The following is a 57,671-nucleotide window of genomic DNA, read 5'->3' on the forward strand; positions in this document are numbered from 1 at the left end:
AGGTCGACATCGCGCCGACCCTGCTCGGCCTGCTCAACTTCAGCTACCGCTCGCGCTTCTTCGGCTACGACCTGTTCCAGCTGGAACCCGGCCGCGAGCGCGCGTTCCCGGCCACCTACGAGAAGCTCGGCTACCTGCACCACGACGTGCTCACCGTGCTGGAGCCGCAGCGCAAGCTGGAGCAGATGAAGCCGGACTACGCCACTGGCGACGCCGTGCCGCTGCAGCCGCAGGATGAGGAGCAGATCGCCCAGGCAGTGGCCTACTACCAGGTCGCCAGCGAGCTGTTCAAGCGCGGCCAGCTGGTGCGCCGGCCGGAGGATTCGACGCCGGTGGAACCGCTGCCGGCGGGGTCCGCCACGGCACCTGCACCGGCCAGCTCAGTCTCCGTGCCGGCGCGCTGACCACGCTTCCACGCTCGCCAGCACGCTGGCGAGCGACGTGCGCAGCAACAGCAGCGCGATGACGATGCCGACGCCGTCGGCGAGCACGTCCAGCGCATCGGCGTCGCGCGGTGGGTCCAGCCACTGCGCGAACTCGATGAAGATACCGAACGCCAGGCAGCCCAGTGCGGCCCAGCTACGCGAGCGACGTTCGCTGTAGACGTTGCCCCACCAGCCCATCAGGCAGGTGAAGGTGGCGGCGTGCAGCAGCTTGTCGCCGTACGGGAACGCCAGCGTGATGCCCGGATCCGGCGTCAGCGCCATCCACAGCACCCACAGCATGATCGCGCCGCCCAGCACGGACCAGGCGCGATGCCAGCGCAGTCGTGTGGGCGTCTGGACGTTCATCGCGTCGATCAGAGCCGGCCGCCCTGGTCGGCGGCGAGCAGCTCGGCCGGCAGCGGCAGCGCATCAAGGCCGCGCGCCAGCAACATGGCCTGGAAGCGCTCGCCCATCTGCTCGGGCAGCATCAACCGCTTCGCCTGCTGGGCCAGCCGGTAGCGACCGTGCTCGTCGGCGATGTTCGCCTGCTCGCGCTCGAACACGTCCTGCAGGCCGGCGCCGATCAGGAACTGCGCCTGCGGCAGGTAGCCCGCCACGCCGAAGCCGGCGCTGTTGCCGGCCTCGGCCAGCGCGGTGAAGTCGACCGAGGCGGTGAGGTCGTTCAGCCCAGGCAAGTACAGCGGATCGTCGTGCGCGTGGTGGCGGTAGTGCGCCATCAGCGTGCCGTCGTCGCGTTCGGGCAGGTAGTACTCGCGACGCACGTAGCCGTAGTCGACGAACAGCATCAGCCCGGCAACCAGCGCGCCGGCCACCGCCTGGATCCAGTACGGCAGCTGCGGCAGGATCTCCGAGCGGTAGCCGTCGGCGAACTCCACGCCGAGATCGCGCTCGACGTGGCGCACCGCACCGGCCACCAGCGCATCGGCGGGGCGGTCGACGCGGATCAGCCGGCCTTCGCCGTCGAGCGCCACATACTCCTCGTAGACCTCGCCCTGACGCATCGCAAAGCGCGTGGCCGGCAGCGCGTCGATCACCTCGTTGGCGAACAGCACGCCGCGCCAGTCCTGCTCCGGAGGACGGTCCAGCCAGGCCACGCGTGCATTGAGTTCGGTCGGCAGCTTCGCGGCAAGGCGCTCGCGCTGGCGTTCGCGCAGATCGGCGCTGGGCTCCAGAATCAGATAGCGCCGCGGCAGCGTGCCGCTGGCGGCCAGCGCCTGCAGCGCCGCCTCGGCGAACGCGCCGCTGCCGCCACCCAGTTCGAGGAAATCCGCCTGGTCGCCCAGCATCGCCAGCACCGGCTGCACCGCGTTGACCACGCAGCCGGCAAACAGGCCGCCCAGTTCCGGCGCAGTGACGAAATCGCCGGCCGCGCCGAACTTGGTGCGCCCGGCGCTGTAGTAGCCCAGCCCCGGCGCGTACAGACAACGCTCCATGTACTGCGAGAACGGCATCGGCCCGTGCGAGGCGATCTGCTCGCGCAGCAGCTGCAGCAGGCGGTCGGAATGGGCGCGTTCGTCGGCGCTGGGTTCGGGGAGACGGGAAGGCATGACGGTTGCCGGTGATGAAAAACGCGGCAAGCATAGCGGATGCATTTGCCGCCAGGCCTGAAGGAAACGGGCGCGGCGTGCCGCAGGCGACGCGTCCGCCGCGACACGCCGGCAGTCAGCCCGGCATCCACCACGCCGCGATCAGTGCGGCGAAGTAAAGGCCCGCGCCGAAGACGGCATGGGTCGACACGCTGCGCAGGCGCGCCCGATGCGGCGCCGGCGTGTTCGAGGCGGCGAACCCGGCGCCCATGCACGGCTGCATCAGCAGGAACGGAAAGGCCACCGTGGCGAGCCCGAACAGCAGCGCCGGCAGCGGGCTCGGTTGTCGCGCCCATGCGGATCCCGCAAGGGCGACCAGCATCGCCGCGTAAACGATGCCGGTCGCGTAATGGGTGATCCAGCCGATGGCCAGTTCGCCGCGCACCGGTGCGGCGCGGGCCATGCTCCGATGCACGAAGCGGCCACCCGGCATGTGGCCGATCCAGCGGCCGACCATGCGCCAGTCCGGCAAGGGGACACCGAACGCGTACTTCAGCAGGCTCGCCCACAGATCGGTCGCAAGCGTGGCACCACCACCGATCCACACGATCCGTACAGCCAGCTCCCACGCTTCAGACATGCATCGCTACTCCGCTTTTCATGGCAACGCCGACGACAGGCCGGCAAACCGGGAGCCGGGTCATGCCCGCCTCAGAAATCCTTCTGCAGGCTCAGGTACACGCCGCGGCGCGGGCCGAACTGGGGCGCACCGACGCCGATGCCGCTGCCATCGCGCAGTTCATAGGTGCGATCCAGCGCGTTGATCAGCGCCAGCTGGGCGTGCAGCCCGCCGAAGCGCTCGAAGGCGAAATCATGCGCCACGCTGAGGTTCAGCTGGAAGTACGCCGGCAGCGAGGCGCCGTTGGGCACCGCGCCGTCCTTGCGCAGGCCGCCGCCGAACAGGTAGTTCGCGCCGACCCGGGTGGCGTCGTCCAGCGCGACGCTGAAGCCGCCGGAAGAGGTCAGCTTCTGGTCGTGGTCGAGGAAGATCCAGTGTGCGTTCACCCAGTCCAGATCCTCCGGGGCGAAGTTGTACTGGCTGGTGATGATGCGCTTGCCGATGGCCTTGCCGAGCGACGCGTTGAACCATGCGGACAGTGGCCCCTGCTCGTAGTTGGCGGTGAACTCCAGGCCCTTCACCCGGCCCGCGGCGTAGTTGAAGGTGGAGTAGACCAGCGCCGAGCCGAACTGGCCATCGTCCTGCAGGCGCTGCACCTTGCGGTAATAGGCGTCCACGCCGACGGTCCAGGCCGTGCCGAGGTTCTGCGAGACGCCGACATCGAAATAGTCCGCGCGCTCGGCCAGCGGCGTGTTGTTGCCGGTATCCGCCACGGCGTTGGTGGTGCCGTCGAACTTGGCGATGTTGCTGCTGGCGATCATCTCGGTGGCCGGCGGGGTGAAATAGCGCGAGTAGCCGGCGTGCACGGTGGTGCTGCCGGTGGCCTGCCACACCAGGCCCAGGCGCGGGCTCAGCTGGCTCTCGCTGCGTACCAGCCGGTAGCGGTCGCCGCGCAGGCCGACGTTCAGCGTCCACGTGTTGCCGATGCTCCACTCGTCCTGCACGTAGGCCGACCAGGTCTTCGCGACGAGGCGGCTGCCGTCGAGGATGTTGATCGGCGTGGTGCTGGCCTGGTTGCCGTCGGCGTCGGCCGGGAACACCCAGGCGTCGTTGCCGCTGACAGCACGCTCGAAGCTGCCCCAGATGCCGTAACGCAGGGTGTGGCGGTTGCCAAGCGGAGTGGAGAAATCCGCCTGCAGGGTGCTGGCGCGGCTGTTGCGGTCGACGGCAGAGGCGACGCCGTTGAACATCAGCTCGCCGATCCGGTCCGGCGTGTAGGCGAGACTGCTGTAGCGCTGACCTGCCGACAGCTGGTAGTCGGTCGCGCCCAGCTTGCCCTGCAGCGCCAGCACGCCGAAGCGGGTGTCCTCGCGCTGGCGGCCGTCGAGGTCGGCGGAGTTGAAGTCGACCGTATCCAGATAGCCGAATTGCGGCATTTGCCCGGGCCGGTTGGGAATCTGGAAGCGGTTGTTGGCCACGCCGAACAGCAAGCTCAGGCGGGTGTCGTCGTCGATCAGGTAGCTGATGTCGCCGAAGCCCTTCACCTGGTGGGTGCGGTCGTGGATCGGTTTCTTGCTCGGCGCGGGATTCTCGATGCCTGCATCGTTTTCCATGTAGCTGCCGGTGAAGAACCAGCTCCAGCGATCGTGGCTGCCCCACACCGACGCGCTCGGATTGAGCGTGGCGTTGCTGCCGCCGGTGATGCCGACGCTGCCGCCGTTGCCGAGGTCGTGGCCGCTCTTCGTGGTGATGTCGACCACCGCCGCCGTGCGCAGGCCGTACTGCGCCGGCAGCGCGCCGTCGAGCAGCTTCACGTTGTCGATCATGCGCGCATCGAGGCTCTGGCCGAAGCCGCCGATCGACTCGGGGATGATCACGCCGTTGATGCGGTACTGCAGGTTCGCATGGTCGCCGCGCACGTGCAGGCCGCCGTACGAATCCTGCACCACGCCCGGCGCCTGCAGCAGCACCTGGTTCATCGGCGTGGACGCGCCCAGCGGCAATTGCGCGATCGCCTTGTGGTCGATCACGTACTGGCTGCTGCCGGTATCCGGCGACAACGCATTGCGCGCCTGGTCCAGCGCAGCCGAGACCGAGACCGCACCCAGGTCCTGTACCTTGGGCTGCTTGTTGCGGCTGCCGCTGGCGCTCGGATCGCCCCCGTTCGCGGCGTCGGCGGGGGCGTCGGCAGGCATCGACGGCGTCGTGCCGGTGGCGTGGACGGCGACCGTGCCCAGGGCGGCGGCCAGACTCAAGGCGAGCAGGGAAAGTTTCATCGGCAGTTCCAGGCAGGGGCAGCAGGAGGTTCTTGTATTGTAATGTTATAACATTACTGGAGAATTTTCCGCCACGCCTGCGCCGGAAGTCATGCCCACCGGCGGGAGCGCCGTTGATCAACGCTTCATGCGGCGGCCCTAGACTGCAAGCACGCATGCCGCATCCAGCACCCGCTGCATCCCACGGAGCCACGCATGAGCCAGTCCAGCCGACAGGTACCCGCCGTCATCGCACCAGCCGAGCACGGCCGGATCACCGAGGCGATCCTGGATTTCGTCAGCCAGGTGCCCGACAGCGAGGTCGGCAACAGCCAGGCCCCCGCCGACGAGGCGCGCCGGCTGGCCAACCGCGCCGCCCGACACGCCGCACTCGCGGCCGGCTCGCTGGCGCTGCCGCCGGGGCCACTGGGCTGGCTGACCCTGCTGCCGGAAATGGTCGCGATCTGGAAGATCCAGGCGCAGATGGTCAGCGACATCGCCGCCGCCTACGGCCGCCATGCCAGCCTCGGGCGCGAGCAGATGATGTGGTGCCTGTTCCGCCACACCGCGGCGCAGGCGTTCCGCGACCTGGTGGTGCGCATGGGCGACCGGCTGGTGTTCCAGCGGATGTCCTGGGGCGTGGCCGAGCGCGTCGCCAGACAGATCGGCATCAAGCTCACCCAGCGCACGCTCGGCAAGGGTGCCTCGCGCTGGCTGCCGGTGATCGGCGCGCTTGGCGTGGGTGCCTACGCGTATTACGACACCGGACAGGTCGCCGGCACCGCGATCGAGATGTTCGAGAGCGGCATCACCGTCGAGGGCATGGACGAAGGCGCGAAACCAAAGCCAGGACGCCGCGTGGTCGATGCGCTGGTCGACACGGCGGTGGGCAGCGCCGCGCGCAGGATCGCCGGCACGGCACGCAAGGTCGCCGGCCGGAAACCGTTCAAGCCGGAAGGCGGATAGCACGCGCTGCGGATGACGCCATCGCGGCTTTGCGGCAAGCTGCATGCCGGAGGACCACCGGAGCCGCTGCATGCCACCACGCCATGATCGTCCCGTCGCGCTGATCACCGGCGCCGGCCGACGCGTCGGCGCGGTGACCGCGCGCACGCTGCACGCGGCCGGCTATGACCTCGCCCTGCACTATCGCCACTCCGCCGACGACGCCCGCGCGCTGGCCGACGAACTGGAACGCCGACGCGGCGGCAGCACCTTGCTGCTGCAGGCCGAGCTGGCCGAGCTGCCGGCCCTGCCGGCGATGATCGAACGCCTGCTGGCGCACTACGGTCGGCTCGACGCACTGGTCAACAACGCCTCGGCGTTCTTCCCCACCCCGCTGGGCACGGCAACACCGCAGCAATGGAACGCGCTGTTCGCCTCCAACGCACAGGCGCCGTTCTTCCTCAGCCAGGCGGCGATCCCGGCGCTGCGCGCGGCGCGCGGCGGCATCGTCAACATGATCGACATCTACGCCGAGCGGCCGCTGGCGGAACACGCCGTGTACTGCATGGCGAAGGCCGCACTGGCCGCGATGACCCGTTCGCTGGCGCTGGAACTGGGGCCGGAGATCCGCGTCAACGGCGTGGCGCCCGGCGCCGTGCTGTGGCCCAGCGACGGCAAGCCGTACGCCGACCAGCAGGCGATGCTGGAGCGCACGCCGCTGCAGCGCGCCGGCGCGCCGGAGGACGTGGCCGGCGCGGTGCTGTGGCTGCTGCGCGATGCGCCGTTCGTCACCGGACAGATCATCCGGGTGGATGGCGGGCGCACGTTGTCGGTGTGAGTTTTGCGGCTATTTCTTCTTCGGCACGAAAGCCTGCTGCAGCAACGCCTGGTCGAAACTGATGCTGGCTTCGCCCGCTTCCGCGTAGCGGTACAGCGCGGCCGAATAGATGCCCTGCAGCGACGCCTGGATCAGGCCGAGCAGGGTCAGCCCCAGCACCACCATGGCCACCGCCAGCACGACCGCCACGGCCGACTGCAACGCGACCGCGCCGCCGATCAGGGCCGCACCGAGCAGCACCGCCAGCACCATCAGCAGGCCGAACACCACGCCGATGCCGCCGTTGCCGATCAGGTTCTCGCCCCAGCTGCGCTTGAGCAGTTCCACGCTGCGCTTCACGGCATCGACCGGGCCCGTGCCCTCGCTGGCCAGCACCGGCACCACCAGGAAAGTGGCCACGGTCCAGGCCAGGCCGATGAAGCCCACCACCAGCCGGCCGATCAGGCCGAGCCGCTCCTGGACCATTCGCAACAGCAGGCCGACGGTGGCGGCGATCAGCGCGTAGCCGAGGATCTGCGGCAGCCGCGCGCGGGCCAGCGCGAAGCCGGCACCCACGCTGGTCGGCTCGCCGCGCAGGTGCATCAGCGCCACGCCGGTCAGCGCGGTCTGGAAAAAGATGATCACGAAGTACTGCACCAGGTAGAAACCGAACATCAGCAGGTAGGCGCCCGCGGACATGCCCTGCCCGAACGGCTCGCCGGCGTGCTCGTTGCCGATCACCATCAGGCCGACCGGGATCAGGAAACTCGCCGCCACCAACAGCGTGCACAGTCCCGACAGCAGCGGGAACACCAGCAACGACTTGTCCGAACGCAACACCACCGCGCTCGCCTTCAGCAACGCCCAACTGCGTGCAAATTTCCCGGCCATGCGTATTCCCCTTGATCCGTTGATCGTGAATCGGGGCTGCAGAACAACCCCACTTCCACCTGATGCGTAGGGCGGGCACTGCCCGCCGGCTTCTTGCCCGGTCATGATGAAGGGCGGCGGGCATTGCCCGCCCTACAGAATGAACCCGAATTGGCGTGGCACGCTCTTTCTAGCATCCGCCCGACGTGCGCGACAGTGCGCCTCGTCAGTCCGCCAGCGACTCGACCTGCAGCGGCTCGCTTGCGGCCGGGAACGCCGCCCACAGCTCAGCCATGCTCAAGCCGCTGACCGGGTGCCGGAACGTCGGCGCAATGTCGGCGATCGGCCGCAGCACAAACGCGTGCTGCAGCTCATTGCGCGGGACCTGCAGGTGGCCCGGACCGTCGAGCACCAGCGCGTCGTAGAACACGATGTCGACGTCCAGCGTGCGGTCCGAGTAGCGCGGCACGTCGCGGCGGCGGCCGTGGCGATCCTCCAGCGCGTGCAGCCAGTCGTTCAAGGCCTCGGGCGGCAGATCGGTATCCAGTCCCACGGCGAGATTGACGAAATCCGCACCGTCGAAACCCACCGGCGCGCTGCGATAGGCCGGTGACACGACGATATCGCCGAAGCGCCCGCGCAACTCGCTGATCGCCGCAGACAGGTGACGCCGTGGTTCGAGATTGGAGCCCAGGCTCAGGTAGACACGTGCCATGGTTTATCCCCCGACCGTACCAGCGAGCCGGCGGCCGGCAGGCGGCTCGGGCGCGGCCAGCAGCGCGCGCACGTCCTGTCCCGACGGCTGCTGGTACAGCGCCAGCCCGAACTCCGGCAGCAGCGCGAACAGATGGTCGAAGATATCGGCCTGGATGCCCTCGTATTCGGCCCAGTTCACCGTGGCGGTGAAGCAGTACAACTCCAGCGGAATACCCTGCGGCCCGCTGGCCAGCTGGCGCACCATGCAGCTCAGTCCGTGGTGGATCTGCGGATGGTCGTCCAGATAAGCCTGTACATAGGCGCGGAACGTGCCCAGGTTGGTCAGCCGACGGCGATTCGCGGGCACTTCGGCCGCATGGCCCTGGGCCTGGTTCCATTGCGCCACCTCCTGCTCCTTCGACGGCAGGTACTCTGCCAGCAGGCGCAGCGAGGACAGGCGCCGCAACGCCGGTTCGCCCAGGAAATGTACGCTGGCCGCGTCGATATGCAGCGCGCGCTTGATCCGCCGCCCGCCGGTTTCCTGCATGCCGCGCCAGTTCTTGTACGAGTCGGAGATCAGCCGCCAGCTGGGAATGCTGGTGATGGTCTTGTCCCAGTTGCGCACCTTGACCGTGTGCAAGGCGATGTCGATCACGTCGCCGTCGGCGTTCAACTGCGGCATCTCGATCCAGTCGCCGACCCGCAGCATGTCGTTCGACGACAGCTGCACGCCGGCCACGAAGCCGAGGATGGTGTCCTTGAAGACCAGCATCAGCACCGCCGACATCGCACCGACGCCCGACAGCAGCAGGCCGACCTGGCGGCCGGTGATCGACGCGACGACGACCAGCGCGGCCACGATGAACAGCCCGATCTTGATCAGCTGCAGCATGCCCTTGATCGAGCGCTGCTGGCCGCGCGGTGTCTCGCGGTAGAGATCCTCGAGCGCAGACAACGCCGCACTGACCGCCATCGCCACGAACAGCACCAGCAGCGCCGTCATCAGCCGGGTGACCGCCGCCTCGACACCGGCCGGCACGTTCGGCACCAGCACGATGCCGAACTGGATCACCAACGCCGGCACCATCCGCGCCAGCCACAGGAAAGTGTGCCGCCTGAACAAGGCATCGTCCCACCGCCACGCAGTTCGCCGGGTGATTCCGCGCACCACGCGCAGCAGCAGCCGGCGCACCAGCTGGCCGGCCAACCAGGCCAGCGCCAGCAGCGCCAGCACACCCATCGCGGTGTGCATCCAGGGATGCTCGAGAAGGTTTTGCAGGGTTTGCATCAATTCGTTCCTGTCGGCTCGGCGCCCGCACCGTGATCAGCGGGCAGGACGGGGCGGCATGAACCGCGGCAGGCGCCTGGCCTGCATGCAAGGATGGGGACATTCCGCCAGCGACACAACCGCCGGCGAAAAAGCTAGAGCGGCCGCGTACCGCGCTCGATGCACACGCCCACCGCCTTCGCGCCGCGCACCGCGCCCGGCTTGGACAGCTTCAGGCGCAGCCAGCTCACCCCGAACTCCTCGCGGATGATCGCCGCGCAGCGTTCGGCCAGCGTCTCGACCAGGCCGAAGTCGGAGGCCTCCACGTAGCCGATCAGGCGCTTGGATACGTCCTTGTAGTTCAGCGTCAGCGCGATGTCGTCGCTGACCGCCGGCACGGTGTTGTCGAACGCCATCTCGATGTCGAACGACAGCGTCTGTCGCACGCGGCGCTCCCAATCGTAGATGCCGATGACGGCGTCGATGCGCAGGTCTTCGATGAAAACGGTATCCATGATGGCGGTCACTGGGGCGACAGGTCGTACAGGGTCCGCGAGCCCGCGGCCGGATGCAAGCCCGTGGCGCGCCGGTCGCCATGCGATCATGGGCGCATGACTGCCTTCAGCACGCTCCCGCTCAAGCCCGCCCTGCTCGCCAGTGTCCAGACGCTCGGCTACGCCGAGATGACCCCGGTGCAGGCGCAAAGCCTGCCGCCGATGCTGCAGGGGCGCGACGTGATCGCGCAGGCGCAGACCGGCAGCGGCAAGACCGCCGCGTTCGGGCTGGGCCTGCTGCAGGCGCTGGACGCAGACACGACCCGCCTGCAGGCGCTGGTGCTGTGCCCCACCCGCGAGCTGGCCGACCAGGTCAGCAAGGCGATCCGCAAGCTCGCCGCGAACATCCCGAACGTGAAGCTGCTGACCCTGTGCGGCGGCATGCCGCTGGGCCCGCAGCTGGCCTCGCTCACGCACGATCCGCACATCGTGGTGGGCACGCCCGGCCGCGTGCAGGAACATCTGAAACGCGGCAGCCTGCATGGCGGCGGGATCAAGGTGCTAGTGCTGGACGAGGCCGACCGCATGCTCGACATGGGCTTTGCCGAAGCCATCGACGACATCATCGGGCGCATCGCCAAGCATCATCAGACCCTGCTGTTCTCGGCCACCTACCCGGACGAGATCCGCACGGTGAGCCAGCGCGTGCAGAAGGATCCGGTGGTGGTCACGGTGGACGCGCCGGCCGAGCAGAAGCCAGCGATCGAGCAGCAGTTCATCGAGGTGGAGCCCGCGCACAAGCTCGATGCGCTGGCGCAGTTGCTGGCCGGCGAGCGCGGCCAGCACGCGCTGGTGTTCTGCAACATGCGCCGCGACGTGGACGCGGTGGCGCAGGAACTCGACCGCCGCGGCTACTCCGCACTGGCCCTGCACGGCGACATGGAGCAGCGCGACCGCGACGAGGTGCTGCTGCGCTTCGCCAACAAGAGCTGCAACGTGCTGGTGGCCACCGACGTGGCCGCACGCGGCCTCGACATCGTCGCGCTGCCGCTGGTGCTGAGCTACGACGTGGCGCACGACCCGGACACCCACACCCACCGCATCGGCCGCACCGGCCGCGCCGGCGAAGCGGGCCTGGCGATCACCCTGTGCACGCCGCGCGAGCGGCCGAAGGCGGCGAACATCGAGGAACTCGGCGGCGCGCCGCTGGCGTGGCGCACGCTGAAGATCGCGCCAGCGCGCGGCAAGACCCTGCGCCTGGCGCCGATGAAGACCCTGGTGATCGACGCCGGCCGGCAGGACAAGCTGCGCCCCGGCGACATCCTCGGCGCGCTCACCGGCGAGGCCGGGCTGGAGGCGAAGGACATCGGCAAGATCGACGTGTTCGCCACCCGCGCCTACGTGGCGATCGGCCGCGCACTGGCAAACAAGGCGCTGGAGCGCCTGCGCGCAGGCAAGATCAAGGGACGCAACTTCCGCGTGCGTCCGCTAGGCTAGGCGGCCCTTGCCTCCGGAAACCGACCCGATGCCGCGCTGGTCCCTCCGCCTCCTCACCTGCGCCCTGCTCGCCGGCAGCGCGACCGCGCACGCCGCAGACATCCCGGTCTACGGCTACCGGGTCGTGCATGCCTACCCGCACGACACCGGCGCCTACACCGAGGGCCTGTTCTACAAGGACGGCTACCTCTACGAGAGCACCGGCCAGCTCGGCCAGTCGAGCGTGCGCAAGGTGGCGCTGGAGACGGGCGAAGTGGTGCAGCGCCATCGCCTGCCGAAGCAGTACTTCGGCGAAGGCATCATCGACTGGAAGGACCGCCTGGTGCAGCTCACCTGGCAGAGCGGCACCGGCTTCGTCTACGACCTGGCCAGCTTCACGCCGCAACGCCAGTTCAACTACGCGGGCGAGGGCTGGGCGCTGACCCGCGACGACAGCCATCTGTACATGAGCGACGGCACGCCGGTGCTGCGCGTGCTGGACCCGGAAACACTGGAGGTGGTGCGCCGCATCCACGTCACCGCCGACGGCGCGCCGGTCGAGAACCTCAACGAGCTGGAATGGGTCGACGGCGAGATCTACGCGAATGTGTGGCTGACCGACCGCATCGCGCGGATCGACCCGGCCAGCGGCCACGTGGTGGGCTGGATCGACCTCGCCGGCCTGTTCGACATCAGCACGCTGCCGAACCCCGGCGACGACGTGCTCAACGGCATCGCCTGGGACGCCAAGGGCAAGCGCCTGTTCGTCACCGGCAAGTGCTGGCCGCAGCTGTTCGAGATCCGGCTGCTGAAGAAGCGCCCCGCGCACTGAGCGCCGGCGGCGTCACAGCGCGTCGAGGTACGCGGACAGCGCCTGCACGTCGGCCTCGTCCAGCGTGGCGGCCACGCCGTGCATCACCTTCGCGTTGCTGGTACCGCTGCGCGCACCGCTCTTGAAGTCGGCCAGCTCCTTGGCCACGTACAGCGCGGGCTGCCCGCGCAGGCGCGGCCAGCTCGCCCATGGCGGCGACGGCGCGCTGCTCGGGTGCGGCCGGGGGCCCCGTGCGTCCGGACCGTGGCAGCCCTGGCATGGCGGGATGCCCCTGGCCGGGTCGCCGGCGTGGTACAGCTGCGCGCCGCGCGAGGCGGCATCGGCATGCCCGGCCGGTTTCGGCGCCAGCGCGGCGTAGTAGCTGGCCAGGTCGCGCATGTCGGCGTCGCTGAGCGCGGCGGCCTGGCCGCTCATCACCGCGTCGTGGCGCGCGCCGTCATGGAACGACTTCAGCTGCACGTACAGGTAGGTGGCCGATTGCCCGGCCAGGTTGGGGAAGTTCGGCGCGACCGCCACCCCCTGCGCGCCGTGGCAGGCCGCGCACACCGCGGCCTTGCCCGCGCCGGCTCGGGCGTCGCCACCGACCGGCTGCACGCGGCGCAGATCCACCACCCGGGCCGCCGACGCACCGGCGACAGGCGTATCCATCGCTCGCACCGGGGCGCCCGCGACGACGGACGCGCCGAGCAGGAACAGGCCCAGGAGGCTGGTGCGGTACGTCATCACGGCGCTCCTCACAATTTGAGATTGAGCATCACGCCGACCAGGCTGACGCTGTAGTGCAGCTGGCCACCCTTGTCGGTGTACAGCCGGTGGTCGTAGCTCAGCGTGTTGTCAAAGCCGGCGTAGTGCCAGTCGCTGAAGGCGCCGGTCTGGTAACGGCCGAACAGGCGCACGCCGAGGTTGCGGTTGACGGCGAAGTTGAGGCCGAGGTCGAGCGTGTTGGCGCGGTATTTATTGTCGGGGAAGCCCGCTGCCGCCGCGGCCACCGAGGCGGGGTCGCGGGTGGCCAGCGCGCCGATGGTGGCGTAGCTGTAGCCGACGTGGCCGAACGAGCCGTTGTAGTCGTAGCGCAGGTCGGCGCGCACGCGGCCGAAGTCGTGGCGGAGGCTGAAACCGCCGTTGCGGTTGCTCTCGCGGTCGAGTTCCCACCACTGGTTGGCGAACGGGTACAGCGGACCGCCGAGATTCGGGTTGACCTGCTCGGGCGTGCCGAAGACGGCGCCGTTGTCCGGGCCGTCGGCATCGTTGACGTTGGAGATGCCCAGGCGCGAGGTTTCCGCGCCGAGGTAGGCGTTCACCGTGGTCGCCGGGGTCGGCTGCCAGTCCCACTGCACGGTAGCGCCGGTGGTGCGGGTGTGCTGCCGGCCGATCAGCGCGTCGTACTGGTCGCGGTTGCCGTAGAAGGTGGCCGACAGCGTGGCCGACTCGCCCCACGGGTAGGTGATGATCGCGCGCGCCTTGCTCTCGCTGCGATCGGACAGGTCGTACTTGCGCATGTCGGCGACGGTGTGCGCCGGCAGGCCGTTGGCCGGGTCGACGAAGCCGGGCAGCGACCTGGAGAAGAACGGCACGTACGGGTCGTAGTTGTACTTGTCGCCGGTGCGCTTCGCGTACTCCCAGCTCAGCCGCACGGTGGCGCCGATCACGTCGCGGCTGACCCAGTCGAACTTGATGCGCTGCTCGTCCACGCGCTTGCGCTCGCGGTACTTCGGCCGGTTGTGGTCGTAGGTGTAGGTGACGCCGAGCGAGCTCTTGCGGCCGAGTTGCCAGTCCGTACCCAGTTCGAGGATCGCATCGGTATAACCGAACGGCACGTTGCGCACGGTGACGTTGCGCGACCAGTACAGCGGGTTGGCCGGGTCGAAGATGCCGGTCTCGCCCGGCACCACACTGCCTTGCGAGCCGTTCTCGGAGATGTAGCCGTACTGCCCGGTGAGCGGGTTGTAGGCGAGGTAGCGGGTCTTGTTGTCCTCGCGATACCAGCGCAGGCCGGCGTGCCAGCCGAACGCGGGGGTGGGGCGGAAGGTGACCCGCGCGTCGAACAGGCCGGTGTCGATGCGCGCGTTCGCGCTCTTCTGCGACAGCGCCGCGGTGGTGTTCCAGTTCGCGCACTGGAAGGTGTAGTCGGCCGGCGGCGCGATGTAGATGCCGCCGGTGCCGGTGCAGGTGGTCGGCGGCAGCAGCGCGTCGTTCTGGCGCATCGTGCCCCACGCGCCGGCCACGCTGAACTGGCCGTTCCATTTCAGTTCGCGCGTCAGGTCCAGCCGCAGGTTGTGGTAATCGTTGTTTGGCTCCAGCGAGAACTGGCCGTCCTTGATGTCGGCCACCTGCGGCGTGCCGACCACGTTGTACAGCGCGAACGGGCTCTCGAAGTTCAGGTGGTCCTTGTGGTTGCGGAAGAACGAACCGTTGTAGGTGGCGAGGAAGCGCCACAGCTTGCCGACGTTGCGCAGGCTGAGGTTGATGTCGGTGGTGCGGAAGTCGATCGGCCGCACCGTCTCCAGGATGCCGCCGTTGTCCGGGAACGGGAAGTTGAAGAACATCGAGCCGCCCCACAGGCGGGTGCCGCTGCGCTTCTCGTTGGTGATCGCGGCGGAGCCGATCCAGTTGCGGTACAGCACGCCTTCGTAGCCCAGCCCCGCGCGCGTGCGGGTGAGGCCGAGGCTGCGCCGGGGTGCGGCGGCCGACGCCGCGGCCACCTGCGCCGGCGTGCTGGCGCCGGCCACCAGCGGCGCGGGCAGGGTCAGGTCGGTGCTGCCGACGCCGTTCCAGATCGGGTAGGCGCGGGTCGATACGGTATGCGGCATGTCGCGGTAGAAGCCCTCGATGCGGTAGCTGCCGTAGCGGCCGGCGCGCAAGCGGTAGTACTGGTCGTCGCCGCCGAGCCGGCTGCCGCGCAACTCGACGTACTGGCCGGTACGGCGGTTATGGAACTCGAGCGCGAACAGGCCGAGCACGGCGCCGCTCTTCCAGTCGGCGTACTGGCGGAAGTACTCTGCGTTGCGGTCGCCGCCGACGTGCAGGTAGCCGAGTTGCAGCAGGCCGGCGTAATTCCAGTCCCCCAGCCCCAGCGGCTTGCCCTCATCGACCTGCGGCGGGTACGGGTACAGCGCGCCGGTGGGCGTGCGCAGCATGCCGGCATGCAGGTACGAGGTGCCGTCGGGGTCGGCGGGGTGCAGCATCGACGCCCAGCCGCTCGGATCAAGCGCGTTGCCGTAGTGCATGTCGCCCACGCGCATGCTGCCGCTGGTATCGCCGGCCAGCGCACTGTGCGTGCCGAACAGGCCGGCCAGCAGCCCCAGCGCCAGGGCCTTCGGTGCGGTGCGATTTCCTTTCTGCGCAGGCATGATCGGCCTCCGTCACTTGTGGAACTTCGGTCCGGAAGGATTGTTGGAGCCGTGGATGTTGGCGTGGCAGCTGAGGCAGGCACGGCCCATCAGGCGCTCGTCGGGGAACGGCCCGCTGCCGAGGTTGGCCGCGCTCTGCAGGTCGTTCGGATGCAGCGTCATGGTGTGGCACTGCTGGCACAGCATCGGTACCGGCGCGACCAGCAGGGTCTGCTGGTTGGAGCCATGCACGTCGTGGCAGTTGAGGCAGTTCGCGCGCACCGGCGCGTGCTCGAACAGGAACGGCCCGCGCTTCTCGGCGTGGCAGGTGTAGCAGGTCTCGTTGACCGTGTCGGTCTTCAGCAGCGGCCTGGTGATCGAGCCGTGCGGGTTGTGGCAGTCGGTGCAGGCCATCTGCCCTTCCGGCAGCGGCATGTGCGAGCGGCGGTTGAACTTGGCGCGGATGTCCTGATGGCAGGTGGCGCAGACCTCGTTGATCGAGGACTTGGCCAGCACGCCCTCCGGCGACAGCCGCGCCATCGGGTTGTGGCAGTCGGTGCAGGACAGCCCGCGATTCTGGTGGATCGAGCCGATCCAGTGCTGGCGCGCGCCACCGGCATGGCAGGCCAGGCACACCCCGGCCTGGACTTGCGGCGAGGTTTTCGCATCGTGGGTGAAGGCGATGATCAGGCCCGGCGCGGTAGGGTCCTTGGCATGCTCGGAACCCGGCCCGTGGCAACTTTCGCAGGCCGCCTGCGGGCCGGTGTTCGCCGCGCCGGCACGGAACGAGGCCACGTGCAGCGTGTGCGAGGCCTGCACGTTTTCCTGCGCGTGGCAGGCCACGCAGCTCTTCGCGCCGATCGCATCGGCGTCCGGCGCCAGCGGATTGGCCGGGATCGAGGCGGCGTCGAACGGCGTGGCCGGACTGTCGCCCATGCTCGCCTGGTGCGGATGGCCGGCACGCGCCGCACCCGCACCCATGTCGGTGGCCGGCAGCATGCGGGCGATGTCGCTCTGGCTGAGGGTGCCGGCCGGGGCGGCCTGCGGTTCCGGCGCTGCGGTGCCGACCGCCTGCTGGGCCTGCACGTCGCGGGTCCCCAGCAGCATGGCGCCCGCACCCAGCATGGCGCACAGCCCGGCAGCAAGAAAAAACGGAATCGCACGCATGGCTCGAACCCCTTGGCTAGCGTGAACACTCGAAGCGACTGGCCGACGCCATCCCGCGCGACACGCGCCCCGACGCCTGCGGCCAAGTCCTTGAGCCGCCATACTTCCCCCATGCAACGCGATTGATAAGCCCTCGCATGTTGCGTTTAATATCCATGATCCGCGAACAATCCTTCACGATTGCGCAACGCATCAAGACAGTTTCGCCCGATCCGCCCTTTCGCCCGACGCCGTCCAGGGACATGCCGTGCAGGATCTGACCGACATCTACTACTTCGTGCAGGTGGTGGAGCTGGGTTCGTTCACCGCCGCCAGCAAGGCGCTGGGCGTGGCCAAGTCGCAGCTGAGTTTCCGCATGGCGCGGCTGGAAACCAGCCTCGGCGTGCGGCTGATCCAGCGCACCACGCGACGCTCGCACGTCAGCGAGATCGGCCAGCGCTACTACGAACAATGCCGCCTGCTGCTGGCCGCCGCCGAGCAGACCCAGCGCGTCATCGACGAAGCCCAGGCGGCGCCGCGCGGACGCATCCACGTGGCCTGCCCGGTGCTGTTCGCGCAACTGCTGCTGGCGCCGATCCTGGTCGACTTCCTGCGCCGGCACCCCGAGGTGCAGGTCGATCTCGACATCTGCCACCACGAGGTCGACGTGATCGCCGGCGGCTACGACATCGCTTTCCGCGTGCACGATTCGCTCAAGGACTCCAGCCTGGTCATGCGCAGCTACGGCATGGATCCGCAGGTACTGGTGGCCAGCCCCGAACTGCTCCGGCGACAGGGCCAGCCGACCCAGCCGACGGACCTCAAACGCCTGTCCAGCGTGGGCGTGATCAATGCCGAAGGCCGGCACTTCTGGCACCTGCAGGCCGCCGACGGCCGCACCCAGCAGGTGGAGCACCGCCCCAGCCTGACCAGCGACGACCTGCAGGTGCTGTACCAGGCGGTGCTCGGCGGCGTCGGTGCGGCACAATTGCCGCTGTTCATATGCCGCGAACCGATCGCCGAAGGCCGGCTGGTGCCGTTGCTGCCGGCGTGGTCGCTGCCGCCGGGCAACGTGCACGCGGTGTATCCCTCGCGCCACGGCCACACCCCGGCGTTGCGCAGCTTCCTCGACTTCGTGGCCAGGCACATGCCGCAGGTACTGCGCCGCACCCAGCAAGGCATGCCGGCCGAGAACGCGGGGCCCGTGTCGACAATCTGACGCCGGCGGCTATGCGCCCAGCCAGCGTGCCGCGCCGCGACCGGCGAGCAGGCCGCTGGCGAAACAGGCGGTGAGCAGGTAGCCGCCGGTGGGCGCTTCCCAGTCCAGCATCTCGCCGGCGCAGAACACGCCGGCGCGCGCGCGCAGCATCAGCGCTTCATCCAGTGCTTCCAGCCGCACGCCGCCGGCCGTGCTGATCGCTTCGGCCACCGGACGCGGCGCGCGCAGACGCAGCGGCAGGGCCTTCAGCCGCGCGGCGAGCGCCGGCGGATCGGCCAGGACGGCCTTGTCGGTGAGTTCGAACACCAGCGCGCATTTCGCCGCGTCCAGTCCGGCGCGGCGGCGCAGCCAGTCGCCGATGCTGTGCCGGCCGCGCGGCGCAGCGAGGCGTTCGGCAAGCGCCGCTTCGCCATGACCGGGCACCAGGTCCAGCTGCAGCAGCGCCTCGCCACGCTCGCGGATCTGCTCGCGCAGCTCGGCGCCGATCGCGTAGATCAGGCTGCCCTCGATGCCGTATACGCTCAGCACGAACTCGCCCTGGCGCGAACAGGCCACGCCGCGGCGGTCGACCCAGTGCGCCACCACCGGCTTCAACGGGGCGCCGGCGAAGCGGCCGGAAAGGTGCTCGCTCCACGCCAGCTCGAAGCCGCAGTTCGCCGGTTGCAGCGGCGCGAGGTCGACGCCGGCCTGGCGCAACGGCGCCACCCAGGCCGCATCGGAACCCAGCTGCGGCCAGCTGGCGCCGCCGAGCGCGAGGATCACCGCATCGGCCGCCACCACGCGTTCGCCCTGCGGCGTGGCGAAGTGCAGCGCGTCGCCGCTCCAGCCCAGCCAACGGTGGTGCACGTGGAACGCCACGCCGGATTCGCGCAGGCGGCGCAGCCAGCGGCGCAGCAACGGTGCCGCCTTCAGGCCGACGGGAAACACCCGGCCGGAGCTGCCCACGAAAGTCTCCACGCCCAGCCCGCGCGCCCAGTCGCGCAGCGCGTCCGCGTCGAACGCGTCGAGCCAGCGCGCCACCGCCTCGCGGCGCGCGCCGTAGCGTTCGACGAAACGCGCACGCGGCTCGCCGTGGGTGAGGTTGAGGCCGCCCTTGCCGGCCAGCAGGAGCTTCCGCCCCACCGAACCCTTGGCGTCGTACAGGTCGACCGCCACGCCGGCCGCGCAGGCGGCCTCGGCCGCCATCAGTCCCGCCGGACCGCCGCCGATGATCGCCAGTCGGGCAGAAGCCGTGCGGGTCATCCGCGCATGGTCGCACGCCGCCTGCACGGAATGCACCGACGACGCGCGGAACGCCGGACCGCATTCGCCGGACCACGCACAGGCCCTGGCGCAATTTCCGGCAAGGCCATGCCACCGGAAAGCATTTCCGCATGAATCGGACATGACCGGGCGAAACCGCCGCGGGACGAAATGCGGCGCGTGAAGCACGCTGCGCCGACAATATCTTTCGATGAGTCAAAAAAATAATCTCGTTCCAAACGCAATCATTTGCGTCTCCGCCGCCAGCGGCGCACGAAATTCAGGCGCTCCGTTAATGCCCGTGACGCCCCTCTGGATAATCGTGATTCCGGCGCACGGCATTGCCGAAAAATCGTCACCACCATTACACCTGAAGTCGCGCAAGGCCTTCTGCACAGGCATTTCAACGCCCCAATCCGGGTATTCGCAAATCGCAAATAATTGCGATCCGCGGGCTTTTCATAAATCACGGATTGTGTGACGGCAATCACCGGTTCCCTGAAAAAATCCTATTGACCGTTTTTGGCCGCCAACCCTACCGTCAACTGGTTCGCCAGCGGGGAGCTTGACGAATGATTCCGTGATGCCGCCATGCCCATGGCGTGCATTGGTACGGGTACGAAAACCTGCACGGCCCCGGTAAATCCGCAGGGGCCTGCCATGGCAGGTACGGAATCGCTGAGCCACACAGAAACCCATCGCGTCGCGCCTGTCCGCGACGTCCACTCCATGAGGTCCACGCGGCCCCAGCGGCTTCGTTTGCCTCGAAAAACTCCGGAGCCATAAATGCCAAGTCATTTTCGCCTCACGCTGCTGGCCGCCGCCATCGGCCTGGCCGCCATCGGGTCAGCCAGCGCCACCTCGGCCAGCAACCATGCCTTTGTCGCGCTGAACCAGCACGCCACCGTCCTGCGCCATGGCGACGTGCTCAGCGGTCCGCTGGCCACCTCGCAGCCGATCCACATCGAGGTGGCGCTGAAGCTGCGCAACCCGGCCCAGTTGCACACCTTCCTGGCCGAGGCCAGGACCTCGAACCTGTCGATGGTGCAGCACCGGATGTCGAACCAGCAGTTCGTCGCCAACTATTCGCCGACTTCCGACCAGGCGAACCAGGTGGCCGCCTGGCTGACTTCGGCCGGCTTCACCAACGTCAGCATCGCACCGAACCGGCTGATGGTGTCGGCCGACGGCCGCGCCGACACCGCACAGGCCGCGTTCAGGACCAGCTTCGCCAAGGTGCGCACCCGCGAAGGCCGCATGGCCTACATGAACAACAGCGGCGTGCAGATCCCCGCCGCCCTGCAGGACAGCGTGCTGTCGGTGATCGGCCTGCAGAACGTGCACCTGGCGCATACCTTCGCCAAGCCGATGCAGGCCGGCTACACCACCCAGGCGGTGACCGGACACAACCCGGTCGAGTTCGCCTCGATCTACGGCGGCAGCGGCGTGGCCACCGCGGCCGGCGTGCCGGTGGGCATCGTCACCCAGGGCAAGATCACCCAGACCATCACCGACCTCAACACGTTCACCTCGCAGAACGGCCTGGCCACGGTGACCACGCAGACCGTCAACACCAACGGCACCAGCAACGACACCAGCGGCCTGGGCGAGTGGAGCCTGGACAGCCAGGACATCGTCGGCATGGCCGGCGGCCAGGTCGGCAAACTGATCTTCTACAACATCCCGACCCTGTCCAACGCCAACCTCACCGCCGACTTCAACACCATCGTCAACGCCAACGCGACCAAGATCATCAACGTGTCGCTGGGCGAGTGCGAGACCAGCGCGCAGGGTGACGGTTCGGCCGCGGCGCAGGACCAGATCTTCCAGCAGGCGGTGGCGCAGGGACAGACCTTCTCGATCTCCACCGGCGACTCCGGCGCCGACGAGTGCGGCGACGGCGGCGTGACGCCGAGCTGGCCGGCCGCATCGCAGTACGTGGTGGCGGTAGGCGGCACCACGCTGAACGCCTCCACCACCACCTGGAACAGCGCCACCGTGTGGACCAGCGGCGGCGGCAGCTCCAGCACCTTCGAGCCGCAGCCGAGCTGGCAGAACGGCGTGGCCCCGGGCAGCAAGCGCGGCCTGCCGGACATCGCCTACGACGCCGACCCCAACTCGGGCGCGAAGATCATCGTCAGCGGCGCCACCCAGCAGTACGGCGGCACCAGCCTGTCCGCGCCGCTGTTCGCCGGCGCCTGGGCCCGCGTGATCGCCATCAAGGGCGCCAATGTCGGTTTCGCCGCGCCGCTGCTGTACCAGCTGCCGGCGTCCGACTTCCACGACATTACCTCGGGCAACAACGGCGGCGAGACCGCCGGCGTCGGCTATGACCTGGCCACCGGACGCGGCGAGCTGATCATCAGCGGCGCCGCCAACGACATCGGCGGTGGCGGCGGCGGCAACGTGCCGCCGGTGGCGAACTTCAGCGACTCGGTCAGCGGCCTGAGCGTGAACTTCACCGACAGCTCCACCGACAGCGACGGCAGCATTGCCTCGCGTTCGTGGAACTTCGGCGACGGCAGCACCTCGACCGCGACCAACCCCAGCCATACCTACGCCGCCGCCGGCACCTACAGCGTGTCGCTCACGGTGACCGACAACGGCGGCGCGACCAACACCATGACGCAGTCGGTGACGGTCTCCAGCGGCAGCGGTGGCGGCAACGTGCTGCAGAACGGCGTGGCGCTCACCGGCCAGTCCGGCGCCGCCGGCGCGCAGCTGTTCTACACCGTGGTGGTCCCGGCCGGCGCCAGCAACCTGGTGATCTCCGAATCCGGCGGCAGCGGCGACGCCGACCTGTACACCAAGTTCGGCTCCGCCCCGACGCTGTCCAGCTACGACTGCCGCCCGTACCTCACCGGCAACAACGAAAGCTGCACCGTGGCCTCGCCGCAGGCCGGTACCTACTACGTGATGCTGAACGGTTACGCCGCGTTCTCCGGGGTCAGCGTCAAGGCGACCTGGAGCACCGGCGGCAGCGGCGGCAACGTGCTGCAGAACGGCGTGCCGGTATCCGGCCTGAGCGCGACCAAGGGCAATGCCCTGTACTACACGATGGTCGTGCCGAGCGGGGCCAGCAACCTCAACATCAACATCGCCGGCGGCAGCGGCGACGCCGACCTGTACGTCAAGCTCGGTTCCACGCCGACCACCAGCAGCTACGATTGCCGCCCGTACGTCGCCGGCAACAACGAAAGCTGCACCGCCTCGGCGCCGACGCCGGGCACGTACTACATCATGGTGCGCGCCTACAGCAGCTACAGCGGCGTCACGTTGACCGGCAGCTACACGCCATAAGCGCTTGAGCGGAACATCGGCGCACACGGAAGCACGCCGGCAACAATCCGAGGCCCGGCCGGCAACGACCGGGCCTCGCGGTTCCCGATGATGCGGACGCGCACCGGCGTCGACAGCAAGGGCGCGCTGACCACCGACACCACGCTCAGCTGGCGCAAGCTGCCCGACGCCGACAGCTTCGAGCGTTCACTACCAACCACGCCGACTCTCGATCGCATCTGTCCTGCTGCTCGGCAGCCTTGCCGGCGCAGCTGGCGCCCAGGCGGTTGCTCCCCGCCAGGCCGAAGCCGTGCAGCCACGTCAGGCGAAGGCCGTGCGGCCGCGTCACGCCGAAGCCGCACCGCCCGTGCCGGCAGCGGCGCAGGATACCTGCCGTGCAAGGACAGCCCGGCAACTGGCCATGGCAGAACCTCGGCCACAGCGACGTGGCCGGCGACGGCGTGGCGCACGGCACGCCACTGAAGAACGTCCGTTGCGCCGGTGTGACCTGCCGCCTGTTCGAGGACAGCGCCGGCGCCATCCGGGCCGAAGGGGCATTCCCCCAGGTCGCGGGCGTCACGCTGGAAGCGCTGCTGATGAACCCGCAGACGCGTCGGGCACAAGTCGACAGCCGTGCCCGCGGCGTGTTTTCCGACGGCAGCTTCTGGGACCAGCTGGATACCTGGCAGCCGCCTGCCGGCAGCTACACGCTCTTCTACAAGCGCAACCAGCCGGAGCAGGTGCCGGCAGCGGTCACCTTCGACGTGGAGAAACATCGGCGCGCCACGACCGGCACGGCGCCCACCGGCACCGCCGGCAGTACGGCCGAACGCCAGCAGCTGCGCGAGGCCGCGCTACGCAACCAGCGCTGCCTGGCCATGGCGGCGGCCAACCCCGATGTGACCTGCGTGTCGCAATGACTGCGTCGCGGTGAAACGGAAGCGCCTCAGCTGCGCTGGAACACCGCCAGCTCGGGCCGGTGCAGGCTGAAGCCCTGCACCCGGTTCACTCCCAGCGCCGCCAGCGCCTGCACGGTCTCCGTGTCGGCCACCCATTCGGCGACCACCTCCAGGCCGAGCCGATGGCCGATGTCGGTGACCGCCCTGACCATCAGGTGGCTGACCGGGTCGGTAAGCATGTCGCGCACGAAGCTGCCGTCGATCTTGAGGATGTCCAGCGGCAGGTTCTTCAGATAGGTGAACGAGGACATCCCGGCGCCGAAGTCGTCCAGCGCGATCCTGCAGCCCACCGCGCGCAGCTGCTCCATGAAGCGCACCACCTGCGACAGGTTGCGCACCGCCACGGTTTCGGTGATCTCGAAGCACACCCGCGACGGTTCCACCCGGTAACGGTGCAGCAGCCCGATGATCAGGCCGGCCAGTCCCTCGTCCTCGACGCTGGCGCCGGAGAGGTTGATCGCCACCATGCGCACTTCGCCGCCCGCCGGGTGCAGCCGGTCGAAGTTCGCCAGCGTGGTCTCGATCACCCAGCGGTCGACCGCCGGCATCAGGCCGTAGCGCTCGGCCGCCGGCAGGAACACGCCGGGCACCACCAGCTGGCCGGATTCCTCGCGGAAGCGCAGCAGCACTTCAATGTCGGGCTGGCCGCCGGCGACCAGCGGCAGCGGCCAGATCTCCTGGTAGGTGAGCACCAGGTGATGCTCGTCGACCGCCCAGCGCAGGCGATTGGCCCATTCCATTTCGCTGTGCCGGCGCACCGTCTCGTCGTCGCGCTCGGAATAGAAATGCACGCGGTTGCGGCCGAGCTCCTTGGCCATGTAGCAGGCGGTGTCGGCCTGCGTCAGCAGGTCCTTTACCAGGATGCCGGGGCGATCGATGCTGACGCCGCCGATGCTGGCGCTGATGGTGTAGCTGCGCTGCTCCCAGATGAACACGTAGCCGTCGATGCAGCGACGCACGCACTCGGCGATCCGTTCGGCCTCCACGCGGTCGGCCACTTCGGTCGCCAGCACGCCGAACTCGTCGCCGCCGAGCCGGGCCAGCATGTCGGTACCGCCCAGTTGCTTGCGCATCACGATCGCCAGCTGGGCCAGCAGCTGGTCGCCGGCGAGGTGGCCGGAGGTGTCGTTGATCAGCTTGAACTGGTCGAGATCGATATACAGCAGCACGGCCAGCGGGCTGCCGACGGCGGTCGCCGCCAGCGCGGCGTGCAGGCGGCGCTCGAACTCGCGCCGGTTGTACAGCCCGGTCAGCGCGTCGTGGCTGGCCTGGTGGCTCAGCAGCTCGGTCAGCTGACGCTGTTCGCTGATGTCGCTGGCCACCATCAGCAGCTTGCTGCGCCCGTTCAGCAGCACCCGCGAGATCGCCACGCTGGCCCAGAAGCCGCCGCCTTCGCCGTTGCGCAATACCGCGTCGACCCGGCCGCAACCGCGGGTATCGTTCCGCTGCAACTGCGCGCGCAGATCCTGATCCTCGAACAGGTCGGGCAGCTGCCGTTCGGTCACGTGTTTGCCGAGGCGGTCGCGCGAAGCCTGGTTCGCATAGGTGATTGCCCCGCTTTCGGCCTCGACCAGCAGCACCAGCGCCGGCAGCAGTTCGTTCAACGCACGGAAGCGCTCCTCGCTCTCGCGGTAGCGGCGGCTCATCCGCCAACCCAGCGCAAGCGCGCGCTGGCGGGTGCTGATGACGGAGTACACCAGCAGCGCCAGCAGGATGCTGGCCAGCACGCCGGCCAGCAGGGTCGCCCGGCTCCCACCGCCCGCGCCGGCAGGATGCGGCAGCGGCGACATCTCGACGCTCCACACGCGCCCGCCGTACGTCAGCTTGCGCTCGTAACGGTAGCCGTCCCCCGACCATGTCGGGCCGGAGCCGGAGTCGAACAGCAACAACGCGCCCGGCCCGGTGACGTCGCTGACCTGCAGGCGCAGGTTGCGCGTCAGCCGGTCGGGCAGCGAGCTGCCGATCAGGTCGTCCAGCCGGAACGACGCCGCGATCGAGCCACGCATGCGCGCGCGCCGCTCCTCGACGGTGCGCGGCGAGGGGCCGGGGCTGTAGACCGGCAGCCGCAAGGTGGCGCCTTCGCCCGCCACGCCGGATTCGGCCAGTTGTACCGGGCGGAACGGCGCCGACAGGGTCGCCATGTCGCTGTCGCGCGAAACCAGCAGGCCGGCAAGATTGCGTGGCTGCGTGCCGACATCGAGCCCGACCACGCCCTCGTTGCCGGACCGCGGCTCGACCCAGCGGGTCACGTAATGCTCGCCGTCCGGCCGCAACTCGCGCTGCGCGTAGGCCAGCGCCAGCAGGCTGGGGAACTGTTCGCGCGGCCGCATGTTGGCGTAGAAACCGGCGTACTCGGCCGCATCCACCTCCTCCGACGAGAGGAACAGCGATTGCACGGCACGCAGCAGCAACTCGGCCGCACGCAGCCTGCCCTGCAACGAGACGTAGGCCTTGTTGGCCAGCTCGTTGCGGACGAGCGTGCGTTCGACCTGAAACCGTTGCTTCTGCTGGTGGTGCACGGCCAGTGCCAGCGCCAGCCCCGACAGCAACGCCAGCAGGCTCCACAGCCAGGTTGTCAGCCGCCACGGTGAAGGCATCGGAATCGCGGCATCGGGCTCGCCGCGACCGCCCGTCGTCGTATGGAGCTCGTCGAAATCCTTGTTTCGGGGCAAGGGATCCACCACGCGATGCCGTGACCGTTGATGGTACACAACTGCGCCGCCGTTGCACCGCCGACGCGACACGCTCGGCGGCGCTTCAGCGCCGCTCGCGCGGCTTCGCCCGGTGGGTCGGCGTGGCGGTCCACGGGTCGTCCGGCCACGGGTGGCGCGGGTAGCGTCCCTTCAGTTCCTTCTTCACTTCCGGGTAGGTGCGCTCCCAGAATCCCTTCAGGTCCTGGGTCACCTGGATCGGCCGGCCCGCCGGGGACAGCAGATGCAGGGTGACCGGGATGCGCCCGCCACCGACGCGCGGCGTGTCGGCCAGGCCGAACAGTTCCTGCAGCTTCACCGCCAGCACCGGCGGCTCGCCTTCGGCGTACTCGAGCCGGCGACTCTGCCCGCTGGGCACCCGCAGGCTTTCCGGCGCCTGCGCGTCGAGCGTGCGGCGCTGTTCGTGGTTGAACAGCGCCGCCAGCGCCTGCAACAGCGTCTCCGCCTCCAGCGCGTCGAGGCGGTGCTTGCTGTCGAGATGCGGCGCCAGCCAATCCTCCAGCGAAGCCAGCAGCGCCGCGTCGGAAACGTCCGGCAGGCCCAGTTCGGGCATCCACGCGCGCAGCGCCTGCATGCGCGCGCGCAGCCGCCGCGCATGGTCGCTCCACGGCAACGCGTCGAGACCCCTGGCGCGCACGGCGGCAAGCAACGCGGGCAGTGCATCTTCCGCCTTCACCGGCACGCTGCGGCGCTCCAGCACGATCGCGCCGAAACGTCGTTCGTCGAACGCTTCGGCGGCGCCGCGCTCGTCATTCCAGCGCAGCGTGCGTTCGCGGGAGAACCGTGCGGGATAGTCGCGCTCGAGCACGCGCGGGTCGAGCGGCGCAGCGGCCAGGATCAGGCTGTCGCGCGCCTCCAGGCGCAGGTCCAGCGCAACCAGCCACGGTTCACCCAGCAGCGCGGTGTGCTCATGCAGGCGTGCGCCGCGACCGTTGGCCAGCGTGTAGCGCAGCGGATTGCCGTCGTCGCGCCGCGCGACGCGATCGGGGAACGCGTGCAGCAGCAGGTCGCCGACCGCGTGGCTGTCAGGCGCTCCGCTGGCCGCGGTGCGCACGTCCAGGCGCCGGCGCCAGCCCTTGCTGGCCTGCTCGATCGCGGCCAGCGCGCCGCCGTCGACCTCGCCGCGCGGCAGGCCGCCGCGACGGTCGCGCCACGCGTGCAGCGCGACTACTCGCGCACGGAAATCGTCGCTGCGCGCCTGCGTGCCGCGCAGTGGCGAGCGCGCCTCCATCAAGGCCAGCAGGTCGGCGATCAAGGCGCGCAGCTCCGGCGGCGCGCGCAAGGCGGCGGCGCCCAGCCGCGGCGCGGCGCCGAGTTCCAGCATGCGCCGGCCCAGCCCGGTGATGCGGCCATCGGCATCCAGTGCGGCAAGGTTCGCCAGCAGCTCGCGCGCCTGCGCCAGCGCGCCGGGCGGCGGCGGGTCCAGCCAGGGCAGCGCGTCGCTTCCCCATGCAGCCAGCTCCAGCGCGAGACCGGACAGCTCGGCCTGCGCGATCTCCGCCGTGCGCGCGGGATCGAGCCGCTTGCTCTGCGGCCACAGCCGGTACGCCGCGCCCTCCGCCACGCGCCCTGCGCGGCCGGCGCGCTGATCGGCCGAAGCCTGCGAGATGGCCACCGTTTCCAGCCGGGTGAAGCCGGAGTTCGGGTCGAAGCGCGGCTCGCGCGCCAGGCCGCTGTCGATCACCGCGCGGATGCCGGGCAGGGTGACGCTGGACTCGGCCACGTTGGTCGCCAGCACGATGCGCCGGGTACCGGGTTCGGCAGGCGCCAGCGCTTGCTGCTGCTCGGCCAGCGACAGCTCGCCGTGCAGCGGCACGATTTCAAGACTTTCTTCCTCATCCCCCCGGGAAAGGGTCTCTTCAAGAATCGCCTGCGCCCGCGCAATCTCGCGCCGCCCCGGCAGGAACGCCAGCACGTCGCCGGCGTTCTCCGCCAGCGCCAGCCGCGCCACGCGGGCGAGATGATGCTCCATGCTTTCCTGTGCGCGGGCCGGCGGATACGCGATGCGCACCGGGAAGCTGCGGCCGGGGCTGGAGAGCCGCGGCGCATCGAGCCAGCGCGCGATGCGCTCGCCGTCCAGCGTGGCGGACATCACCAGCAGGCGCAGCTGCGGCCGCAGCGTGGCCTGCAGCTCCAGCGCCAGCGCGGCGCCGAGGTCGCCGGCGAGGTGCCGTTCGTGGAACTCGTCGAACACGATCGCGCCGACCCCGGCCAGCTCCGGATCGCTCTGGATCAGCCGGGTCAGGATGCCTTCGGTGACCACCTCGATGCGGGTCACCGCGCTCACCTTCGACTCGAAGCGGATGCGGTAGCCGACGGTCTGGCCGACCGCTTCGCCCAGCTGCTGCGCCATGAACTGCGCGGCGGCGCGCGCGGCGATCCGGCGCGGCTCCAGCATCACGATCTTCTGTCCGGCCAGCCACGCCGCGTCGAGCAGGGCCAACGGCACCTGGGTGGTCTTGCCGGCGCCCGGTGGCGCCTCCAGCACCAGCCGCGGCGTCGCGGCCAGCGACGCGCGGATCTCGGGCAGCAGCGGGGTGATCGGGAACGAAGGCGGCGCACTCATCGCGCCGATGATAGCCGCGTCGCCGTACGCCGACCCCGGCGATGTGCCGGGGCCGGGTATCTGCTACGGCTTGCCGTCGGCATGCACCGGTGCGCGCAGCGGCGCCAGCGATTCGAACTTGCTCTGGTAGTCGTCGGTGACCTGCTTGGCATCCGCGCCGCCGCGAATCACCCGCGGCGTGATCAGCACGATCAGCTCGGTGCGGTTGCGGCTGCGGTTGGTGCTGCCGAACAGCCGGCCCAGCAGCGGGACGCGGTTGAGCCCCGGGATGCCGGTGTCGGTGTTGCCCTCGGCCTGCTGGATCAGGCCGCCGAGCAGCACGGTCTGGCCGCTCTGCACGGCCACCTGGGTGGCCAGCTTGCGCTGCGAGATGGCCGGATTGCCGTTGACCAGCGGCACCGACTTGTCGGCCTGGCTGACCTCCTGGCTGATGTTCATGTAGACCAGGCCGCCGGGATTGATCCGCGGTTGCACGTTGAGGATCACGCCGGTGCTCAGGTAGTTGACCTGGCTGAAGCTGGTGGTGTTGCCGATGCCGGTGTTCACGCTGGTCTGGTTGATCGGGATCTGATTGCCGACCGCGATGCTGGCCACCTGGTTGTTCATCACCACCATCGACGGCGCCGACAGCGTCTTGGTGTTGCCGCTGGTCTCCATCGCGCGCACGGCGACCTGCAGGTCGCTGTTGATGAAGGAGTAGAAGAACGGCTCGCCGCCGAACGCGTTGCCGCCCTGGCCCAGGCCGAGCTGGCGATGCCGGTACGGCTGGCCGGGAATGATGTTGCCGCTGCTGTCGGTGGTGCTGCCGGTGAGCCCCTCCAGGTACCACTGCACGCCGAACTGGAATTCGCCGGTGAGGGCGACCTCGAGGATGCGCGTCTCGATCTGCACCTGCAGCGGCACGTTGTCGAGCCTGTTGATTGCACTCTTGATCTCTTCCCACTGCGACGGACGCGCGCGCACCAGCAACTGGTTGCTGCCGTCGACCGAGCTGATCCGCACGCTGCCGTCGCTGGAGCTGTACTGCTGCTCGCTGGCCGCGCCGGCGTTGCCGCCCGCCGGGTAGTTGCCGAAGCCGGCCGCGCCGCTGCCGAAACCGCCGCCGGTCGCAGCGCCGCCGTCGCGACCGTTGCCGCCGGCGCCGAAACTGCTGCCCATGCCGGCACCGGCCTGGCCACCGTTGCGCGAGGCGTCGGCCGGACTGCCGAAGCTGCCGGCGGTGCTGCCCATGCTGGTCGCGCCGGCGTTGTCGGCGCTGCCCAACGTGGCGCCGGCCAGGCCCGGCCCGACCTGGCCGCCGTTGTCGCCGCCGCTGCCGGCACCGTTGGTGTAGATCTGCGCCAGGTACCTGGCCAGGTCCGACGCCTTGATGTTGCGCACGTCGTAGACGAACAGCTGCGGCTCGTTGCCGCCGCCGCGGTCGATGCGGGCGATCCAGTCGCCGACTTCCTGCAGGTAGTCGCTCTGCGTGCTGATCACCACCAGCGCGTTGGTGCGCTCGATCGGGATGAAACGCAGCATGCCGGCCAGCGGAGTGTTGCCGTGCTCGCCGAACATCGCGTCCAGCTTCGGCATCAGCTCGCCCACGTTGGCGTACTGCAGGTTGAACACGCCCACCGACATGCCGCGCAGCCAGTCGACGTCGAAGGTGCGCACCATGCTCTGGTAGTTGGCCAGTTCCTGCGGCGTGCCGGACATCACCAGCAGGTTGCGCGCCGGATCGACCAGCAAGGTGGCGTCCGGCCGCGCGAACGGCTTGATCAGCTTCTGCATCTCGCTGGCGGAGATGTAGCGCAGCGGGAACAGTCGCGCCTGCAGACCGCCCTGCGGCGCGGCGGCGCCCAGGCTGGGCACCAGGTTGCCGGCCACCGCGTCCTTCTGCGGCATCACCACGTAGCCGCCGTCGCGGTGCACCAGTGCGTTGCCGGTCCACGACAGCAGGGTCTCCAGGATCGGCAGCGCCTGGCTCGAATCGACCGGCTCGGCGGTGGAGAACGAGATGTTGCCCTGCACGCCGGGCACGATCGTGTAGTTCTGCTTGAGCAGGTCGCCGAGGATCGCCTTGACCACCGCCTGCACCGGCTGGTTCTCGAAGTTGAACGTCACCGCGCCGTTGCCGCTGGCCGCCGGCCGCGGTGTGGCCAGCGCGCCCGGGCGGATGAACTGGCCGCTGCCGTGACTGAGCTCGGCGGTGGCCGCCGCCCCATGACTGGCACCGCCGCTGTTCAGGGGCAGCGGCGCCGGCACCGGATTCTGCGTGCCGGCCATCGCCTCGCGCTGCAGCGCGCCGTCGTCACGTGGCTGCGGCAGGCTGGCGCAAGCGGCCAGGCCCACCACAAGGGCAAGCGTGGCCGTGCGCAGGATGTGTTGGGTGAGCGTGCGGGACATGGATCAATGTTCTCCTTCGTGGGTCGCCGCCGCGCGGGCCGCCCGACGTTTCTGGATGCTTCTGCGCAGCCGCTCGGCGGCCGATTCCCTGGCGGCATCCGCTGCCGCCGCCGGAACCGGATGGATCGGCGCGATCGTGGCCTGGCCGGAGCCGCTGCGGTCGGCCGCCGGCGCGGCGGCATCGCCCGCTGCCGCTGCCTCGCCACGTGCGTCCGCGCTGCCACGCGGCTGGTCGATCGGCGCGCCGGCCGGCAGCTTCAGTTCGGTGCGCCCCGCCGACGAGTCGAACAGCGCCGAGCGCGGACGCACTTCGACCAGCTTCACGCTGCCGTCGGGCAGCGCTTCGCCCTCGCGCAGGCGCACCTGCCGGTCGCCGTTGCGGTCGTGCAGCAGGGCCATGCGCAGGCCAGGAGTGAGGATGATGCCGGTCAGTTCGAGGTCGCCGAGGCTGCTGCCGCCGTCGGCGGCGTGCGCCACCGGCTTGCGATCGGGGCTGAACAGCGGCTTCTGCCAGATCAGCGCGAATTGTTGCAGCGGCTGCGGCTGCGGCAGGTCGGCGGGGTTGCCGGCCGGCGGCAGCGGCGCCGCGGCGCGCGGCGCATCCCACCGCGCGCCGCGACCGACGCCGGCCAGCAGCACCAGCAGCACGGCGCCCAGCAGCACCGCGAGCGCGACCAGCCACGGGGTCAGCTGGCGCTGGTTGGCGGCGTTCATGGCGTGGCTCCCGCATCATCGGACCCACGGCCGGCCGGCGCCGCCGGCGCGGCGCGCGCCGGGCGCACGTAGCCGGACAGGGTGAACTGCACCTCCAGCGGCGCGGCGCTGTCCTGCTGCGCGGCGACCGGGTTGCGGTAGATGCTGAGATCGTCGACGAACAGGTACGGCGTGCCCTGCTCCAGCGCCTGCAGCACCGCCGCCAGCGGCTCGATGTCGCAACTGAGGCTGATGCTCACCGCCGCCTTGCGGTACGGCTCGCCGGCGGTGGCCGGCGGGTTCGGCAGCGGCATCTTCTGGCTTACCACGCAACGCCCGCCGGCGGTGTTGCCGGCGACCACGTCGACCACGCGTTGCATCAGGTCGGCGGCGGCGGTGTTCGGATCGGCGGCGGCGAGGAACGCGCTGCTGGCCGCCTGGCCGGCGCCGAGCGCGGCCAGGCGCTGCTGCAGTGCCGGCTTCTCGGCGATCGCCGCGGCGTAGCGACTGTGCGTGTCGCGCAGGTCGGCCATCTCGGCGCCGATCTGCCGCAGCGGCGCCACGAACCACCAATGCAGCAGCACGACGTAGGCCAGCCCCAGCGCCAGCAGCGCCAGCAGGATCGCCGCGATGCGGCTGTCGCGCGGGCTCATCGCGGTCATCTTCATGGCGCGCTCCCGTCGGCGGCCGGGTTCGCCGCCGGCGGCTTCGGCTGGTTCACGCGCGCGGTCAGGTAGAAACGCTCCTTGCCGGTGGCCGGGTCGGGCTGGATGCTGCCCTGGAAACTGGCGTCGGTGATCAGCTTCGAATCCTTCAGCGCGTCGAGCAGCTTGGCCGCCTGCTGGCTCTGCCCCTGGAAACCGAGCTGGCCGGTGTTGTCGACGCTGAAACGCTCCAGCCACGCGCTGTCCGGCAGCCGCGCGGTGACGTCCTGCAGCAGGCTGAGCATGGCCACCGTGCGCTTCTTGCGCTGGGCCAGGAAACCGGCCGCGCCGGCGTTGTCCTGCAGCTGCTGGCGCAGCGCAACCACCTGCTGCGCCTCGCCGCGCATCGCCTCGACTTCGGCCTGCATCTGCGCCAGCGCCTGCTGCCGGTTGTGCAGCCACTCGCCCAGCACCAGGGCCAGCAGCAAGACGCACGCGGCGGCCAGCATCAGATTGAGCCGCCGGCGCGGGCGCGCGCGATGCGGCACCTGCTCCGGCGGCAGCAGGTTGACGCCGAGGCGGCCGTCACCCTGCGCCAGATCCACCGCATCGACCGCGATGCCCTGCGCGCGCAGGCGTGCCAGCAGCGGGTCGAGCGTGTCGCGGGTAGCCACCACCAGCTCCGCGTTGAAGCGGCCAGGTGCGGCCGGCGTGCCCAGTTCACGCACGGCGTAGTACACCTGCGCCAGGGTGAACGGGGTCTGCCGGTCCATCTCGAAGCCGGCCACCTGCAGCAGGTTGTCGCGTGCAGCCAGCGGCAACGCCAGCGGGCGCCGCAGCACCACCGCCGGCGGCAGCAGCAGCGCCAGCCGCAGGTCTTCGCGATCCACGCGCTGCAGGGCGGCGCTCAGCGCGACCGGCGGGACGCGCGCGCCATCGGCAGCCGTGTCGACGCCGTCTTCCCAGCCCGCCAGCACGTCGCCATGGCCGCAGCGGCGCAGGCTCCATTGCGTGCCGGCGCGCTGCAGCAGGTGCCAGTCCGCACCGCTGCCGAACCAGCCGCGCCAGCGCGGTGGCAGCAGCTCGCGCAGCTGGCCGCCCCACCAGCCGAGGAATCCCGGCAACGGCGAGGCACGCCAAGCGTGGCGTACGCGCTCCAGCCACGGCTGCAACGACGGCATTGCCGTACTCATTCCGCCTCCCCCTCCTGCCAACGCAGCACCATGTATGGTTGCGCCTGCCCCGCCTGCAGCCGCACCGTGGCACGCAGGATCGCACGCGTGCCGTCGGCCAGCGTGGCCTCGGACCGGATACTATGCGTCGTTCCGTTGCCCAGAACCAGCCGTGGATCGTTCGCGTTGCGCTGCCGCGCGGCCTCGATCATCCGCTGCTGTTCCGGCGTCATTCCCGGGATCGCCGCCAGCGCCAGCGGCGGCGCGGTATTCGGATCCGGGCTCGCACTGCCCGCCCAGATCGTCACCGCCGGCGCCACCAGCCGGTACAGCGTGGGCGTCATGCCCAGCACCATCTGCAACTCCTCCACGCTGGCGAACGGGCCGTGGCGCGGGCCGTAGTCGCGCCCGTCCGCCAGGTAGGCGGCGCGCTGGCTGGCAGCCTCCCCTTCGAGGCCGACCGGGTTGCGCCAGTCCAGTACGTGGCCGGCCAGCGCCTGCGCCGGCGCCGGCGGCAACCCGGCGGCCTGGAACAGGCCCTGCAGCACCTCGGGCGAAGCAGCGTTGAGGTCGACCTTGCCGCCCTCGTCGATCGCCCACACGCTGACCGTGGCGCCGTCGTAGCGGAACGTGTAGAGCCGGCCGTCGCCGACCCAGCGCTGCCCGGTCTGCGGACTCTGCAGGCCATAGACGGCACGCATCAGGCCGGCCTCGGCGGCGTAGTGCGCCTGGGTCTGGGCGAATTGGTAGCGCGCCTGCAGGCCTTCGGTGCGCGCCAGTGCGGCATAGCCGCCGAGCAGAATCGCCAGCAGCGTGCACGCCCACAGCACCAGCAGCAGGGCGACCCCGCGCTGGCTGGCCGGCGACCGTTGCGGCCCGCGCTTCATCGGATGCTCCCGCCGCGCATGCGCAGCTGCGACAGCCCGGTCTGCGCCGGATTCGTCCGCAGCGGCACATCCAGTCGCGGCCAGTCCAGCGTGCCCGGCACCTGCAGTTCGATCCGTACCAGCTGCGGCAGCAGGCGACCGTCGACCCAGCTCGGCGACCACGGCAGCGCGGCGCCCTGCTGATCGATGCCGCGGTACTGGAAGCCCCCGCCCTGGATGCGATCGAGCAGCACCTGCGGTTCACCCAGCGGCTGCGCCGGCTGGCCGTCCGGCGGCAGCAGCGCCAGGCTCAGCTCCAGCCGCAGGCCGCCGTGACCGTCGTCGACCAGTCGCAGCTGCTGCAGCTGCGGGCCCAGTTTGCCGAGGTAGCCGGGCAGCGGGGCCACGTAGCGCATCTCACGCGCGCTGCCCACGAAATAGATCGGCTCGCCATGATCGGTGTGGCCGATCGGCTGCAGCATGCTCTGTGCCAGTTCGCGGCGCAGGAACTGCTGGGCCGAGCGCACCTGGTCGACCCGCTCGATCGCCGCGGCACCCGAGCGCACGCTGTGGGTGGCGGTGCGAATGCCCGAGTACACCCCGACCAGCAGCAGCGCCAGCAGGGCCAGTGCGGCCAGCACTTCCAGCAGGGTGAAGCCGGCGGCGCGTTTCATCGGGATGCCTGCGCGTTGCCGGCCAGGTTCGGCGTGCCCAGCCGCAGCGTGCGGAAGTGCGCCGTGCGTGGATGTGCCGGCGGCCCCCACGTCACCGCCAGGTCCAGTTGGTACAGCTGCAGCGGTTCGCCCGGCGCCGGCGCTCCGGCCGGGTTCCACGGGGTCACCTCGAGTTGCCAGCGGTAGCGCGGATTGAAGCGGCCGGAGCGACTGGCCGGCCTGACCGGCTCGCCCACGAACGCGCTGTCGAGCAGGCTGCGCGCCCACATCGCCGCCTCGCTGTGTTCGGCCGCGTTGTGGCTCAGCTCGATCGAGGCGCCGGCCACCTTCATCAGCGCGGTGAACGCGATCGCCAGCAGCATGATCGCGGCGATCACCTCGAGCAGGCTGAAGCCCCGCTGCGGGCGCGCGCCGTTCATCGCGCCGCCACCGCATCGACCACGCGCACTTCGCCGGTCAGCCACGACACGTTGACGTGCCATTCGCGCCGACCGCTCTTGAGGGTGATGCGTCCACCGGTGGAACTGCCGTCGGGGAAGAAGCGGATGCGCCCGGTATGGTCGTTCGGCTGGTCTTCCTTCGCGCTGGTGATGCTCACGCGCAAGCCTTTCGGCAGACGCACATTCTGCCGCTTCGCGCCGTCGTAACTGTTCGCGCGGGTGTCCACGTCGAAGTGCTGTTCCTCGCTGCGCACGATCGCCTGCGCGCGGGTGGCCCGCAGCGCGCCGGCCAGTTCGCCACTGGCCGCGCGCACGCGTGCACTGGCCAGGCCTTGCGTCACCGACACCGATACGGCCGCCGCGGCAATGCCGATCAGCAAGATCACCGCCAGCATCTCCAGCAGGGTGAAGCCGTGGGTGCGCGAGGTTCTCACATGCCTACTGCCAGTTGCCCACGTCCTTGCTGTAGCCGTCACCGCCCGGCTTGCCGTCCTGGCCGTAGAAGATCAGGTCGAAGCTGCCGTGTTCGCCGGGATACTGGTAGCCGAAGGCGTGGCCCCACGGATCCTTCAGATCGGACGCCTTCGCGTACGGGCCCTGCCAGTTCGGCGCATTGGCCGGCTTCGTCAGCAGCCCTTCCAGCTGCGGCGGCGGCGCGCCGTTGTCCAGCGCGTAGTTCTCGATCTTCTGGCTGAGCGTGGTGAGCTGCGCCTTGCCGGCGCCGTACTTGCCCTTGTCGACGTTCTTGCCGACCTGGGTCACCACCACCGCGCCGATGATGCCGATCAGCACGATCACCGCGAGCATTTCGAGCAGGGTGAAGCCGGCGTCGGAGCCGGGTCGTCGGGGTTGCCTTTGCTGCATGGAAATCGCCTCGGGTATGCGGATGGAATGTCTACTGGATATTGCTGGTCAGGCTGAGCAGCGGCAGCAGGATCGCGGCCATGATGATCGCCACCAGCACGGTCATCACGATGGTCAGCGCCGGCACCAGTGCCGCCAGCAGACGGTCGATCGCGCGCCTGGATTCGAGCTCGAAGGTGTCGGCGACCTTCAGCAGCATGCTGTCGAGCTGGCCGGCCTCCTCGCCCACCTGCACCATCTGCAGCGCCAGCCGCGGGAACAGCTTCGACTGGCCCAGCGCCAGGCTCAGTCCCGCGCCGCCCTTGACCTGCTCGTGCGCCGCCTCCAGCGCCGCGTCCAGCGCGCGGTTGCCGGTGACCTGGCGCGCGATGGCCAGCGCGCTCAGCAACGGTACGCCGTTCTTCAGCAAGGTGCCCAGCGTGCGCGCGATGCGCGCGGTTTCCACCTTCAGCAGCAACGGACCGAGCAGACGCAGCCGCAGCAGGCGGGCGTGCCATGCCAGCCGTGCGGCCGGGTCGCGCAATCGTGCGTGCCAGGCGAACGCGCCGCCGCCGAGCAGCAGCAGGATCAGCCACCACCCTGACTGCAGCGCATTGCCCAGCGCCAGTACCGCCGCGGTGATCCACGGCACCGGCACCTGCATGTCCTCGAAGATCGGCACGAACTGCGGCACCACGTAGGCCAGCAGCAGCACCAGCGAGCCGAGCACGCCGACCAGCAGAAAGGCGGGGTAGATCAGCGCATTGATGATGCTGCCGCGCAACTGCTGCGCGCGCTCCAGGTAGTCGGCCAGCCGGCGCAGCGTCTCCTCCAGCGAACCGCCCGCCTCGCCGGCGCGCACCAGGCTGACGTACAGCTTGGGGAACACGCCGTGCTCCTCGTCCAGCGCCGAGGACAGGCTGTTGCCGCCGCGCACGCGCTCGCGCACGCGCTCGACCAGCTTCTTCGCCGCCTCGCCCTCCGGCAATTCGAGCAGGATCCCCAGCGCACGATCCAGCGGCTGGCCGGCGCCGAGCAGGGTCGCCAACTGGTGAGTGAACTGGGCCAGCTGGTCGCCGCTGAACGGGCCGCGCCTGAACAGCGCGGCCAGGCCGCCGCCACCGCCGGCGCCGTCGGCCGGCTGGGCTTCCAGCGGCGTGTGGCCCTGGTCCTGCAGGCGGCCGATCACCTCCTCGGCGCTGGCGGCTTCCATCTGCCCCTGCAGCAGCTCGCCGGCGTCGCTGACGGCCTTGTAACGGAACTGCGCCACCTCAGCCTTCCTGCGTGACGCGCAGGACCTCCTCCAGCGTGGTGATGCCGGCCAGCGACTTGACGATGCCGTCCTCGTACATCGTGCGCATGCCTTCGGCGCGCGCCTGCTTCTCGACCTCGCCGGCGTCGGCACGCCGCATCACCAGGCGGCGCAGCGGGTCGCTCATCACCAGGAATTCCATGATCGCCTGGCGGCCGCGATAGCCGCTGGGGTTCGCCGCGCTGGAGCCGGGCTTCCACAGGCGGATCGGTTTGCCGTCCGCGTACTTCTCCAGCTCGAACTGGGCGATCACCTCGGGCGAGGGTTCGTAGGGCACCGCCGTCTCCGGGTCGAGTCTCCGGACCAGCCGCTGCGCGAGAATACCGTTGACGGTGGAGCCGAGCAGGTAATCCTCCACGCCCATGTCGAGCAGGCGGGTGATGCCGCCGGCCGCGCTGTTGGTGTGCAGCGTGGACAGCACCAGGTGGCCGGTCAGCGCGGACTGGATCGCGATGCGGCAGGTCTCCAGGTCGCGCATCTCGCCGATCATGATCACGTCGGGGTCCTGGCGCACGATCGAGCGCAGCGCGCCGGCGAAATCCAGCCCGATCTGCGGCTTCACCTGGATCTGGTTGATGCCCTCGATCTGGTATTCGACCGGGTCCTCGACGGTGATGATCTTCACGTCCGGCGTGTTGATCCTCGACAGTGCGGTGTACAGCGTGGTGGTCTTGCCCGAACCGGTGGGGCCGGTGACCAGCAGGATGCCGTGCGGCCGCTGCAGCACCTCGACGAAACGCGACTGGAAGCTGTCGGTGAAGCCCAGCGAGGCGAAGTCGAACACTACCGACTCGCGGTCGAGGATGCGCATCACCACCGACTCGCCGAAGCTGGTCGGCACGGTGGACACGCGCAGGTCCAGTTCCTTGCCCTGCACGCGCAGCTGGATGCGGCCGTCCTGCGGCAGGCGGCGCTCGGCGATGTTGAGTCGCGCCATGATCTTCACGCGCGAGATCACCGCTGCCGTGCTCGACGCCGGCGGCGCCTCGACTTCATGCAGCACGCCGTCGATGCGATAGCGCACCTTGAGCCGGTTCTCGAACGGCTCGATGTGCACGTCGGAAGCGCGCTGCTCCACCGCGCGCTGCAGGATCAGGTTCACCAGCCGGATCACCGGCGCCTCGGAGGCGAGGTCGCGCAGGTGCTCGACGTCGTCCTCCTCGGCGGCGCTGCCGTCGAGGTTCTCCACGATGGTGCCCATCGCCGAGCGGCCGGAACCGTAATAACGTTCGATCAGCCCGTCGATTTCCGAGCGCAGTCCGACCCGCAGCGCGACCGGCCGGCCGGCGGCCAGCGCGACCGCCTGCAGCGGATACGGATCGGCCGGATCGGCCACCAGCAGCGCCAGCCCCGCGTCGTCCTGCACCGGCACCACGTGCTGCTGTTTCAGGAAGCGCAGCGACAGGTCGAGGTCGGCCGGCGGCAGCTCCGGCGCATCGCGCGCGGCCAGCAGCGGTACCCGCAGCAGCTCGGCCCAGGCCTCGGCCAGGTCGCGTTCGGACACCAGTCCGAGCCGCGCCATCAGGGTGGTCAGCGTGCCTTCGGCAGACTCCTCGTGCAGCCGGCGCGCGCGGCCGAGATCGCCGTCCTTCAGGCGACCTCGCGCCACCAGCCATGCGCAGACTTCCGCCTCGCGGTCATCCGCCACCATGGCCGCCCCGTTGACCGCCGGCTCGATCACTGCCGACATCCTCCACCCCGCGTGAATTCATGCGACCGCCATTCCACGCCCCCCGACGCCGACATGGCAAACGTCATTGGTATCACATCCGGTACGCGATCGGCGAGCTCGGCATATGCCGGCCGGGAACCGGCATGGCCCGTGCCTTCGCCCGACCGCAGCAAGAGAAAGCCGGCGCCCATGGGCGCCGGCTCCCGTCAAACACGCCAGTGGCCCGGAACACCGGGCCGGGCGACCTACCAGCCGATACCCACGCCCACGCCCCCGGAGGTTTCGCTGCCGCTGACCGCGGCGCCGAAGGTCAGGTTGGCCTTGGGCGACAGTTGACGCGAGAAGCCGACGGACAGGGCGGCCTGGCCACCGTAACCACCCGCACCGACACCGAGCCGGTTCTTCGCGTCGATGCCCTGCGTGCTGAACGCCATCTGCGACATCGCCGCGCCCATGGCGCCCACGCGGCTCAGCCGCTGGTTCACCGTATGGAAGCGTCCGTTGACCTCATTGCGCAAGGAACTGAGGTCGCTGGTGCTGACGAAGCCGGCCGTCTTCTGGTCGGTATAGGTCTTCGCCTGGCTCAACGTCTGCTGGTCACCCGCATCGGCGTAACCCTTCGCAGTCACCAGCGCATCCTGCACCTGGCCCAGGTTGGCCGCGTCGGTATCCTGCGTGCCCGCCGCCACGTTGGTGATCTGGCGGGTGCTTGTCGCCGTACCCACCGACACCGTGTTGGCCCGGTCCGCCACCGAACCCTGGCCCAGCGCCACCGCACCTTCCGCCGTGACCGAACTGCCCTGGCCGATCGCAGTACCGGAGGCTGCCGTCACCGACGAGCCTTCGCCCACTGCCACCGCATTGGTCGCCGCCGCCGTGATGGTGGTATTCGCGCCCACCGCGGTACTGCCGTCGGCGTTCACCTTCGCGTTGCCGCCGATGGCGGTGTCGTTCGGGCCGGCTGCATAGCTGTCGCCGCCGACCGCCGTACCGTAGCTGCCGCCGGCTGCCGCACCGGAGCCGATGGCCACGCCCCTGGAACCCTGCGGCACGGTGGCCGCATCGCTGCCATCGATCGCCCCGTCGACGGCCACGCGGGTGTTGGTGCCGCCGCCGCTGGACAGGCCCTGCTCCACCACCGCCAAGCGGCCATCAAGACCGCTGATGCTGCCCAACGCGCCGGCCAGCGCTGCATCGAGCGCCCCCAGCGCATCGCCGACGTTGCTGTAGCTGCCGCCCTGGATCGCGAAGTTCGGCATGCCGATGCCGCCGCCCGCCTGCAGCATCGCGCCACCGCCGAACGCACTCAGCACGTCGGCAAGCTGCCCGACCGTGGCGGCATCACTCGCCACGTCGCTCGCCTGCAGGTTGCTGATCCGCGTACCGTTGCTGCCGGCCAGGGTGATCTGCCCCTTGCTGACGTCGTCGTACGTCACCGCGCTGTCGGCAAGATCGCCCAGTCCGTTCGCGACGCTGGTGATCGCGGCATCGAGCTGGCCCTTGTTCACCGCGTCGTTGGCGTCGACACCGTCGGCCACATTGCCGATCGTGGTGCCGTCCGCCCCCTCCAGGGTGATCTTCGCCTTGCCCGGGTCGTCGTATTTCACCGCGACTGCCGCGCCCTGGTCGAGCTGGCTCTGCACCGCATCGAGCTGACTCTTGTTCACCGCATCGGTGTCCTCGGTGCCGGCCGCCACGTTGGTGATCTGCCGCTCGTTGCCCGCGCTGCCCACCGATACCGTGTTGTTGCGGCTCGCCTCCGAACCTACACCCAGCGCCACCGCGTTGGTGCCCGAGGCAAACGCATCCACGCCGATCGCCGTGCTCTGCTGCCCCACTGCCCACGCATTCGCGCCCAGCGCCGTGGCGTTGTCGCCGAACGCCCAGCTGCCGGCACCGATCGCCACCGTGTTGAAGCTCTCGATGCCGAACCCCGCATAGCCGGTCTCCGCCCCGTCGCCGATCGCCACGCTGCTGTCGCCCAGCGCCGACGCCCCCGCGCCGATCGCCACGTTGCCGTCGTTGTACGCACTGGCACCGTAGCCCACCGCCGTCGCCAGCATGCCCTCGGCGTAGCTCATCGAACCCAGCGCCAGCGCGCCGGCGCCGATCGTCGCCGCCTGGAAACCGCCGGCCAGCGACTGCGTGCCGCCGGCGTAGGACAGTCCGCCCAGCGCCGTCGACAGGTCGCCCGCCGCTTCGGCACCCACGCCGAACGCCGACGCGGCCAACCCGCCAGCCTGCGCGCTGGCGCCCACCGCCGTGCCGCCCATACCGGCGCTGGTCGAGGCGAACTCGATCGGATCGCCGTTCGCATCCAGCAGCAACGCGCTGCCGTCGTCCTGCGTCGCCATGCCGCCGACCGCCACGCTGCCGGCACCGCTGGCCTGCGCCCCGGCGCCGTACGCCGCGCTGTTGTTGCCCGACGCCGAGGCGCCGTAGCCGGTCGCCGTGGCGTAGTCCGCGTTGGTGCTGGCCAGGCTGCCGAACGCCGACGAGCCCACCCCGAACGCGCTGCTCAGCGCACCCACCGCCGTGCTGTTGGCGTCCGCGGCGAACGTGCCGTAGCCGATCGCCACGCTTTCCGTGCCGGCGGCGAAGCTGCTCGCCCCCGAGGCCACCGCGTGCTCGCCGTCGGCCAGCGCGTCTTCGCTGCCGTCGTCCGCGCCGTCCGCCTGGAAGAAGCGCGTGGCGCCGCTCATCGAGGCATTCAGCTGCGCCACGTTCACCGCGTCCGTATCTGCCGTGCCGGCCGCCACGTTGGTGATCTGACGCTCGTTGCCCGCGCTGCCCACCGATACCGTGTTGGCGCGGTCGGCGATCGAGTCCGAGCCCAGCGCCACCGAATCGCCAGCCAGCGCTTCGGCGGAGTTGCCCAACGCCGTGCTGTTGTAGCCCGACGCCACAGCCCAGCTGCCGATGGCGGTCGTGTAGCTGTTCGACGCCTCTGCCTGGAAGCCCGCCGCCACCGCGGTCACGCCGCTGGCGATGCTCTCCGCACCCAGTGCCGTGGCGACGTCGCCCGACGCCAGGCTGTAGAAGCCCACCGCCGTCGACTCTACGCCATCGGCTTCGCTCAGCACGCCCAGCGCCGTGCCGCCATCGCCACTGGCCAGGCTGGCCGCGCCGAACGCCGCACTGAATTCACCGGAGGCTTCGCTTTCGGCACCGACGGCCGTGGCATAGTCGGCCGTGGCCTGGGCGCTCGCGCCCATCGCCACGCTGTTGTCGCCATAGGCCGCCGAACCAAAACCGTACGAAGCGCTTTCCGTGCCGGCGGCGACGCTGCCCGCGCCCGCGGCCACCGCGTGCTCGCCATCGGCCAGCGCGTCTTCGCTGCCGTCGTCCGCGCCGTCCGCCTGGAAGAAGCGCGTGGCTCCCGCCACCGTGTCATTCAGCTGCGCCACGTTCACCGCATCGGTGTCCTCGGTGCCGGCGGCGACGCTGGTGATCTGACGGGTCAGGCCGTTGTTCACATCACCCACCGCGACCGTACCGTCGCGGCTCGCCCAAGAATAGGCACCGAGGGCGACGCTGCCATCACCGAGCGCAGTACTGTTGTCGCCGAGGGCCAGGCTGCTGAGTCCCGCCGCCCAGCTGTTGATGCCGAATGCACTGGCATTCGCGCCGGGTGCATAGGCGAAGTAGCCCACGGCCGTCGCGCCGTACCCGGCCTCGGTGATCGCGCCGACCGAAGTGGCGTAGTCATCCGTGGCCTGCGCGCCCGCACCGAGCGCCGTGGCGTTTTCACCGCCGGCCGCCGTCTGCACGTAGAAGCCGGCACCGGGAATGAGATCGGCCATGCCGCCCACCGCCACGCTGCCGTTGCCGGCCGCCACGCTCTGCGGGCCCACCGCCACCGCAAAATCGCCCACGGCATTCGCCACGGCGCCCAAAGCCAGCGAAAGATCGCCACTGGCATATGCGCCCACGCCGAACGCCGACGAAGCGAAGCCGCTGGCCTGTGAACTGGCGCCCACCGCCGTGCCGGCCACCGCGGCACTGGTGGCGCCCACGGTGATCGGGTTGCCGTCCGTGTCCTGCACCAGCGGGTCGCCGTTCTCGTCCACGGCGGTGCCACCCATCGCCAAGCTCGCCGGCCCGGTGGCCTGCGCATTCGCGCCAAAGGCCGTGCTGTTGATGCCGGTGGCGACCGCGTTGTAGCCGACCGCCGTGGCGTAGTCCGCGTTGGTGCTGGCCAGGCTGCCGAACGCCGACGAGCCCACCCCGAACGCGCTGCTCAGCGCACCCACCGCCGTGCTGTTGGCGTCCGCGGCGAACGTGCCGTAGCCGATCGCCACGCTTTCCGTGCCGGCGGCGAAGCTGCTCGCCCCCGAGGCCACCGCGTGCTCGCCGTCGGCCAGCGCGTCTTCGCTGCCGTCGTCCGCGCCGTCCGCCTGGAAGAAGCGCGTGGCGCCGCTCATCGAGGCATTCAGCTGCGCCACGTTCACCGCGTCCGTATCTGCCGTGCCGGCCGCCACGTTGGTGATCTGCCGCTCGTTGCCCGCGCTGCCCACCGATACCGTGTTGGCGCGGTCGGCGATCGAGTCCGAGCCCAGCGCCACCGAATCGCCAGCCAGCGCTTCGGCGGAGTTGCCCAACGCCGTGCTGTTGTAGCCCGACGCCACAGCCCAGCTGCCGATGGCGGTCGTGTAGCTGTTTGACGCCTCTGCCTGGAAGCCCGCCGCCACCGCGGTCACGCCGCTGGCGATGCTCTCCGCACCCAGTGCCGTAGCGACGTCGCCCGACGCCAGGCTGTAGAAGCCCACCGCCGTCGACTCTACGCCATCGGCTTCGCTCAGCACGCCCAGCGCCGTGCCGCCATCGCCACTGGCCAGGCTGGCCGCGCCGAACGCCGCACTGAATTCACCGGAGGCTTCGCTTTCGGCACCGACGGCCGTGGCATAGTCGGCCGTGGCCTGGGCGCTCGCGCCCATCGCCACGCTGTTGTCGCCATAGGCCGCCGAACCAAAACCGTACGAAGCGCTTTCCGTGCCGGCGGCGACGCTGCCCGCGCCCGCGGCCACCGCGTGCTCGCCGTCGGCCAGCGCGTCTTCGCTGCCGTCATCCGCGCCGTCGGCCTGGAAGAAGCGCGTGGCTCCGCTCACCGAGTCGTTCAGCTGCGCCACGTTCACCGCGTCCGTATCTGCCGTGCCGGCCGCCACGTTGGTGATCTGCCGCTCGCTGCCCGCGCTGCCCACCGATACCGTGTTGTTGCGGCTCGCCTCCGAACCTACACCCAGCGCCACCGCGTTGGTGCCCGAGGCAAACGCATCCACGCCGATCGCCGTGCTCTGCTGCCCCACTGCCCACGCATTCGCGCCCAGCGCCGTGGCGTTGTCGCCGAACGCCCAGCTGCCGGCACCGATCGCCACCGTGTTGAAGCTCTCGATGCCGAACCCCGCATAGCCGGTCTCCGCCCCGTCGCCGATCGCCACGCTGCTGTCGCCCAGCGCCGACGCCCCCGCGCCGATCGCCACGTTGCCGTCGTTGTACGCACTGGCACCGTAGCCCACCGCCGTCGCCAGCATGCCCTCGGCGTAGCTCATCGAACCCAGCGCCAGCGCGCCGGCGCCGATCGTCGCCGCCTGGAAACCGCCGGCCAGCGACTGCGTGCCGCCGGCGTAGGACAGTCCGCCCAGCGCCGTCGACAGGTCGCCCGCCGCTTCGGCACCCACGCCGAACGCCGACGCGGCCAACCCGCCAGCCTGCGCGCTGGCGCCCACCGCCGTGCCGCCCATACCGGCGCTGGTCGAGGCGAACTCGATCGGATCGCCGTTCGCATCCAGCAGCAACGCGCTGCCGTCGTCCTGCGTCGCCATGCCGCCGACCGCCACGCTGCCGGCACCGCTGGCCTGCGCCCCGGCGCCGTACGCCGCGCTGTTGTTGCCCGACGCCGAGGCGCCGTAGCCGGTCGCCGTGGCGTAGTCCGCGTTGGTGCTGGCCAGGCTGCCGAACGCCGACGAGCCCACCCCGAACGCGCTGCTCAGCGCACCCACCGCCGTGCTGTTGGCGTCCGCGGCGAACGTGCCGTAGCCGATCGCCACGCTTTCCGTGCCGGCGGCGAAGCTGCTCGCCCCCGAGGCCACCGCGTGCTCGCCGTCGGCCAGCGCGTCTTCGCTGCCGTCGTCCGCGCCGTCCGCCTGGAAGAAGCGCGTGGCGCCGCTCACCGAGTCGTTCAGCTGCGCCACGTTCACCGCGTCCGTATCTGCCGTGCCGGCCGCCACGTTGGTGATCTGACGCTCGCTGCCCGCGCTGCCCACCGATACCGTGTTGGCACGGTCGGCGATCGAGTTTGAACCCAGCGCGACGGCGTCGTATGCGCCGCTTTGCACGTGGGAGCCCGAACCCAGCGCGGTGCCGTTGTAGCTATCCGCCTGAGCCATGTAGCCCACCGCCGCGGCCTGCTGGCCGGACGACTGGCTGGCCACACCCAGCGCCGTCGAACGCAGGCCGGTGGCCTGCGTCGCGACCGTCCCGTTTTCGCCAAGGCCGCCCACTGCCACGCTTTCGCCGCCCGACGCGACGGTATAGCCGCCAACCGCCATGCTATTTGCGCCGGACGCCATGGCGCCCAGGCCCGCTGCCATGGAGCTGTAACCCGATGCCTGGCTGTTCACGCCAAGGGCCAGCGACAGATCTCCACTGGCCCTGCTCGACGAACCCACCGCGATGGTCAGCGCACCGGTTGCCCTGCTGTCGTTGCCGACCGCCGTCGACACGGCGCCGCTGGCCTGGCTCGCCGCCCCCAGCGCCGTGCTGGCGACACCGCTGGCGTTGCTGCCATTGCCGACCGCGACAGCCAGCACGCCCAGGCTCTGCGCGTTCGCGCCCATCGCCAACGAATAGATGCCGATAGCCCGCGCCTCGTAGCCGATCGCCGTGGCGAAATCGCCTGCCTCGGCCGACTGACCACCCGCCGTACCGCCCGTGCCGACGACCGGGGCAACCACCGGGTTGCCGGCCGGGTCCGCCTCGAACTGCGCTGCCGATACCTGGCCGGCGCCCAGCGCCAATACCAGGCCCGCCGCTGCCATGCCCGCGCGCAGACGCCTCGCGGCGCCACCCTTGCCATTCGCGCTGGCCAGCTCGGAAGCGACCACGAGCATGCCCAGCGACTTGTTCCATACCTTGCTGTAGATCCTGTTCACATCGTACCCCTGCGATAGTGACTACCGGTCGGATGACTGGCGCCGGACGTGCCTGCCGGTACGCGCCGTGTCTTCCGCGCCTGATGCGGAGACCCGCCCCGCGCGTTGCGCGCGGGCGTGCCTTTCCTGTTCTTTGATGGACGTCCGGACGTGCGGACGTCCATACGAATGCACTCTGTGCGGGATGGGCGATGGGCTCCCCGAAGCGCAGGAACCCACCACCACCGGCACGCGCCGACCGGAGTCGGCGCGTGCCCGCTTACTTCGGCGGCTCGAGGTAGCTGCCCTGCACGCTCACCCCGGTGTACGGCTTCACGCCGATCACCTTGATGAAATACGTGCCCGCGGCCGGCTTGGTCAGCACCACCGACTCGGTATTGCCGGCATGCACGGACTTGAAGCCGTAATCGGTGCTGGTCGGCTCGGCATTGATCGAGACGAACAGCGAGACGTCACCGACGCCGCCGAAGGTGCGGATGTTCAAGCCGCGCGCACCTGCCGGAACCTCCAGCGAGTACAGCTTCTCGCCGCCGGCCGTGCCGGTCTGCCCGCCCAGCGCCACGCCATTGGTCAGTTCGATGGCGTCGACGCCACCCGGGCCACCCGGCTCGCCCGGCCCCCAGGCATCGTACTGGGCCTGCGTTTCCGCGTTGCCGAGGCACGCCGCCAGACTGCTCGCCTGGTCGACCGTGATCAGGCCGTCGTTGGCGAGGCCGGCCGCGTAATTGCCCATCGCGGCGCGATAGTCATCCACGTTGGCCGCAGCCGCAGCCATGATCCTCGCGTTGGCCACCACGTTGGCGCCGACCACCAGGCCGCCGGGAATCCAGGTCGGGATGCCGGTGTTGCAGGTCAGCAACAACTGGCCGCCTTCGTTGAGCTTCCAGCCTTCGTCCTTGAACAGCGCCGGGGTGAGGTCGAGGTTGATCTGCCCCTCGAGATCCTGGTTGATCGCGTACTCCATGATCGCGTTCGGGGTCAGTCGCGTGTCGTAATGCGAGAACGACGACCCCTGGGCCAGCACCGTCGGTGCGTACAGCTGCACGTTGCCTTCGGCATCGGTACCGCCCAGACGCCCCTGCGGATCCGGCGTGAACGCCACCGCCAGCGTCGCCAGGTTGGCCTTGAACGTATTGCCGTCGGCCTGGGTGATGCCGATGGTCGGGATCGTGATGCTCGGATCATCGCCGGCAGGCGCGATGGCACCGGCCGTGTTGTTGGCGATGATCACGCCGATCGCGCCGGCATCCTGCGCATTCTTCACCTTGATGGTGAAGGCGCAGACACCACGATCGATCAGCGCGATCTTGCCGCTGACGCCGGCATCCACGATGTCGCACGCCAGCGGATCGGCCGGGACGGCCACGTTGCCGGTGAAGTTCGCCGGGGTCGGCGCGGCGCCGAACGCCGCCGGGTTGTAGTCGTAGCTGCCGGCGATGCTGGCCGGTGCGGTGACGTTGAACGTGACCAGCGGCTTCAGCGCCAGCGGCGCCTCACTCTTCACGTTGCTGCCGGTGAACACGACGTGGCTGTCGTTGAGCGCCGCGGTCTTGCGCTCCGCGTCGGTCATCGCGGTCCACATCTTGCCCGTCGAGTTGTCCTTGACGAAGGTCGAGTAGATGTCCGGCTGGTTCTGGTTCTGCTTGCCGGTGGACAGGTTGTTGAACCCGGAGAAGCCCAGGCCATGCGCCATCTCGTGCAGGACCACGTTGAGGAAATTGATCTGCCCGGGCGGCGTGTTGCCGTCGAGGCCGAAGTACCAGCCCGAGGACTGCAGGCAACCGGTGGTGCCCAGCTTGCTGTTGAAGCGGCTGATGATGTCCGGGGTGGTGGCCGGCAAGTCGTTGGCCACCGCCGCGTCGGTGCCGGCGAGGGCGTCGGTCAGCGCGGAGTGGTACCACGTGTTGAGCAGCGCGCCGGAAGGAGCCGGTGCATTGAACTGGAAGATGTAGTTGGTTCCGGACGAGCCCAGCACGCCCGAAGTGGCGTCGCAGCTCAGCGGAGTGAAGGTGACGGTATTGATCACCGGCACGTCGCTCTGCAGCACCGCACCCCACAGGTCGCCGGCGAACTGGAACACGTTGAGCGCCTGCTGGCCGCGCGTGGTGCCCGGGTTGCCGCCGACCGGCGTGGCCGGCGTGGCATCGTCAAGGCCCTGGTTGGTGCCGGCGTCGAGGTTGACGATCTTGATCTCGCCGGCAAGGGCGGCGGTGCCGGCGAAGCTGCACATGCCGAGCGCCAGCAGGGCGGAGAACAACTGCTTGCGGCGGATCATTGCAGCACCTCCTGTACCGGCTGGCCACGGGTTGCCGCTTCGTCCTGGTGGCGGATCACCACCGCGCCATCGGCGCGGGTCTCGGCGACCAGGCTGCTCGTCAGGGTCTCGGGCACCTGCATGACGGCGGCATATTTGCCGGTCTTCGTCCGCTTCAGCGTCTTCATCGCCTCCAGCTCATTGCGCGGCCGCTGCGACAGGGCGTGCGTGGTGCCGAGAGGAGCCGCATTCGCTTCCTTCAGCATGGCTGCGGACAGTGCCGCACGCTGAGCCGCCGTCGGTGCCACCAACCTGCCGGTCGACGGGTCGATCGCGACCTGGACGCCCTGGACGTCGACCATGGTTGCCTCCGCCTGTGCCGCCTTCTGTCCAACCGCACCCGCGGTGCCCGCGACAAGCAGGCCGGACAGCGCCAACCCGACCGCCCGTGCCGTGACTTTTTTCTGCATGAAAACCCCTCCGTTGATATGCGGCATCGTCAGCCGATGCCGAAATTCAGTGCGCTCCCGCCGAGCGCCCCTGATGCGCAGCAAAGATCCCGTGATGGCAGGCGCCCCGAAGCCATGCCGAGTTGAACCAGCCTTGGATTGCACGCGGAGCGTGAACCGGCAGACAGCTTCCTCCCCCGCACGCCAAAGACTGGCTAACCCCCTCGAGCGGTTTACGCCCTAGCTGAATCGAGTATGAAAATCTCGGACCAACATCACGAAACTAACAGCAAGTTCTTGCGAACGTCAACGCGGTTTCCGGGAAGCTCCGGCAAGCTGTCTGTTGCCATGCGGAATACTCCCGGCTTGCCTGTCTGCGGGGGGCTGCCAGAATGGACCGCACCGTCACGGCTTCACCCCATGCAATTGCTCGATATCGGCGCCAACCTCACCCACGAGTCGTTCCATCACGATCTCGATGCCGTATTGCAACGCGCGCAGGCGCACGGGGTGGGTCGGATGATCGTCACCGGCGCCTCGTCCGAAGGCAGCACCAAGGCACTGGCCCTGGCCACCGCCCATCCCGGCCGATTGTTCGCCACCGCTGGCGTCCACCCCCACCACGCGATCGACTATGACGAGGCCACCGACGCACAGCTGCGCATGCTGGCGCAAAATCCTGCGGTAGTGGCGGTCGGCGAGACCGGACTGGACTACAACCGCAACTATTCGCCGCGCGAGGTGCAACTGCGGGTGTTCGAGCGCCAGCTGCAGATCGCGGCGGAGCTGCACAAGCCGCTGTTCCTGCACCAGCGCGACGCGCACGCGGATTTCGTCGCACTGCTCCGGCGCTGGCGCGACCGGGTGCCGGGCGCGGTGGTGCACTGCTTCACCGACACCGGCGAGGCACTGCGCGACTATCTCGCGCTGGATTGCCACATCGGCATCACCGGCTGGATCTGCGACGAGCGCCGCGGCACCCACCTGCGCGAACTGGTGCGGGAGATCCCGGCGAACCGGCTGATGATCGAAACCGACGCACCCTACCTGCTGCCGCGCACGGTGCGCCCACTGCCTTCGCACCGGCGCAACGAGCCGATGTACCTGAAGCACATTTGCGAAGAGATCGCCCGCGACCGCGGCGAGCACGCGGAAACCACCGCGGCGAACAGCACCGCAACCGCCGAAGCGTTCTTCGGATTGGCGCCGTTGCCGTAACCAGCGCGCGACACCTCGCGTCGCCTTCCGCCACGTCCGCGAAAAGCATCGCGCACAGGGTGCGCTCCTACAACGTGACGATCCGCGATTCGCCCGGGCCCAGTCCGTCCAGCGCGTGGTCGCCGATGCGCACGCGGATCAGCCGCAACGTGGGGAAACCGACCGCGGCGGTCATCCGGCGCACCTGGCGGTTGCGGCCCTCGCGCAAGGTGAGCGTGAGCCAGCTGGTGGGAATGGCCTGGCGGAAGCGCACCGGCGGATCGCGCGGCCACAGCCAGTCCGGTTCGCTGGCGAACGCGGCGTCGGCCGGCAGGGTCGGGCCGTCGTTCAGCACCACGCCGCGGCGCAGGGCCTGCAGCGCGGCTTCGTCGATGACGCCCTCGACCTGTGCCAGGTAGGTCTTGGCCTGCTTGTGGCGCGGGTCGGTGAGCCGGTGCGCCAGCCGGCCGTCGTCAGTCAGCAGCAGCAGGCCTTCGCTGTCTCGGTCCAGCCGTCCGGCCGCATAGACGTCTTTTTGTGCGACGAAATCCGCCAGCGTGGTGCGGCCGCGATCGTCGGTGAACTGGCACAGCACACCGTACGGCTTGTTCAGCGCGATCAGCATGGGAGTTGGGGACGGAGGGCTTAAGTAGCTACTTAATGCCCTCCGTCCCCGTTCGCGTTCGCGGGCTTGACGAAGCGCAGGGTCATCCGGTCGGACTCGCCGATCGCCTGGTACTTCGCCCGGTCCTTTTCGCCCAGGGTCAAGGTGGGCGGCAGCGTCCACACGCCCTTCGGATAGTCCTTGCTGTCCTTCGGGTTCGCGTTGATCTCGCTGCTGGCGTCCAGCGTGAAGCCCGCCTCGGTGGCCAGCTTCACCACGTAGGCGGTGGGCAGGTAGCCGCTCGACTTCACCGCCTCCAGCGAGGCGCCGTCGGCGGCGCGGTGGTCGACCACGCCGAGCACGCCGCCGGGCTTGAGCACGGCGAAGAACGCCTTGAACATCGCCGGCGCGGTGCCGGCCATGACCCAGTTGTGCACGTTGCGGAAGGTCAGCACCAGGTCGGCCGAGGCCGGCGGGCCGAACACCGGCGCCTTCGGATCGAACTGCACGATGCGGGCGTTGCCGTAGTGTGCCGCGTCGGCGGCGAATTTCTTGCGCAGGGCGCTGTCGTCGCTGCGCGCCTCGCTGTCGGCGGCGGGCGCCTTCTCGGCCGCGATGTAGTGGCCGTTGTCGTGCAGCAGCGGCGCCAGGATCTCGGCGTACCAGCCGCCGCCGGGGGTGATCTCAATCACCGTGCGGTCCGGCCGCACGCCGAAGAACTGCAAGGTGGCCTTGGGGTGGCGGTAGGCGTCGCGGGCGCGGTTCGCCTCCGCACGCCAGCTGCCGGCCAGCACGCTGTCCAGCTGCGCGGCGGTGAAGTCGCTGGCGCTGGTGGGTGGCACCAGTTCGTCCGCCGGCTGGTCCGACTCGGCCGTGGCGGCGCGCACCGTCTGTGCACCAACCACCATCGGCAGGCCCAGGCCGACGGCCAGCAGTGCCGCCGCGGCCAGCCGCAGCCTTCTTGTCCTTGCCATTCGTGTTGCGCGGTTCATCAATGACTCCTTGGCGCGTCGGCCGTCCGAATTTGCTGCAATGTCGCGAAAAGCACGTGCAATCCCGGTAAACGGTTCAGAACGGCCGCGGGCATACCGACTGCAGGCCGTCGATGTGTTCGTGCAGGTCCGGCGCGATGCCCTGCCACATCGGGTCGAGGATGAAGTCGATGCCCTCGTAGCGGGCCAGCTTCGCGGCCGGGATGAAATCGGCGTCGCCGGCGACCAGGATGATCTGGTCGACCAGCTTCTTGTAGGTCAGCGCGGCGATGTCGATGCCGATCTTCATGTCGACCTGAGTCTGCCGCATGTCCGGCTCGAAGTGCTCGTCGCGCAGGTCGTCCCAGCGCAGGCTGCCCTCGCGCAGCTGCTGGTAGGCGCCGCGCTTGAGCTGCCACTCGCCGCGCTCGGCCAGCCGGCCCAGCCGCAGCGCCATCTTGCGCTGGCGGCGCAGCTGGTCGTGCAGCTCGCGGCGGAACGCGGCGGCACCGGTGCGGCCGAAGTCGACGCTGTCGCCACTGATCGGTTTGACGAGACTCTTTTCCAGCGGCGGGCAGTCGTAGAAGAAGATGCGGTACAGCTGCTCGCGCGGCCGGTCGACCGCTTTCAGATGCTCCAGCGCCATGCTGAACACGGTCTTCGCCACCGCGCGCGCGTCGCCGGCGTCGCGCTCCCCGTACACCTTGCGGTAGCGGGCAAGAAAAAAAGCGCCGTCGACGAGGATGGCGGTGCGATTCATGGAACAACCTTGCGGACAGGTGGCATGTATCGAGGGAATGAATGAACACCGCCGGCAGAAAGAGGCCGGCGGCAGAGGTGCATTCTACTGTGGGAACCGGATCGGCGGTGATGCAACTGCACTGCTGTGGCTGCGCGACAGATCCATAATGGATCACCGATCCGGACCGCCTTGTCCTCGTGCATCAGCCCGAATGCGGGGTTGAACGTTCCGGCGGCAGCACGCCGGTGATCATCTCGTCGATCACACGGCATGCGCACATGGTCACCCCTTCATGGTCAACCTGCGCGCCAGGGATTCGGCTTCGGCGCGCCTGACCTCCTGCGGCAGCACAGCTTCACGCAGCACGGGCAGGGCTTCGCCGAGCAGCTCGCGCGCTTCCGGATGCTTGCCCTGCTCGAGATGGATGCGCGCCAGTTCGACCTGGGCACGCGCGAGATCAACCGACGACGCGCCCTTGCCCCGCAATCCCTCCATGCCCTCCCGCTGCAGGCGCTCGGCTGCAGGCAGATTTCCTTGCAAGTACGCCAGTGCGGACTCGGCACGCAGCATGTTCGCCATGACCGGGTGCCCGGGCGGGAAGCGCCTGCCCGCGCGCGCGCGCAGCTCCGGCAACATCGACTCCATGGTCCGTGCATCCGATTTGCCTTGTGCCAGCAGCACCTGTTGCCACGCGACGAAGACGTATTCCATCGAATCCATGCCCTCGATGCGGATCGCGCTTTCCATCAGGCGCTGCAACAGGGGTTCCGCCTCGGCATGGCGTCCCGCCGCCACCAGGCAGTTCGCGAGGTTGCGATCGATCCGGCGCCGGGTCCGGTCATCGGCGGATGCGCCGGCTTCGTCCAGCTTGGCAAGGCTGCGCGCGAACAGTTCCAGTGCGCGCGGGTAGTCTCCGAAGTTCTTGTAAATGGAGGCCAGCTTGTCCAGGTCGATGGCGATGTTGGCCGGCGTATCGCCGACAACGGCCTGCATCGCGCGTTCCTGCGCCACGATCGCTTCGCGGTAGCGATTCTGGTGCCGCAGCACGGTGCCCAATTGTCCATACACCTTGCTGCTCAAGTCGCCTTTTCCGCCGAGCGTGTCCTCGGCCAGCCCGACGGCCTGGCGAATCGCCGCCTCGGCGGCATCCGGGTTGCCGCTCCTGAGCTGCGCGGCCGTAAGGGCGCGCAGGAGGTTGATGCGCCAGGGCGATTGCGGCGGCAATCCCCGCGCATCGGCATATGCCAGGGCTTTGTTCGCAAACTTCACGGCCTCGGACGGCTGGCCCGTATCCGCCTCCACGCCGGCCAGCATGGAGTACATCTCCACCACAGGCAGCAGCGGCAGGTCGGGCACTCCCTCGGCCAGCGTCGCGGCCCGGAGCCATAGTTCACGCGCCTCCCCGTCACGGTCGGCGTAGTAGTTCCCGTAGCCCAGGCCGATCAGCGCGAACAGTTCCTGATGGGCGTCACCGGGCGCGTGCCGGCGGCGCAAGGCGGCGGATTGTTCGGCGGCGGCCAGGCTGTCCTCGCCGCGCATCGCGGCGCCCAGCGCGGTGGAATAGTTCTTCCATGTTTCGGCCAGGCGCAGGGCCTCGTCGCGTTCGCGCGGCTCCACTCCGCGCAGCCCGGCCTCGAACAGGTCAGTGGCGATCTGCGGTTCGCCCAGCGACTGGTACAGGTCGCCCAGCAGCCGCTGCAGCGGCTGGCGTACCTCGGCGGCAGCCGTGTCGCGCCGGTCCAGTTCCTCGCGGGCCTTGTCCAGCAGTTCGCGCACGCTGACCTGGTGGGTCATGGCGTTCTCCGGAGCGGCAGCGGTGAGGGTGTCGCTGAGGAACTGCAGCGCTTCTTGCGCGTTGGCGCTGTGCCGGCGTGCCACGTCGGCCTGCCAGAGCGCCAGGCCGGTGCCGGCCAGCACGGCGACGGCGATGCTGCCGGCGGCCGCGGCCAGCACGCGGTTGCGGCGCAACCACAGCCGTGCGGTTTTCCAGCGGCCAGGGGCGACGATGCGCAAGGGCTGGTGTTCGCGCCAGCGGCGCAGATCGTCGGCCAGGGCATCGACCGAGGGGTAACGGTGCTCCGGCGCGCGCTGGAGACAGCCTTGCACGATGCTGGACAGGTCGCCGCGCAATGCCGCCGCCAGTGCGGCCGGGTTGTATCCGCGCGAAGCGGCGGTTTCCGCGCTGACGCGGGCGGCCGCCCTGGTCAGAGCTTCCGGTTCGCGTCCGAGCTGCTGCAATTGCCTGGGCAACGGCGTGTCGTGACTGAGGCCGAACGGGTGCGCGCCGCCGAGCAGGCGGTACAGCACGATGCCCAACTGCCAGATATCGGTTGCCGTGGTGATCGGCGCGGCGTTCAACTGTTCGGGCGAGGCGTATTCCAGGGTCAGCGCGCGCGCGCCGATGGTGGTGGCGTCGGAACCCTGCAATTGCTTGGCGACGCCGAAATCCAGCAGCTTCACCCGGCCTTCGTTGTCGACAAGGATGTTCGACGGCTTGAGGTCGCGGTGCACCACCAGGTTGCGGTGCGCGTGATGCACCGCGTCGAGCACCTGCGCGAACAGCCCGATGCGTTCGCGCAGTCCCAGCTTGCGCGCATCGCACCACGCGTCGATGGGCTGGCCATCGACGTATTCCATGACGAAGTACGGATCGCCCCCGGCGGTGAATCCGCCGTCGAGCAGGGTGGCGATATTGGGGTGTTGCAATTGCGCCAGCATCTGCCGCTCGCGCAGGAAGCGCTCGCGCGCAACCACCGGATCGGCGCCGATGCGGATCAGCTTGAGGGCAGCACGCTGCTGATAGGCATCGTCGTCGCGCCGCACTTCATGCACCACGCCCATCCCGCCATGGCCGATGACGCCGACGATCTGCCACGCGCCGATGCGGCGGCCCTGCCAGTCGGGCTGCTGCACCGCCGTTTCGGCCGCCAGTTCCGTGCTCCAGCGCGCGGCGTTCCCTGCAAACGGTTCGGTGCCGCCGACGTCGGCCGCCAGCATTCTTTCCACCTGCGAACGCAGTGCCGCGTCATCGACGCACAGAGCCTCCAGCCGTGCCTTGCGCTCGGCGTCCGCCAGTTCCACCACCGCATCGAAGATATCGGCGGCCCGCCGCTGGCGCTGCTGTTCTTCCGGGGTCATGACTCCAGTTCCGTCTTCAACCAGGCACGGGTGCGCCGCCAGTCGCGGCGCACGGTGCGCACGCTGACCTCCAGCAGGCCGGCGATCTCGTTTTCGTCGTAGCCGCCGAAGTAGCGCAGCTCCACCATCCGCGCCGCGCGCGGATCGAACCGCTGCAGGGACTGGAGCAGTTCGTCCAGACGTACCACTTCGATCTGCGCGGCGTCGCCGGAAGGAACGCGTTCGGTCAGGGTCAGCTGCTGCCACTGCCCGCCATGCTTTTCGGTTTGTCTCTGGCGCACATGGTCGACCAGGATCTGGCGCATGGCCTGGGCCGCCAGCGCCATCAGGTGCTGGCGATCCTTCGGGGAAAGAGCTTGATTGCCGGCCAGCTTCAGCCAGGCGTCATGGACCAGCTCGGTGGTCTGGAAGGCTTGGCGGTGACCACGCCTCAGGCGGGCGCGCGCCAGTTGCTTGAGTTGGGCGTAGACGGCGGCCAGGACGGCGTCGGCGGCGGTCATGTCGCCATCCCTCGCCTGGGCCAGCCAGTGGGTCAGCGGCAAATTTTCCGGAGCGGGCAACGTCATGCTGCGATTTCCGGTACCAGGCGGCAGGAGAAACTCGAACGAGGCCGCAGTCTGGCATGCAGCAACTGCTTTCACCAACAAGGTGTCCTGTTTGGCCCGGGTTTCCCGATTACCTCTTTGCGACCCACTTCACCAACTCAAGGAACCTGCCGTGAAACTGCACCATCTACTGCCGCCTTCCCGCCTGTTCGGCACTCTGCTGGCCGTACTCGCCCTGGCTGCTTCGCTGCCCGTGCGTGCTGCCGCCGATTGCAAACCGCATCCGCTGTTCACGCCGATGCAGGGCTATCACGCCATCGAGTGCGAAACCTCGGACTTCGACGCCAAGGAAATTCCGGTACGGATGATCAGCGACCACGAGGCGGAGAAAGAGACCATCGAAGGCCGCTACGACATGGTTGTCTATGGGCTTGACGAGGGCGCCACGCCCAGCTCGCCGCTGAAGATCCTGCGCAACCACCTCGACGCGGCGCGGGCCAGGGGCGCCACCGTGGTGATGCAGGGTGGCGCGCAATCATTCATGGCCGGCGAATGGACGAACATCCAGCAGCAGATTGCCACGCTACGCATAACCCAGGGCGGCAGGGAATACTGGGTGCACCTGGGTTCGGTAAATGGCGGCGACTACTACGCCATCGCCAGCATCACGCCGGAGGCCATGGCCCAGGAGGTCTCGGCCAACGAGTTGATGGAGCAGTTCGACCGGCAGGGATATCTGCGGCTGGACGTCCACTTCGACACCGGCAGAGCGACCATCCGGGCCGAATCCGCGTCGATCCTGGATCAGGCGGCGGCGATGCTGAAACAGGCATCTTCGGCACGGGTCGAGATCGGCGGGCACACCGACAACGTCGGCAACGCCGCGGCAAACCTGACGCTGTCGCAGCAGCGCGCCGAAAGCGTGCGTGTCGCGCTGGTGCAGCGCGGCGTCGCCGCCGGAAGCCTGTCCGCCAAGGGCTACGGCGACACCGCGCCGGTGGCCGACAACCGCAGCGAAGAAGGCCGGGCGGCGAACCGTCGCGTGGAAATCAGCAAGGCCGGCGGCGCTATCGGCGCTGCCGCCGCCAAGCCCGCACGCCTGGTCGTTGCGCCGGTGGGCGGGCGCGACGGGAAACCGGAAAGCCGGGCGGGAAGGTTCGCACGCGACCGTGCGCAGAACGCCGGGCATTCCGCCGAAGCCGAAGCCGGCGCCAAGGCAGAC

At 69.6% G+C, this 57,671-nt stretch carries 43 protein-coding genes (2 of these 43 running past the window's edge); 10 read left to right on the plus strand and 33 right to left on the minus strand.

The window, feature by feature from the left end:
* On the plus strand, positions 1-404 hold the end of the coding sequence (locus tag R5H19_RS16075) for an LTA synthase family protein (RefSeq protein ID WP_318160050.1). Its footprint begins 1,831 nt before the window's first position; only the last 404 of its 2,235 coding nucleotides appear in the window; its start codon lies beyond the left edge, outside the window; the stop codon is at positions 402-404.
* Here the strand turns inward: R5H19_RS16075 and R5H19_RS16080 are convergent.
* From R5H19_RS16080 to R5H19_RS16095, 4 genes are all read right to left on the minus strand, one after another.
* Positions 381-791, minus strand: a complete 411-nt coding sequence (locus R5H19_RS16080) for a VanZ family protein (protein WP_318160051.1) — start codon at positions 789-791, stop codon at positions 381-383. The genes R5H19_RS16075 and R5H19_RS16080 overlap by 24 nt on opposite strands.
* Positions 792-799: 8 nt before the next feature.
* Positions 800-1,993: an SAM-dependent methyltransferase gene (locus R5H19_RS16085; RefSeq protein WP_318160052.1), complete on the minus strand. Its 1,194-nt coding sequence runs from the start codon at positions 1,991-1,993 to the stop codon at positions 800-802.
* Between the two features lie 115 nt (positions 1,994-2,108).
* Positions 2,109-2,612, minus strand: a complete 504-nt coding sequence (locus R5H19_RS16090; RefSeq protein ID WP_318160053.1) for a DUF2938 domain-containing protein — start codon at positions 2,610-2,612, stop codon at positions 2,109-2,111.
* Positions 2,613-2,683: 71 nt separating this feature from the next.
* Positions 2,684-4,867 carry a TonB-dependent receptor gene (locus R5H19_RS16095; RefSeq protein WP_318160054.1) on the minus strand — a complete coding sequence of 728 codons (2,184 nt, stop codon included), beginning with the start codon at positions 4,865-4,867 and terminating at the stop codon, positions 2,684-2,686.
* Positions 4,868-5,062: 195 nt separating this feature from the next.
* Here R5H19_RS16095 and R5H19_RS16100 point away from each other — a divergent pair, with 195 nt between their 5' ends.
* Together R5H19_RS16100 and R5H19_RS16105 are read left to right on the plus strand one after the other, a co-directional pair.
* On the plus strand, positions 5,063-5,812 hold the full coding sequence (locus R5H19_RS16100; RefSeq protein ID WP_318160055.1) for a hypothetical protein: 750 nt from the start codon (positions 5,063-5,065) through the stop codon (positions 5,810-5,812).
* Between the two features lie 70 nt (positions 5,813-5,882).
* Positions 5,883-6,629, plus strand: coding sequence for a pteridine reductase (locus R5H19_RS16105; RefSeq protein WP_318160056.1), 747 nt, complete (start codon positions 5,883-5,885; stop codon positions 6,627-6,629).
* 9 nt (positions 6,630-6,638) lie between these two features.
* Here R5H19_RS16105 and R5H19_RS16110 read toward each other — a convergent pair whose 3' ends face one another.
* The 4 genes from R5H19_RS16110 to folB form a co-directional block, all read right to left on the minus strand.
* Positions 6,639-7,499, minus strand: a complete 861-nt coding sequence (locus R5H19_RS16110) for a DUF6159 family protein (RefSeq protein ID WP_318160057.1) — start codon at positions 7,497-7,499, stop codon at positions 6,639-6,641.
* A 205-nt stretch (positions 7,500-7,704) separates the two neighbouring features.
* Positions 7,705-8,193, minus strand: coding sequence for a 2-amino-4-hydroxy-6-hydroxymethyldihydropteridine diphosphokinase (gene folK / locus R5H19_RS16115; protein WP_318160058.1), 489 nt, complete (start codon positions 8,191-8,193; stop codon positions 7,705-7,707).
* Positions 8,194-8,196: 3 nt separating this feature from the next.
* Positions 8,197-9,462, minus strand: a complete 1,266-nt coding sequence (locus tag R5H19_RS16120) for a mechanosensitive ion channel family protein (protein WP_318160059.1) — start codon at positions 9,460-9,462, stop codon at positions 8,197-8,199.
* Positions 9,463-9,596: 134 nt separating this feature from the next.
* Positions 9,597-9,956 (minus strand): dihydroneopterin aldolase, encoded by a 360-nt coding sequence (gene folB / locus R5H19_RS16125; protein WP_318160060.1) that lies wholly within the window; start codon positions 9,954-9,956, stop codon positions 9,597-9,599.
* A gap of 96 nt (positions 9,957-10,052) precedes the next feature.
* Between folB and dbpA the strand changes: the two genes are divergently transcribed.
* Together dbpA and R5H19_RS16135 are read left to right on the plus strand one after the other, a co-directional pair.
* Positions 10,053-11,432 (plus strand): ATP-dependent RNA helicase DbpA, encoded by a 1,380-nt coding sequence (dbpA, locus tag R5H19_RS16130; protein ID WP_318160061.1) that lies wholly within the window; start codon positions 10,053-10,055, stop codon positions 11,430-11,432.
* A 28-nt stretch (positions 11,433-11,460) separates the two neighbouring features.
* Positions 11,461-12,243, plus strand: coding sequence for a glutaminyl-peptide cyclotransferase (locus R5H19_RS16135; protein WP_318160062.1), 783 nt, complete (start codon positions 11,461-11,463; stop codon positions 12,241-12,243).
* Between the two features lie 12 nt (positions 12,244-12,255).
* Here the strand turns inward: R5H19_RS16135 and R5H19_RS16140 are convergent, their stop codons facing one another.
* From R5H19_RS16140 to R5H19_RS16150, 3 genes are read right to left on the minus strand one after another with little or no spacing between them, the layout of a single operon-like run.
* Entirely contained in the window at positions 12,256-12,966 is a 711-nt protein-coding gene (locus R5H19_RS16140; protein WP_318160063.1) for a c-type cytochrome, read from the minus strand.
* Positions 12,967-12,977: 11 nt separating this feature from the next.
* Complete coding sequence (locus R5H19_RS16145; RefSeq protein WP_318160064.1) at positions 12,978-15,593, minus strand: MtrB/PioB family outer membrane beta-barrel protein; 2,616 nt, start codon at positions 15,591-15,593, stop codon at positions 12,978-12,980.
* Between the two features lie 12 nt (positions 15,594-15,605).
* The gene (locus R5H19_RS16150) at positions 15,606-16,739 is read right to left on the minus strand and encodes a DmsE family decaheme c-type cytochrome (protein WP_318160065.1); all 1,134 of its coding nucleotides are present in this window, start codon (positions 16,737-16,739) and stop codon (positions 15,606-15,608) included.
* Positions 16,740-16,986: 247 nt separating this feature from the next.
* Between R5H19_RS16150 and R5H19_RS16155 the strand changes: the two genes are divergently transcribed.
* On the plus strand, positions 16,987-17,937 hold the full coding sequence (locus R5H19_RS16155) for a LysR family transcriptional regulator (RefSeq protein ID WP_318160066.1): 951 nt from the start codon (positions 16,987-16,989) through the stop codon (positions 17,935-17,937).
* 9 nt (positions 17,938-17,946) lie between these two features.
* On the opposite strand, the gene R5H19_RS16160 is transcribed toward R5H19_RS16155, so the two are convergent.
* Entirely contained in the window at positions 17,947-19,179 is a 1,233-nt protein-coding gene (locus tag R5H19_RS16160) for a TIGR03862 family flavoprotein (RefSeq protein WP_318160067.1), read from the minus strand.
* A 786-nt stretch (positions 19,180-19,965) separates the two neighbouring features.
* Here R5H19_RS16160 and R5H19_RS16165 point away from each other — a divergent pair.
* Positions 19,966-22,479, plus strand: coding sequence for a pre-peptidase C-terminal domain-containing protein (locus R5H19_RS16165; RefSeq protein ID WP_318160068.1), 2,514 nt, complete (start codon positions 19,966-19,968; stop codon positions 22,477-22,479).
* Between the two features lie 374 nt (positions 22,480-22,853).
* A complete protein-coding gene (locus R5H19_RS16170; RefSeq protein ID WP_318160069.1) occupies positions 22,854-23,378 on the plus strand; it encodes a hypothetical protein in 525 nt (174 codons plus the stop codon).
* Positions 23,379-23,404: 26 nt separating this feature from the next.
* On the opposite strand, the gene R5H19_RS16175 is transcribed toward R5H19_RS16170, so the two are convergent.
* From R5H19_RS16175 to R5H19_RS16250, 16 genes are all read right to left on the minus strand, one after another.
* Positions 23,405-26,014: an EAL domain-containing protein gene (locus tag R5H19_RS16175; protein WP_318160210.1), complete on the minus strand. Its 2,610-nt coding sequence runs from the start codon at positions 26,012-26,014 to the stop codon at positions 23,405-23,407.
* A 160-nt stretch (positions 26,015-26,174) separates the two neighbouring features.
* Positions 26,175-28,694 (minus strand): ATP-dependent helicase HrpB, encoded by a 2,520-nt coding sequence (gene hrpB, locus R5H19_RS16180; protein ID WP_318160070.1) that lies wholly within the window; start codon positions 28,692-28,694, stop codon positions 26,175-26,177.
* A 63-nt stretch (positions 28,695-28,757) separates the two neighbouring features.
* Positions 28,758-31,082 (minus strand): type II secretion system secretin GspD, encoded by a 2,325-nt coding sequence (gene gspD, locus R5H19_RS16185; RefSeq protein ID WP_318160071.1) that lies wholly within the window; start codon positions 31,080-31,082, stop codon positions 28,758-28,760.
* A gap of 3 nt (positions 31,083-31,085) precedes the next feature.
* The gene (locus R5H19_RS16190; protein ID WP_318160072.1) at positions 31,086-31,796 is read right to left on the minus strand and encodes a hypothetical protein; all 711 of its coding nucleotides are present in this window, start codon (positions 31,794-31,796) and stop codon (positions 31,086-31,088) included.
* Entirely contained in the window at positions 31,793-32,443 is a 651-nt protein-coding gene (gene gspM, locus R5H19_RS16195; protein ID WP_318160073.1) for a type II secretion system protein GspM, read from the minus strand. The genes R5H19_RS16190 and gspM overlap by 4 nt, the downstream gene beginning before the upstream one ends.
* On the minus strand, positions 32,440-33,612 hold the full coding sequence (locus R5H19_RS16200) for a PilN domain-containing protein (RefSeq protein WP_318160074.1): 1,173 nt from the start codon (positions 33,610-33,612) through the stop codon (positions 32,440-32,442). Before R5H19_RS16200 ends, gspM begins: the two co-directional genes overlap by 4 nt.
* Positions 33,609-34,478, minus strand: coding sequence for a type II secretion system protein GspK (locus R5H19_RS16205; RefSeq protein ID WP_318160075.1), 870 nt, complete (start codon positions 34,476-34,478; stop codon positions 33,609-33,611). The genes R5H19_RS16200 and R5H19_RS16205 overlap by 4 nt, the downstream gene beginning before the upstream one ends.
* Complete coding sequence (locus tag R5H19_RS16210; protein ID WP_318160076.1) at positions 34,475-35,131, minus strand: prepilin-type N-terminal cleavage/methylation domain-containing protein; 657 nt, start codon at positions 35,129-35,131, stop codon at positions 34,475-34,477. The genes R5H19_RS16205 and R5H19_RS16210 overlap by 4 nt, the downstream gene beginning before the upstream one ends.
* Positions 35,128-35,550, minus strand: coding sequence for a prepilin-type N-terminal cleavage/methylation domain-containing protein (locus tag R5H19_RS16215; protein WP_318160077.1), 423 nt, complete (start codon positions 35,548-35,550; stop codon positions 35,128-35,130). Before R5H19_RS16215 ends, R5H19_RS16210 begins: the two co-directional genes overlap by 4 nt.
* Complete coding sequence (locus tag R5H19_RS16220) at positions 35,547-36,005, minus strand: GspH/FimT family pseudopilin (RefSeq protein WP_318160078.1); 459 nt, start codon at positions 36,003-36,005, stop codon at positions 35,547-35,549. The genes R5H19_RS16215 and R5H19_RS16220 overlap by 4 nt, the downstream gene beginning before the upstream one ends.
* A gap of 4 nt (positions 36,006-36,009) precedes the next feature.
* Positions 36,010-36,435, minus strand: coding sequence for a type II secretion system major pseudopilin GspG (gene gspG, locus R5H19_RS16225; protein ID WP_318160079.1), 426 nt, complete (start codon positions 36,433-36,435; stop codon positions 36,010-36,012).
* A 31-nt stretch (positions 36,436-36,466) separates the two neighbouring features.
* Positions 36,467-37,684: a type II secretion system inner membrane protein GspF gene (gspF, locus tag R5H19_RS16230; protein ID WP_318160080.1), complete on the minus strand. Its 1,218-nt coding sequence runs from the start codon at positions 37,682-37,684 to the stop codon at positions 36,467-36,469.
* Position 37,685: 1 nt separating this feature from the next.
* Entirely contained in the window at positions 37,686-39,377 is a 1,692-nt protein-coding gene (gene gspE / locus R5H19_RS16235; RefSeq protein ID WP_318160211.1) for a type II secretion system ATPase GspE, read from the minus strand.
* A 266-nt stretch (positions 39,378-39,643) separates the two neighbouring features.
* Positions 39,644-46,549, minus strand: a complete 6,906-nt coding sequence (locus tag R5H19_RS16240; protein ID WP_318160081.1) for an ESPR-type extended signal peptide-containing protein — start codon at positions 46,547-46,549, stop codon at positions 39,644-39,646.
* 259 nt (positions 46,550-46,808) lie between these two features.
* Positions 46,809-48,824 (minus strand): PA domain-containing protein, encoded by a 2,016-nt coding sequence (locus tag R5H19_RS16245; RefSeq protein ID WP_318160082.1) that lies wholly within the window; start codon positions 48,822-48,824, stop codon positions 46,809-46,811.
* Positions 48,821-49,273, minus strand: a complete 453-nt coding sequence (locus tag R5H19_RS16250) for a hypothetical protein (protein WP_318160083.1) — start codon at positions 49,271-49,273, stop codon at positions 48,821-48,823. Before R5H19_RS16250 ends, R5H19_RS16245 begins: the two co-directional genes overlap by 4 nt.
* A gap of 399 nt (positions 49,274-49,672) precedes the next feature.
* Between R5H19_RS16250 and R5H19_RS16255 the strand changes: the two genes are divergently transcribed.
* Entirely contained in the window at positions 49,673-50,470 is a 798-nt protein-coding gene (locus R5H19_RS16255; RefSeq protein WP_318160084.1) for a TatD family hydrolase, read from the plus strand.
* A gap of 67 nt (positions 50,471-50,537) precedes the next feature.
* On the opposite strand, the gene R5H19_RS16260 is transcribed toward R5H19_RS16255, so the two are convergent.
* The 5 genes from R5H19_RS16260 to R5H19_RS16280 all read right to left on the minus strand — a co-directional run bounded on the left by R5H19_RS16260 (position 50,538) and on the right by R5H19_RS16280 (position 56,404).
* A complete protein-coding gene (locus R5H19_RS16260) occupies positions 50,538-51,074 on the minus strand; it encodes a pseudouridine synthase (RefSeq protein ID WP_318160085.1) in 537 nt (178 codons plus the stop codon).
* Between the two features lie 32 nt (positions 51,075-51,106).
* The gene (locus R5H19_RS16265) at positions 51,107-52,045 is read right to left on the minus strand and encodes a methyltransferase (protein WP_318160087.1); all 939 of its coding nucleotides are present in this window, start codon (positions 52,043-52,045) and stop codon (positions 51,107-51,109) included.
* A gap of 76 nt (positions 52,046-52,121) precedes the next feature.
* Positions 52,122-52,784, minus strand: coding sequence for an NYN domain-containing protein (locus R5H19_RS16270; protein WP_318160088.1), 663 nt, complete (start codon positions 52,782-52,784; stop codon positions 52,122-52,124).
* A gap of 264 nt (positions 52,785-53,048) precedes the next feature.
* Positions 53,049-55,904 carry a serine/threonine-protein kinase gene (locus R5H19_RS16275; RefSeq protein ID WP_318160089.1) on the minus strand — a complete coding sequence of 952 codons (2,856 nt, stop codon included), beginning with the start codon at positions 55,902-55,904 and terminating at the stop codon, positions 53,049-53,051.
* Positions 55,901-56,404: an ECF-type sigma factor gene (locus R5H19_RS16280; protein ID WP_318160090.1), complete on the minus strand. Its 504-nt coding sequence runs from the start codon at positions 56,402-56,404 to the stop codon at positions 55,901-55,903. The genes R5H19_RS16275 and R5H19_RS16280 overlap by 4 nt, the downstream gene beginning before the upstream one ends.
* On the opposite strand from R5H19_RS16280, the gene R5H19_RS16285 reads away from it, so the two are divergent.
* Positions 56,403-57,671: the 5' portion of an OmpA family protein gene (locus tag R5H19_RS16285; protein WP_318160092.1), read on the plus strand. 48 nt of this gene lie beyond the right edge of the window; the window shows 1,269 of its 1,317 coding nt (coding positions 1-1,269); the start codon lies at positions 56,403-56,405; the stop codon falls past the right edge of the window. The two genes, R5H19_RS16280 and R5H19_RS16285, sit on opposite strands and share 2 nt — an antisense overlap.

The organism is Rhodanobacter sp. KK11 (genome assembly GCF_033345435.1).
In the GTDB taxonomy this organism is placed as follows: domain Bacteria; phylum Pseudomonadota; class Gammaproteobacteria; order Xanthomonadales; family Rhodanobacteraceae; genus Rhodanobacter.

What these genes read in the sequence shown, in the direction of transcription:
- R5H19_RS16080 (WP_318160051.1), bottom strand. Translation starts at nt 791, where the DNA reads ATGAACGTCCAGACGCCCACACGACTGCGCTGGCATCGCGCCTGGTCC.
- R5H19_RS16085 (WP_318160052.1), bottom strand. Translation starts at nt 1,993, where the DNA reads ATGCCTTCCCGTCTCCCCGAACCCAGCGCCGACGAACGCGCCCATTCC.
- R5H19_RS16090 (WP_318160053.1), bottom strand. Translation starts at nt 2,612, where the DNA reads ATGTCTGAAGCGTGGGAGCTGGCTGTACGGATCGTGTGGATCGGTGGT.
- R5H19_RS16095 (WP_318160054.1), bottom strand. Translation starts at nt 4,867, where the DNA reads ATGAAACTTTCCCTGCTCGCCTTGAGTCTGGCCGCCGCCCTGGGCACG.
- R5H19_RS16100 (WP_318160055.1), top strand. Translation starts at nt 5,063, where the DNA reads ATGAGCCAGTCCAGCCGACAGGTACCCGCCGTCATCGCACCAGCCGAG.
- R5H19_RS16105 (WP_318160056.1), top strand. Translation starts at nt 5,883, where the DNA reads ATGCCACCACGCCATGATCGTCCCGTCGCGCTGATCACCGGCGCCGGC.
- R5H19_RS16110 (WP_318160057.1), bottom strand. Translation starts at nt 7,499, where the DNA reads ATGGCCGGGAAATTTGCACGCAGTTGGGCGTTGCTGAAGGCGAGCGCG.
- folK (WP_318160058.1), bottom strand. Translation starts at nt 8,193, where the DNA reads ATGGCACGTGTCTACCTGAGCCTGGGCTCCAATCTCGAACCACGGCGT.
- R5H19_RS16120 (WP_318160059.1), bottom strand. Translation starts at nt 9,462, where the DNA reads ATGCAAACCCTGCAAAACCTTCTCGAGCATCCCTGGATGCACACCGCG.
- folB (WP_318160060.1), bottom strand. Translation starts at nt 9,956, where the DNA reads ATGGATACCGTTTTCATCGAAGACCTGCGCATCGACGCCGTCATCGGC.
- dbpA (WP_318160061.1), top strand. Translation starts at nt 10,053, where the DNA reads ATGACTGCCTTCAGCACGCTCCCGCTCAAGCCCGCCCTGCTCGCCAGT.
- R5H19_RS16135 (WP_318160062.1), top strand. Translation starts at nt 11,461, where the DNA reads ATGCCGCGCTGGTCCCTCCGCCTCCTCACCTGCGCCCTGCTCGCCGGC.
- R5H19_RS16140 (WP_318160063.1), bottom strand. Translation starts at nt 12,966, where the DNA reads ATGACGTACCGCACCAGCCTCCTGGGCCTGTTCCTGCTCGGCGCGTCC.
- R5H19_RS16145 (WP_318160064.1), bottom strand. Translation starts at nt 15,593, where the DNA reads ATGCCTGCGCAGAAAGGAAATCGCACCGCACCGAAGGCCCTGGCGCTG.
- R5H19_RS16150 (WP_318160065.1), bottom strand. Translation starts at nt 16,739, where the DNA reads ATGCGTGCGATTCCGTTTTTTCTTGCTGCCGGGCTGTGCGCCATGCTG.
- R5H19_RS16160 (WP_318160067.1), bottom strand. Translation starts at nt 19,179, where the DNA reads ATGACCCGCACGGCTTCTGCCCGACTGGCGATCATCGGCGGCGGTCCG.
- R5H19_RS16165 (WP_318160068.1), top strand. Translation starts at nt 19,966, where the DNA reads ATGCCAAGTCATTTTCGCCTCACGCTGCTGGCCGCCGCCATCGGCCTG.
- R5H19_RS16175 (WP_318160210.1), bottom strand. Translation starts at nt 26,014, where the DNA reads ATGCCTTCACCGTGGCGGCTGACAACCTGGCTGTGGAGCCTGCTGGCG.
- hrpB (WP_318160070.1), bottom strand. Translation starts at nt 28,694, where the DNA reads ATGAGTGCGCCGCCTTCGTTCCCGATCACCCCGCTGCTGCCCGAGATC.
- gspD (WP_318160071.1), bottom strand. Translation starts at nt 31,082, where the DNA reads ATGTCCCGCACGCTCACCCAACACATCCTGCGCACGGCCACGCTTGCC.
- R5H19_RS16190 (WP_318160072.1), bottom strand. Translation starts at nt 31,796, where the DNA reads ATGAACGCCGCCAACCAGCGCCAGCTGACCCCGTGGCTGGTCGCGCTC.
- gspM (WP_318160073.1), bottom strand. Translation starts at nt 32,443, where the DNA reads ATGAAGATGACCGCGATGAGCCCGCGCGACAGCCGCATCGCGGCGATC.
- R5H19_RS16200 (WP_318160074.1), bottom strand. Translation starts at nt 33,612, where the DNA reads ATGAGTACGGCAATGCCGTCGTTGCAGCCGTGGCTGGAGCGCGTACGC.
- R5H19_RS16205 (WP_318160075.1), bottom strand. Translation starts at nt 34,478, where the DNA reads ATGAAGCGCGGGCCGCAACGGTCGCCGGCCAGCCAGCGCGGGGTCGCC.
- R5H19_RS16210 (WP_318160076.1), bottom strand. Translation starts at nt 35,131, where the DNA reads ATGAAACGCGCCGCCGGCTTCACCCTGCTGGAAGTGCTGGCCGCACTG.
- R5H19_RS16215 (WP_318160077.1), bottom strand. Translation starts at nt 35,550, where the DNA reads ATGAACGGCGCGCGCCCGCAGCGGGGCTTCAGCCTGCTCGAGGTGATC.
- gspG (WP_318160079.1), bottom strand. Translation starts at nt 36,435, where the DNA reads ATGCAGCAAAGGCAACCCCGACGACCCGGCTCCGACGCCGGCTTCACC.
- gspE (WP_318160211.1), bottom strand. Translation starts at nt 39,377, where the DNA reads ATGGTGGCGGATGACCGCGAGGCGGAAGTCTGCGCATGGCTGGTGGCG.
- R5H19_RS16245 (WP_318160082.1), bottom strand. Translation starts at nt 48,824, where the DNA reads ATGATCCGCCGCAAGCAGTTGTTCTCCGCCCTGCTGGCGCTCGGCATG.
- R5H19_RS16250 (WP_318160083.1), bottom strand. Translation starts at nt 49,273, where the DNA reads ATGCAGAAAAAAGTCACGGCACGGGCGGTCGGGTTGGCGCTGTCCGGC.
- R5H19_RS16255 (WP_318160084.1), top strand. Translation starts at nt 49,673, where the DNA reads ATGCAATTGCTCGATATCGGCGCCAACCTCACCCACGAGTCGTTCCAT.
- R5H19_RS16260 (WP_318160085.1), bottom strand. Translation starts at nt 51,074, where the DNA reads ATGCTGATCGCGCTGAACAAGCCGTACGGTGTGCTGTGCCAGTTCACC.
- R5H19_RS16265 (WP_318160087.1), bottom strand. Translation starts at nt 52,045, where the DNA reads ATGAACCGCGCAACACGAATGGCAAGGACAAGAAGGCTGCGGCTGGCC.
- R5H19_RS16270 (WP_318160088.1), bottom strand. Translation starts at nt 52,784, where the DNA reads ATGAATCGCACCGCCATCCTCGTCGACGGCGCTTTTTTTCTTGCCCGC.
- R5H19_RS16275 (WP_318160089.1), bottom strand. Translation starts at nt 55,904, where the DNA reads ATGACCCCGGAAGAACAGCAGCGCCAGCGGCGGGCCGCCGATATCTTC.
- R5H19_RS16280 (WP_318160090.1), bottom strand. Translation starts at nt 56,404, where the DNA reads ATGACCGCCGCCGACGCCGTCCTGGCCGCCGTCTACGCCCAACTCAAG.